The sequence below is a fragment of the Flavobacterium lacisediminis genome (genome assembly GCF_025909975.1).
GTDB lineage: Bacteria > Bacteroidota > Bacteroidia > Flavobacteriales > Flavobacteriaceae > Flavobacterium > Flavobacterium lacisediminis.
In genome coordinates this window covers 173014-230684 of sequence record NZ_JAPCIO010000003.1, presented here as the reverse complement: position 1 = coordinate 230684, position 57671 = coordinate 173014, and the positions used below count along the sequence as shown (strand labels likewise).

General features: G+C 32.5%; 49 protein-coding genes. 29 read left to right on the top strand and 20 right to left on the bottom strand.

The genetic code is table 11. The features are described from left to right. Positions 1-81: 81 nt before the first annotated feature. The 7 genes from OJ995_RS06195 to OJ995_RS06165 form a co-directional block, all read right to left on the bottom strand. Complete coding sequence (locus OJ995_RS06195) at positions 82-603, bottom strand: hypothetical protein (RefSeq protein WP_264368639.1); 522 nt, start codon at positions 601-603, stop codon at positions 82-84. A gap of 140 nt (positions 604-743) precedes the next feature. Further along, positions 744-1466, bottom strand: coding sequence for a DUF4369 domain-containing protein (locus OJ995_RS06190; RefSeq protein WP_264368638.1), 723 nt, complete (start codon positions 1464-1466; stop codon positions 744-746). An 88-nt stretch (positions 1467-1554) separates the two neighbouring features. Next, positions 1555-3414, bottom strand: a complete 1860-nt coding sequence (locus OJ995_RS06185) for a M61 family metallopeptidase (protein ID WP_264368637.1) — start codon at positions 3412-3414, stop codon at positions 1555-1557. A 126-nt stretch (positions 3415-3540) separates the two neighbouring features. After that, positions 3541-3822, bottom strand: a complete 282-nt coding sequence (locus tag OJ995_RS06180; protein ID WP_111566856.1) for a TIGR03643 family protein — start codon at positions 3820-3822, stop codon at positions 3541-3543. 138 nt (positions 3823-3960) lie between these two features. Continuing rightward, positions 3961-4563, bottom strand: a complete 603-nt coding sequence (locus OJ995_RS06175; RefSeq protein ID WP_264368636.1) for an alpha-ketoglutarate-dependent dioxygenase AlkB family protein — start codon at positions 4561-4563, stop codon at positions 3961-3963. 49 nt (positions 4564-4612) lie between these two features. Beyond that, positions 4613-5314, bottom strand: coding sequence for an aquaporin Z (gene aqpZ / locus OJ995_RS06170; RefSeq protein WP_264368635.1), 702 nt, complete (start codon positions 5312-5314; stop codon positions 4613-4615). 111 nt (positions 5315-5425) lie between these two features. Further along, entirely contained in the window at positions 5426-6334 is a 909-nt protein-coding gene (locus tag OJ995_RS06165; RefSeq protein WP_264368634.1) for an EamA family transporter, read from the bottom strand. Positions 6335-6492: 158 nt separating this feature from the next. On the opposite strand from OJ995_RS06165, the gene OJ995_RS06160 reads away from it, so the two are divergent. Then, positions 6493-7089, top strand: coding sequence for a murein L,D-transpeptidase catalytic domain family protein (locus OJ995_RS06160; protein ID WP_264368633.1), 597 nt, complete (start codon positions 6493-6495; stop codon positions 7087-7089). Between the two features lie 61 nt (positions 7090-7150). Here OJ995_RS06160 and OJ995_RS06155 read toward each other — a convergent pair whose 3' ends face one another. The 6 genes from OJ995_RS06155 to htpG all read right to left on the bottom strand — a co-directional run bounded on the left by OJ995_RS06155 (position 7151) and on the right by htpG (position 12199). After that, positions 7151-7969 (bottom strand): hypothetical protein, encoded by an 819-nt coding sequence (locus tag OJ995_RS06155; RefSeq protein ID WP_264368632.1) that lies wholly within the window; start codon positions 7967-7969, stop codon positions 7151-7153. Between the two features lie 66 nt (positions 7970-8035). Beyond that, positions 8036-8434, bottom strand: coding sequence for a DUF2721 domain-containing protein (locus OJ995_RS06150; protein ID WP_133609804.1), 399 nt, complete (start codon positions 8432-8434; stop codon positions 8036-8038). Between the two features lie 2 nt (positions 8435-8436). Continuing rightward, positions 8437-9363: a hypothetical protein gene (locus OJ995_RS06145; RefSeq protein WP_264368631.1), complete on the bottom strand. Its 927-nt coding sequence runs from the start codon at positions 9361-9363 to the stop codon at positions 8437-8439. Next, positions 9356-9799, bottom strand: a complete 444-nt coding sequence (locus OJ995_RS06140; RefSeq protein ID WP_264368630.1) for an SRPBCC domain-containing protein — start codon at positions 9797-9799, stop codon at positions 9356-9358. Before OJ995_RS06140 ends, OJ995_RS06145 begins: the two co-directional genes overlap by 8 nt. A gap of 10 nt (positions 9800-9809) precedes the next feature. Beyond that, positions 9810-10214 carry a VOC family protein gene (locus OJ995_RS06135; protein ID WP_264368629.1) on the bottom strand — a complete coding sequence of 135 codons (405 nt, stop codon included), beginning with the start codon at positions 10212-10214 and terminating at the stop codon, positions 9810-9812. 101 nt (positions 10215-10315) lie between these two features. Then, the gene (gene htpG, locus OJ995_RS06130) at positions 10316-12199 is read right to left on the bottom strand and encodes a molecular chaperone HtpG (protein ID WP_264368628.1); all 1884 of its coding nucleotides are present in this window, start codon (positions 12197-12199) and stop codon (positions 10316-10318) included. Between the two features lie 167 nt (positions 12200-12366). Between htpG and OJ995_RS06125 the strand changes: the two genes are divergently transcribed. The 3 genes from OJ995_RS06125 (at position 12367) to OJ995_RS06115 (ending at position 14546) form a co-directional block, all read left to right on the top strand. Beyond that, on the top strand, positions 12367-12834 hold the full coding sequence (locus OJ995_RS06125) for a lipocalin family protein (protein WP_264368627.1): 468 nt from the start codon (positions 12367-12369) through the stop codon (positions 12832-12834). Between the two features lie 12 nt (positions 12835-12846). Then, the gene (locus tag OJ995_RS06120; RefSeq protein ID WP_264368626.1) at positions 12847-13545 is read left to right on the top strand and encodes a YiaD family glycine zipper/OmpA-like lipoprotein; all 699 of its coding nucleotides are present in this window, start codon (positions 12847-12849) and stop codon (positions 13543-13545) included. Between the two features lie 80 nt (positions 13546-13625). Then, positions 13626-14546, top strand: coding sequence for an ABC transporter ATP-binding protein (locus tag OJ995_RS06115; RefSeq protein ID WP_264368625.1), 921 nt, complete (start codon positions 13626-13628; stop codon positions 14544-14546). Between the two features lie 53 nt (positions 14547-14599). Here the strand turns inward: OJ995_RS06115 and OJ995_RS06110 are convergent, their stop codons facing one another. After that, on the bottom strand, positions 14600-17014 hold the full coding sequence (locus OJ995_RS06110) for a S9 family peptidase (protein ID WP_264368624.1): 2415 nt from the start codon (positions 17012-17014) through the stop codon (positions 14600-14602). Between the two features lie 131 nt (positions 17015-17145). On the opposite strand from OJ995_RS06110, the gene OJ995_RS06105 reads away from it, so the two are divergent. Together OJ995_RS06105 and OJ995_RS06100 are read left to right on the top strand one after the other, a co-directional pair. Further along, on the top strand, positions 17146-17478 hold the full coding sequence (locus OJ995_RS06105; protein WP_264368623.1) for a YegP family protein: 333 nt from the start codon (positions 17146-17148) through the stop codon (positions 17476-17478). A gap of 115 nt (positions 17479-17593) precedes the next feature. Then, on the top strand, positions 17594-18601 hold the full coding sequence (locus OJ995_RS06100) for a 3-oxoacyl-ACP synthase III family protein (RefSeq protein ID WP_264368622.1): 1008 nt from the start codon (positions 17594-17596) through the stop codon (positions 18599-18601). Positions 18602-18711: 110 nt separating this feature from the next. Here the strand turns inward: OJ995_RS06100 and OJ995_RS06095 are convergent, their stop codons facing one another. Next, complete coding sequence (locus tag OJ995_RS06095; RefSeq protein WP_264368621.1) at positions 18712-21126, bottom strand: TonB-dependent receptor; 2415 nt, start codon at positions 21124-21126, stop codon at positions 18712-18714. A gap of 168 nt (positions 21127-21294) precedes the next feature. Between OJ995_RS06095 and argS the strand changes: the two genes are divergently transcribed. The 16 genes from argS (at position 21295) to OJ995_RS06015 (ending at position 39559) form a co-directional block, all read left to right on the top strand. Beyond that, complete coding sequence (gene argS, locus OJ995_RS06090) at positions 21295-23076, top strand: arginine--tRNA ligase (RefSeq protein ID WP_264368620.1); 1782 nt, start codon at positions 21295-21297, stop codon at positions 23074-23076. A gap of 59 nt (positions 23077-23135) precedes the next feature. Next, a complete protein-coding gene (locus tag OJ995_RS06085; RefSeq protein ID WP_264368619.1) occupies positions 23136-24587 on the top strand; it encodes an SGNH/GDSL hydrolase family protein in 1452 nt (483 codons plus the stop codon). Next, positions 24577-26001, top strand: a complete 1425-nt coding sequence (locus OJ995_RS06080; RefSeq protein WP_264368618.1) for a GDSL-type esterase/lipase family protein — start codon at positions 24577-24579, stop codon at positions 25999-26001. The genes OJ995_RS06085 and OJ995_RS06080 overlap by 11 nt, the downstream gene beginning before the upstream one ends. Continuing rightward, positions 26001-27515 carry an MBOAT family O-acyltransferase gene (locus tag OJ995_RS06075; RefSeq protein WP_264368617.1) on the top strand — a complete coding sequence of 505 codons (1515 nt, stop codon included), beginning with the start codon at positions 26001-26003 and terminating at the stop codon, positions 27513-27515. The genes OJ995_RS06080 and OJ995_RS06075 overlap by 1 nt, the downstream gene beginning before the upstream one ends. Before the next feature lie 59 nt (positions 27516-27574). Then, positions 27575-27778 (top strand): DUF6132 family protein, encoded by a 204-nt coding sequence (locus tag OJ995_RS06070; RefSeq protein WP_133609838.1) that lies wholly within the window; start codon positions 27575-27577, stop codon positions 27776-27778. Between the two features lie 136 nt (positions 27779-27914). Further along, positions 27915-28157 carry a hypothetical protein gene (locus OJ995_RS06065; RefSeq protein WP_133609840.1) on the top strand — a complete coding sequence of 81 codons (243 nt, stop codon included), beginning with the start codon at positions 27915-27917 and terminating at the stop codon, positions 28155-28157. A gap of 61 nt (positions 28158-28218) precedes the next feature. Continuing rightward, the gene (locus OJ995_RS06060) at positions 28219-29817 is read left to right on the top strand and encodes a hypothetical protein (protein WP_264368616.1); all 1599 of its coding nucleotides are present in this window, start codon (positions 28219-28221) and stop codon (positions 29815-29817) included. Positions 29818-29925: 108 nt separating this feature from the next. Further along, entirely contained in the window at positions 29926-30132 is a 207-nt protein-coding gene (locus OJ995_RS06055) for a hypothetical protein (RefSeq protein WP_026724543.1), read from the top strand. Positions 30133-30405: 273 nt separating this feature from the next. Further along, positions 30406-31713: a TolC family protein gene (locus OJ995_RS06050; protein WP_264368615.1), complete on the top strand. Its 1308-nt coding sequence runs from the start codon at positions 30406-30408 to the stop codon at positions 31711-31713. 48 nt (positions 31714-31761) lie between these two features. Then, positions 31762-32847: an efflux RND transporter periplasmic adaptor subunit gene (locus tag OJ995_RS06045; RefSeq protein ID WP_264368614.1), complete on the top strand. Its 1086-nt coding sequence runs from the start codon at positions 31762-31764 to the stop codon at positions 32845-32847. A 64-nt stretch (positions 32848-32911) separates the two neighbouring features. After that, complete coding sequence (locus tag OJ995_RS06040) at positions 32912-36109, top strand: efflux RND transporter permease subunit (protein WP_264368613.1); 3198 nt, start codon at positions 32912-32914, stop codon at positions 36107-36109. Between the two features lie 45 nt (positions 36110-36154). After that, positions 36155-36460: a hypothetical protein gene (locus OJ995_RS06035; RefSeq protein WP_264368612.1), complete on the top strand. Its 306-nt coding sequence runs from the start codon at positions 36155-36157 to the stop codon at positions 36458-36460. 12 nt (positions 36461-36472) lie between these two features. Continuing rightward, complete coding sequence (locus tag OJ995_RS06030; RefSeq protein ID WP_133609854.1) at positions 36473-36661, top strand: YgaP family membrane protein; 189 nt, start codon at positions 36473-36475, stop codon at positions 36659-36661. A gap of 47 nt (positions 36662-36708) precedes the next feature. Beyond that, complete coding sequence (locus OJ995_RS06025; RefSeq protein ID WP_264368610.1) at positions 36709-37149, top strand: hypothetical protein; 441 nt, start codon at positions 36709-36711, stop codon at positions 37147-37149. 127 nt (positions 37150-37276) lie between these two features. Further along, positions 37277-38614, top strand: a complete 1338-nt coding sequence (ffh, locus tag OJ995_RS06020) for a signal recognition particle protein (RefSeq protein ID WP_264368609.1) — start codon at positions 37277-37279, stop codon at positions 38612-38614. 63 nt (positions 38615-38677) lie between these two features. Continuing rightward, the gene (locus OJ995_RS06015; RefSeq protein WP_194094873.1) at positions 38678-39559 is read left to right on the top strand and encodes a bifunctional 5,10-methylenetetrahydrofolate dehydrogenase/5,10-methenyltetrahydrofolate cyclohydrolase; all 882 of its coding nucleotides are present in this window, start codon (positions 38678-38680) and stop codon (positions 39557-39559) included. Positions 39560-39986: 427 nt separating this feature from the next. On the opposite strand, the gene OJ995_RS06010 is transcribed toward OJ995_RS06015, so the two are convergent. Next, complete coding sequence (locus OJ995_RS06010) at positions 39987-41582, bottom strand: peptide chain release factor 3 (protein ID WP_264368608.1); 1596 nt, start codon at positions 41580-41582, stop codon at positions 39987-39989. A 127-nt stretch (positions 41583-41709) separates the two neighbouring features. Between OJ995_RS06010 and OJ995_RS06005 the strand changes: the two genes are divergently transcribed. The 7 genes from OJ995_RS06005 to OJ995_RS05975 all read left to right on the top strand — a co-directional run bounded on the left by OJ995_RS06005 (position 41710) and on the right by OJ995_RS05975 (position 53513). Next, positions 41710-43677, top strand: coding sequence for a peptidylprolyl isomerase (locus OJ995_RS06005; RefSeq protein ID WP_264368607.1), 1968 nt, complete (start codon positions 41710-41712; stop codon positions 43675-43677). A gap of 4 nt (positions 43678-43681) precedes the next feature. Next, the gene (locus tag OJ995_RS06000) at positions 43682-44533 is read left to right on the top strand and encodes a hypothetical protein (protein WP_264368606.1); all 852 of its coding nucleotides are present in this window, start codon (positions 43682-43684) and stop codon (positions 44531-44533) included. Next, the gene (locus OJ995_RS05995; protein ID WP_264368605.1) at positions 44517-45872 is read left to right on the top strand and encodes a peptidylprolyl isomerase; all 1356 of its coding nucleotides are present in this window, start codon (positions 44517-44519) and stop codon (positions 45870-45872) included. The genes OJ995_RS06000 and OJ995_RS05995 overlap by 17 nt, the downstream gene beginning before the upstream one ends. A gap of 95 nt (positions 45873-45967) precedes the next feature. Continuing rightward, on the top strand, positions 45968-46921 hold the full coding sequence (locus OJ995_RS05990) for an AAA family ATPase (RefSeq protein ID WP_264368604.1): 954 nt from the start codon (positions 45968-45970) through the stop codon (positions 46919-46921). Between the two features lie 39 nt (positions 46922-46960). Next, complete coding sequence (locus OJ995_RS05985) at positions 46961-48070, top strand: acyltransferase family protein (protein ID WP_264368603.1); 1110 nt, start codon at positions 46961-46963, stop codon at positions 48068-48070. A gap of 264 nt (positions 48071-48334) precedes the next feature. Next, positions 48335-51124, top strand: coding sequence for a bifunctional aconitate hydratase 2/2-methylisocitrate dehydratase (locus OJ995_RS05980; protein ID WP_264368602.1), 2790 nt, complete (start codon positions 48335-48337; stop codon positions 51122-51124). Between the two features lie 124 nt (positions 51125-51248). Beyond that, positions 51249-53513 carry an aconitate hydratase gene (locus OJ995_RS05975; protein WP_264368601.1) on the top strand — a complete coding sequence of 755 codons (2265 nt, stop codon included), beginning with the start codon at positions 51249-51251 and terminating at the stop codon, positions 53511-53513. 70 nt (positions 53514-53583) lie between these two features. Here the strand turns inward: OJ995_RS05975 and OJ995_RS05970 are convergent, their stop codons facing one another. The 4 genes from OJ995_RS05970 to OJ995_RS05955 form a co-directional block, all read right to left on the bottom strand. Then, a complete protein-coding gene (locus OJ995_RS05970) occupies positions 53584-54420 on the bottom strand; it encodes a DUF2807 domain-containing protein (protein ID WP_264368600.1) in 837 nt (278 codons plus the stop codon). Between the two features lie 312 nt (positions 54421-54732). Then, positions 54733-55458, bottom strand: coding sequence for a head GIN domain-containing protein (locus OJ995_RS05965; protein ID WP_264368599.1), 726 nt, complete (start codon positions 55456-55458; stop codon positions 54733-54735). A gap of 21 nt (positions 55459-55479) precedes the next feature. Continuing rightward, the gene (locus OJ995_RS05960; RefSeq protein WP_264368598.1) at positions 55480-57252 is read right to left on the bottom strand and encodes a PspC domain-containing protein; all 1773 of its coding nucleotides are present in this window, start codon (positions 57250-57252) and stop codon (positions 55480-55482) included. 5 nt (positions 57253-57257) lie between these two features. Continuing rightward, the gene (locus tag OJ995_RS05955) at positions 57258-57587 is read right to left on the bottom strand and encodes a PadR family transcriptional regulator (protein ID WP_026724567.1); all 330 of its coding nucleotides are present in this window, start codon (positions 57585-57587) and stop codon (positions 57258-57260) included. Positions 57588-57671: the final 84 nt, after the last annotated feature.

Here is a 57671-nt window from a genome sequence, read left to right as displayed (position 1 = left end):
AGTGTGAAAAAGGTTTTAAATGTTTGAAATATGTAGTCACGAGCAAGATGCTCGCGCTAGGATTGTTTAATACATTACAATCTAATTATCTCCTACTAATGTAAAATTGCTAAGAAAATAGACTTTTTTTTCATTTGAATCAAATATATAATAACTTGCTCCAATTTCAGAAGAGACAAATCGTGGTTTTAAGATTAAAAGCGAATCTATAATTCCATTATTATAACACTTTAGTATTAATTTTTCCTCTTTAAAATTTTTCACATTCTTTGAGAATAAAATAGTTTTACTATCTTCAAAAGTATTATTTACATAAAAAACTTCCTTACTATTTTTATCATAAATGAGAGCTTTAAAGTGTTTCGTTCCAGCTATCGGCAAGTGATTAACCCAAGAAAAAATATAGACAAAATCATTTGTTATTTTACCGTTTATTTTTTTAAAAATCTTTTTTGAAGGATTAAAATTCTTTTTATTTAAAAAAATTAATTTATCTGGATTTTGATGATTATGTAGCTCTTTTAAATTTTCAATTGAATTATAGTTCTTGATACTACAACTACTCAATAAAAATATAAAAACTATTCCTAAGTTGAATTTCATATTTTTTATTATTTAAGTTGTTAGCCCTTCCCGATTTAATGATTTCGTATGAATTAAATAGTGGAGCTATATTTTATAAAGATAAAAAATCAATTTTGAAAATAGCATAAAAAAATGCGGCCATATACTGACCGCTTTTTTTATTTCTGTACTTCTAAAGCTTTTCGTTCCTTAACATACTTATTCAGCATTTTTCCATATTTCGATTTAGCAACTTCTGGTGTCATGCTTTTTTGAATGGTGTCTAAATAAGGCGTGTTAATATCGGCAATTTCTGAAAGAGCTAAATAAGGTGCAATTTCTTTATTAGCATTTGTTACAGCAAAATGTGCGGTGTAACGGTATTTTCTTTTTAAAAGTTTTTGATACGCTTGTTCAATGCTATCTGTGGTAACCGGATTCGGCTTCATTTCGTTTTTTAAACGCTTTTCTATTAAGACTAAATTCTCTTCGTTAAAATGCTTGTTAATGCTGTCAAATTTCATCCATAAATCATGGTTTTTTGATCCTGTAATTTTTGCGGCAGCAAAAAATGATTTTAAAGTAGTTTCAATTTTAATGTTTCCAGGTTCTGCAAAGAATAATAAACTATTGTCAATTGAATTGGTTTGTCCTCTATCTAAAGATAAATATAGCATTTCGGGACTTTCTAATTTAATGTGACTTTCAAACTTAGAATCGCCATTGATAACAATACTATCTAAAATTACTAAAGTAGAATCTTGTATTCTTTGTAAATACAATTTTCCTTGACTTAGTCCTTTTACGTCTCCAGTGATGTGAACATTAGCATCGGAAGCTCCTTCTTTGTTACAAGCTACTAATGTGATAACGGCAATTACGGCTAAAAATATCTTCTTCATTCTATGTTTTGTTTTGAGTTCGCAAAGTAAATAAAAAAATCCTCAAAATACTAAGTACTTTGAGGATTCTGAATCTATTTTGTTAGGATTAACCTCTTAACCAAGCTTCTCTAACTCCTTTTTTAGTATCATCTGTTGATTGATACCCTTCTTGTTTTTCTTTTGGCATTACCACTTTTCCTTTTACAGTTTGCTCTTTACCGTCTCTTTTGATTTTAACAGTAATTGCATCTCCATCTTTCCAGTTCATGCTTGCCATGATTAAATCGTAGATGTTGTCTAAGTTGTAATTTTTATCATTAAAAGCTAAAAGTGTATCATTATTTTTTAAACCTAAAGTTGTCATGAAAACGTTTAATTCGATTTCAGGTAAAATCATGATTTCTTTTGTGCTAGGGTTTACCGTAATATAAGGTTCTCTTTGTCCTTTTAAGAATGGATTTCCAGCTACTTCAATAGATGCTTCTGTAACTCCCATTTTAGCAAAATATTGCTCGTAAGGAATTGGAGTTTCTCCCGCAACGTGGTTTTTTAAGAATTCACCAACAGCAGGATAAGTTAATGCTGTGATTTTAGCAAATAACTCCTCGTCTTTAAATGCTTTTGTTGTTCCGTATTCTTTAGATAATTCTTGCATTAGGTTTAAAATTCCTTTTTGGCCGTTGCTGTTTTCTCTAATCAAAATATCCATACACATTGCAATCAAAGCCCCTTTTTGGTACACGTTTAAGTATTGGTCTTTGTATGGTGCATTCAATACGTTTTTACTCATTTTAGTAAAACTCATATTGTCATTCATTTGACGCGATTGTGCAATTTTACCTGCCATTCTTTCAAAAAATTCTTTTTCGTCAATTAATCCTTGATTTACTTGGAATAAGTTAGCAAAGTATTCTGTTACTCCTTCATACATCCATAAATGTTCTGACATTTGAGGATTGTTGAAGTCGAAATATTGAATTTCATTTGAATGAATAGTTAATGGTGTTACAATATGGAAGAATTCGTGTGAAACTACATCTTTTAATTGCTCTTGTAACATTTCTAATCCCATCATCTCAGGCATAACAACTGTAGTTGATGTTGGGTGTTCTAAAGCTCCAAACCCTTTTGCGTCTTTAGCTTTCATATCAGACAAATACAATAAAATAGCGTATTTTTTTGTAGAGTTGATAGGACCTAAGAAACGTTTTTGCGCTTTCATCATGTTTTCCATGTTTGGCGTAATTTGTTTCGCTGTATATTTTCCTGTTGGAGAATACACGCTGATGATAATTTCCATATCATCTACCATAAATGAAGTGTAATCTGGTTTAGAATACATGATTGGCATTTCAACCAAAGTAGCGTATTTAGACATTAAAAACACATCAGAAGTTGCGCTTGCATCAGCATCTGTCATAGCAGAAATTCCCATTAAACTTTCTGGGTGAGTAACTGTTAATTTGTATGGTGTTTCTTCTTTTCCTTTGAAATACCCAATGAAACCATGTGTGTTAAGCATGAAGTTAGTTCCTGCATTAATATTGGTTCCCGCAGGAGAAAATACGTCTTCGCTTTCTCCAAAACCAGCACCGCCTTCTGTGTCAAAAGTGTCATTAACTAAATAGGTGATTTTAGAAAGTTTTTTAGCTTCTGAAATCGTGTATGAGTTTTCATCAATTTTTGCCACTTTTAGTGCGTTACCTTTTGCATCAAAAGCTTTTACGTTTTCGATGAAACGGCCGTAATCATCCTCAGAATAGGTTCCTGGAACGGTTTTAGGGAAATGGAAATTTACGGTTTCGCTAGTAAAAGTTGGAGGCGTAACGGTAACCATTACTTTGTCATCTTTTACATTAATTAAATCGATAGTAACCGCTATGTCGTTTTGTTTAGTAGTCGTTTGAGTTGGGCTACAACTCCATAAAAATCCCACAAAAGCAAGGGAAAGAATTATTTTTTTCATTTTATCTTGATTGAATTAGATATAAGTAGAGAAAAAGAGATGTTTGTTACAAATTCTGTTTGGAAATTTTATTTATCAAATTAATGCCAATAAAAAAGCTCTTATTTTATTTAAGAGCTTTAGTTTTTAGTCGAATTTATTTTTGAAGTAATATTTGCTATCTAAATCTTCATCTTCTAATTCGTTGTACTTTATTGGTTTCGGTTTAGGCTTACTTGCCGTTACTTTCTTTTTCCAAAGTTCAAAATTGTCTTTGGATAATCTTTTGCGCATTAATTCGGTGACTTCGTTTTCAGTCACTCCAAACTCCTCTTTTAAAACTTCAAAAGGTTTTTTTTCCTCTTGAGCCATAGCAACAACTCTATCTAGTGTTTCGTTGTCGAATTCTGAAATTTTCTTCTTTCTCATCAGATGAATACTAATTCTAACTTTTTTATTGGTTTATAATTCAATATTAGTAAAAAAATAAATTCAAAAAATATGCCAATTACTTTTTTTGAAATTTTTAAAATTTCTCAAAACTTGATATTATTTTTTAAATAATAATTATAAAATTGTTCGAAACGTTAAATTTATTCTTGATTTTTTGGATTGTGTTGCTTTTGGGATTTGATGTTTATAATGAATTTGGCTACCTTCTTTCATCAATAATAAACTTCCATGATTTAAATTCAAGTTCATTTTAGCTCCCGAAATTGTATTATGTTTAAGTTGAAATTTTCGTTCTTCTCCAAAACTAACGGAAGCAATTATGGGGTTTCTGCCCAATTCTTTTTCATTATCGGCATGCCAACCGTTGCTGTCTTTTTCGTTTCGGTATAAATTGGCTAAAACGGTGGTGAAATTTTGTTCGGAAATTTTGTCTACCTTCTCTTTTATAAACATCATAGTAGGATTCCAAGCATGAGGTTGCATAGTTAAACCCGAATAGGAATAAGGTTTACCTTCGTTTCCAAAAAGACAAGTTAGTCTAGGTTGAGCGACTTTCTTTCCAAAAATAGTGATATCGTCTTGTTGCCAAGGGGTTTCATCCATGAGTTTCTCAAATAACATATCCGCTTCTTCTTGGTTGAAGAAGTTTGGATAAAATTCAAAAACCGCATCTGGTAGTGGTATAATTATTTTCTCTTTTGGGAATAAATCGAGCATAAAAAAAGCGATGATTAACATCGCTAATTTACTATTTTTATGGGGAATATTATTTGTTGTCTTGTAATAAATTCTTGTAAATAAAACCTGCTACAATGGCTCCAGCAATTGGTGCAACCCAAAATAGCCATAATTGACTCAAGGCTTCACCTTGTACAAAAAGAGCTTGAGAAGTAGAACGAGCAGGATTTACAGAAGTATTGGTTATTGGAATACTAATTAAGTGGATTAAGGTTAAAGCCAAACCAATTGCAATTCCAGCAAATCTTCCGTTGGCTAATTTATCTGTTGCTCCTAAAATGATAATTAAGAAAAACATCGTCAGAATAAATTCGGTTAAGAAGGCAGCCATCATACTAAAACCTTTCCCGTTGTAGACTTCTGATTCGTAGAAATTGGTAGCAAAAGCTCCTGCTCCTTCTGAAGAAAATGCATCACCACCATTTAAGATTAGATATAAAGCACCTGCAGCAGCTGTAGCTCCTAAAACCTGTGATATAATATATGGAAAAATTTCTTTATCAGAAAATCGACCTCCAGCCCATAATCCTAGAGTAACGGCTGGGTTAAAATGACCGCCAGAAATATGTCCAACAGCGTAAGCCATAGTTAAAACGGTTAATCCAAATGCTAGTGAAACACCAACTAATCCAATTCCAATATCTGGAACTCCGGCTGCAAAAACTGCTGCGCCACAGCCACCAAATACTAACCAAAAGGTTCCGAAAAATTCTGCAAATAATTTTCTCATAGTTAAATAGTTTTAATTACAATTTCTTGTAATGGTTATTTAACTAAAATTACTAAAAAAAGAAAGCTTTTTAAATCACTGAAAATAAAGTTATTAACAGTATAATTCTTGCTATTTGTTTTTCTTAAACTGAATGTTCATGATAACAATGGCAGTAATTATCAACACAATTCCAATCCATTGAATTAATAAAACTTGTTCGTTCAATAAGAAATAAGCCATCATAACCGAAACCGGTAATTCTAAAGAAGAAACAATACTTCCCAATCCAATTCCAGTATGAGGAAATCCTGCGTTTAATAACATAGGAGGAATGATGGTTCCAAATAAAGACAAAACAATTCCCCATTTGGTGAAAATTTCAAAGTTAAAAGGTGTTACTTGCGTGTATAAGCTGAAACCAAATACGATAACTGCTCCACCTAACAACATATACAAACTTCTTTGAGCAGACGAAATTCCTAATGCTACTTTGTTTGCTGTAAACATAGTAGTTGTAAACGAAGCAGCGGCTAATAATCCCCAGAATAATCCGTTTGACCAATCAATTGTTGGGTCGTTGAAATCTATTTTAAAGATGTTAATAGCTAAAGCTGTTCCAATTAAAACAATGATTACAGAAATTATTTTTTGAGCAGATGGTGCTTTTTTATCTAAAAACCATTCTAATAAAACGCCCATCCAAACGGTTTGCATTAATAATACAATTCCAATAGAAACCGGAATGTATTTTACCGCTAAATAATAGAAAACACTTGTCATTCCTAAAGAAGTTCCTGCTAACATTAAATGCATGATGTTTTTTGGAGAAGCTTTTACGGCAGTGTTTTTGTTTTTGGTGCGTTGGAACAAATTAATGATTAAAATTCCAATGATTCCATAGATGAATTGAGATGAAGTTACTTCAGCTGTTGTGAAATCTTCTTTGTAAGCTAACTTAACGAAAGTAGCTAACATTCCGTAACTCGTAGCACCTAAAGCAACTAAAAAAACTCCTTTTATTATATTGTTGTTTGACATATCCTAAATTTTTAAGGGGCGCAAAGATAGGGTAAAAAGAAAAAAGAGAACAGATAAAAGAAAAAAGATTTTTGATGGTTTAATTTTAGTAAGAATTTAACAACATACCTTTAAATAAAAATCAAAAAGTAGAGTTATATCATTTTAATCCCATTTCTATGAAGCACTTTTTACTATTGATTACGGTTTGTTTTTTATGTTGTAATAATTCTGAAGTTGAAACTTTAGCGGTAAAAGATTACGGTTCCTTTCATAAAGAGGCAGAGACTTTTTGCAAAGAGAATGATTATAATGAATCGTATTATTTTTTAGTTGATTTGAGTGTGCATTCTGGAAAGAATCGTTTTTTCATTTATGATTTTGCTTCAAAGAAAGTATTAGATAAAAACTTGGTTACACACGGAAGTTGCGACCAATTTGAAGAAAATCCAGACAAATGGAAAAAAGTAAAATTTGATAATCGAGTAGATAGTCATTGTTCCATGAAAGGTAAATACAAAATTGGAAATCGCGATTATAGTTCGTGGGGAATCAACGTGAAATATTGGTTACACGGATTAGAAGCAACTAATAAAAATGCAGTAAAAAGGGTAGTGGTTTTACATTCTTGGAGTGCTGTTAAAAATAAAGAAGTTTATCCAAGACATAGTCCACTAAGTTGGGGATGTCCGGCGGTTTCTGATGCATTTATGGAAAAATTAGATGAACGCTTGCAACAATCGGAAAAGCCAGTTTTGTTGTGGATTATTGAATAATAAAAATCTCGTTTAATTTACTTTAAACGAGATTTTTATTTCAACTTTATATTAATTATAGTTATCTTCTACCACCACGACGTTTTGTTTTTACTACCGTAGTTTTTCCTCTTTTGTTTTTGTGTATAACTGTTGTTCCTCTTCTGTTGTGAACTACAATTGTAGATTTACTTCTTCTAGGTGTATATACTTTTCGAGCAACAACAACCCTATGTGTTGTAGTTTTGCGATATAACACGCGATGATGCGCACATTTTCCGTAAAAAATAGAATATCTGTATGGTTTCCAAGGTTTCCACCATCTTGGATAAAATCCCCAACGATGAGGTGAAACCCAAACTACATAACCCGGAGCATATAAAAAGCGAACACTTGGCCAAAACCAAACATTTACTACTACTCCTGTTGATGTAATTACAGGAACATTTGGACCACCTTTTGTTTTCTCGATTTTTTCTTCCACTTCAAAAGGTTCAACAATTGTGTTTTCTGCATATAATTCTGAATCGCCTTCAATTTGCAGAATTGCAGATTCATTTCCAGTTTTTTCTATACCAATTGTTGCAATGTCTTGTTTCTCTTTTTCGTTTAAATAAGTACTTAGAACAATGACATGAGTATCTTTTTCTTGAATGTCTTGTACCACAATGTAATCTGTTTCTCCATCATTGTTTAAATCAAGATTATTAACATTGTTCTTTTCGTCATTAATTAATTTTTCAAATTCTTCTAATGAGTTTGCTTGCTTAAATAAAGCCAAAGCACCTTCTAAACTAAAATTCTCACCAGTAAATTCAGGAAAATCATTTTTATCACCTTCTTGACCAAAGCTTGTTGTAATTCCAAGAATTAGCAACAAAAAAACAGATAATTTTTTCATAATTAAAATATTTTTTATTGGAATTTGACATCATAAAATTAAAAAGGTTTAATGAAAAGTTAAAAATTATTCAATGTCTTCCGATAAATCTTTCAAATGAACTCTCAACGCATTAACGGAAATACTAATTTCCCAAAATGAGATTCCTAGAGAAATCAATAAGCAAAGTAAACTAGCTCCAAAAAAGTAAATACCAAGATTTTCTTGACTTACATAAAGTAATAACATAGCAAAAACCGATAAAAACAAACACATTACGCCAAACAATTGCATGTAACGAATTAATGTTAATCTTAAATTCAGATTTTTGATTTCTAGAAGAATATTCTTGTTATGATTGTCGTCGTAGTTTTTCTTTAAATTTCGAATGATTTGAGCGATTGTTAAAAATCGATTTGTGTAAGCTAAAAGAATCAACGAAGTCGCTGAGAATAATAAAGCCGGAGTTTCAATGGATAGTGTCATGATTATAACTTTATTTGATATTTGTAAATTCTGCTAAATCCGTTTTCATAACTAGAAATTTCGGTTTCAAATTCTTTTAAATTGGTAAATGTTTTATCAATTGCAATCATTCTTTTACTCGTGAAATACAGTGTTTGTGTAGTGGTATCGTAAAACGGACAATAATCCATTTGCTTGGAATTGATTGTTTCTCCTAAGTTTTTCGCGGTGTCCCAATTTCCTTTGTTGTTCTTGTAACTGATATATAAATCACCACTTCCTAAACCATCAGGTCTTCCATAACACGTGTAAATTATAAAATCTTCACTCGGACTCACAAAGGCATTAAATTCGTATCCTGTTGAATTGATGTTCATGCCTAAATTTTCGGGTTCAGTATATTGTTTTCCGTCCCATTTGCATACCAAAATATCATCTTTTCCAAGTGTTTTTATCACATCTGAAGTAAAATATAAATTTCCATTCAGCGTTACACAAGGATAAAATTCATTGTTAGATGAATTTACTGGAGCTCCAACATTTATTGGTTTCGACCATTTGCTTTTAAGATCTTTTCGTTCTACATACCAAATGTCGTAATCTTTAGCTTTTGTTGTCGTATCGTCAATAGGTCGGTTCGATGCAAAATACAAACGCAAACCATCTTGCGTTAAAAAGGGTTCAATGTTTCTAAAGTTTCCAGAAAAAGATGTCATTTCGGGTTCAGACCATCTTTTTTTCTTTTTCTTAATTACGGCAATTACAGCTCGTTCTTCGGAAGGATTTTGAATGGTGAAGTAAATTTCATCATGAGTTGTAGAAATCGTAAAATCACGAACGTTTTGATATTTCTTTAAAATGTCAAAAGCCGGTATTGGTTTTTCTTGCTCTTGAGAAAAAGTAAATCCACTAATTAGTGTAATAACTATTATCTTGAAAAAATCACGCATTATTTTCCGCTATTTCTTTGATGGTGTTTAATCCTTTAGGGAATGATTCCAAAAAGAAGTTGGCATATTCATCAACAATATCAAGAGTTACTAAAACTTTTGAAAGACTTCCAACTTTAATTATTTCGTAATTTTCCTGAGCGCCCGACCAAGCTTTTGTAGCTTCGTCTAAAGGTTGTTCTTCAAATTCTTTGATGTTACCAAGATGAGTAAAATACATTTTTTCATTCGGAACTAAAGTTGAAATTTCACTATACATACCGTTTCCGTTTGGATCTAAAAAATGAATCCTTTCGCCTTGTTTCCAAGAAGATTTTGCATATGAACCTTCGCAAAAAGAGGATGTCCATTTTTTGTAGTTTTCTTCATTCCACATGGCGTTCCAAACTATATCAGCAGGAGCGTTTATTTCGATTTCGAATGTTAGATTTTTCATAGAAAAAGGTTTAAATATCAAAGTTACGAATACTTTTCGAAGCTAAAGCAATAACATGCCCGTCAAAATCGGCAATATAACCTACGTAATCGCCCCAATCTCTTAATGCAATTGGACTGATTTCTATTGCCCCAGCTTTTTTTGTTTCCTCAAAAACAGTTTCAATATTTTCAACTTGAAGATACAATTCACATCTTGGAATTCCGTTTCCTGAAGTTGGGTGAGGTAATTTTAGTGTAATAATTTTTGAAATCCCATCATTAGGCATTAAACCTATTTTTACGAATTCATTAATAGTGAATTCCGTTATACCAAGAACATCCAAACTAGGCTTTTGCTGTAACAAGATTTGATAAAATTCGCGACTTTTTTCTTGATTGGAAACGTATAGGATGAATTCGAGTTGTGTTATCATTTTAATTAGACTTCTTTATTTCATGATGTAAGTTTTATCAAATATAAAAAAATCCTGACAAGTTTCAAAACCTGTCAGGATTAAAAATAGAGTTCAAATTATTATTTTAAAGTCTCAAAACTTCTCTTAACAAAAGCAGTCAACTCTTCTCCTTTTAACAATCCTTGAGAAAGTTTAGCTAAATCTAAAGCTTGTTTAACCAAGTCTTTTTGAGCGTCTTCTGGACTGTTTAAAATAGTGGTGGCTAGTTCTGAATTCGTGTTTACCACTAAATTATACATATCTGGGAAGTTGCCCATACCAAACATGCCACCACCGCCAGACGCACTCATTTCTTTCATTCTACGCATGAATTCAGGTTGGGTAATGATGAATGGTGAAGCATTACTATCTAAATTCTCTAATTGAACGGTATAGTTTTCTTTTGGGACAACCGTTTCAATAGAAGCTTTTAATTTCTCTTTTTCGTCATCCGATAATTTAGAAATCGTTTCTTCTTCTTTCTGAATTAATTTATCAATATGATCTGCATCCACACGAGTAAAAGTCAAATTATCATTATCTGCTTCTAATTTTTGGATTAAATGCGATACAATTGGCGAATCTAATAATAACACTTGATAGCCTTTTTCTTTTGCGATATCAATGTAACTGTGTTGTGCATCTTTGTTTGAAGCATATAAAACAACTAACTTTCCGTTTTTGTCGGTTTGATTGTCTTTTAAGTTTTCTTTTAATTCTGCTAACGTGTAATATTTGTCTTCAGTTGTTGGATATAATACGAAATCGCCTGCTTTTTCATAAAATTTTGGTTCCGAAAGCATTCCGTATTCCAATACAATTTTAATATCGTTCCATTTTTGCTCGAAATCTTTACGGTTTTCGTTGAATAATGATTTTAATTTGTCCGCAACTTTACGAGTGATGTAGTTCGAAATTTTCTTTACATTGCCATCCGCTTGTAAATACGAACGCGAAACGTTTAAAGGAATATCTGGTGAATCAATCACACCTTTTAACATACCTAAAAACTCAGGTACAATTCCTTCTACGTTATCGGTTACATACACCTGATTTTGGTACAATTGAATTTTATCTTTTTGCAATTGTAAATCAGCACCCATTTTAGGAAAATATAAAATTCCTGTCAAATTAAACGGATAATCTACATTTAAGTGAATGTTAAACAATGGTTCTTCAAACTGCATTGGATACAATTCGTGATAGAATTTTTTATAATCTTCATCCGATAAATCAACCGGTTGTTTTGTCCAAGCTGGATTTGGGTTGTTAATGATGTTGTCAACTTCAATTTCTTCTGGTTTTACATCTTCTGCTGCGCCTTCAGGTACTGGAATAGTTTCTTTACGAGTTCCAAATTTAATTGGTACTGGCATGAATTTGTTATACTTGGTTAACAATTCACGGATTTTGTATTCTTCTAAAAATTCTAATGAATCTTCTGCAATGTGTAAGATGATTTCAGAACCTCTTTCGGTTTTGTCATGAGGTACTAAAGTAAATTCCGGACTTCCATCGCATGTCCAATGTGCTGCTGGTTCGTCTTTGTATGATTTAGTGATGATTTCTACTTTCTCAGCCACCATAAAAGCCGAGTAAAATCCCAATCCAAAATGTCCAATAATTCCTGAATCTTTAGCTGAATCTTTATATTTTTCTAAGAATTCTTCTGCGCCAGAAAAAGCTACTTGATTGATGTATTTTTCTACTTCATCGGATGTCATTCCTAAACCTTGGTCGATGATGTGTAGTTTTTTACCTTCTTTGTCAATTTTAACCTCGATTATTGGATTGCCATATTCTACTTTAGCTTCGCCAATACTAGTTAAATGTTTTAATTTTAAAGTAGCGTCTGTCGCATTCGATACTAATTCACGAAGAAAAATTTCGTGGTCGCTGTACAAAAACTTTTTAATTAAGGGAAAGATGTTTTCTACTGAAACATTAATTTTTCCTGATGCCATATTTTAAAATTTTTAGTTAAACAATTGAATGGTTTTTATCATTCAAAATAAGTACCATTTTTGAATTTATGACAAATTGTCGGATATGAGAATTGGGTTTTAATTAACAGTTGACGGTATTATAAGGGTTATCTTTGTAAGTATAATCCATTGTAAAACAGTTTATTATGAAAAATATTATTATTTTCGGTTTGTTTTTTTTAATGGTCTCTTGTAAATCCAATCCAGTTACTAAATTAGACAATAAGACAGAGGTGGGCTTAAAAGGAAATTGGGAATTGACTTCAGTTTCTTATCCAAACTCGTCTTATATTAAAATTATTTCCTTTGGTATAGCGGATTCACAATGTTTTGAAACCAGTTCTTGGCGCTTCATTTCAAACAACAATCAAGGAGAAATGGCTTTGCGTAAAGCAGGTTGTCCGACGTTTTCAAGTGATATTACTTGGTATGTTAATCAGGAAGGAAATCTTGTTTTGAAATTTGTAGGTGCTGATGTGAAAGCTAAAACAGTAAAAGAAGGTTATGTATTAAAAGTAGCTAATTTGACAGAAAATGCTTTTCAGCTATTCGATACAGTTGATGTTGCAGGAAAAACCATCACTTTGGTTTATCAATTTAACAGAATAAAATAAAAAATTAAGAGTATGAAAAATCAGTATATCGTTTTCAGTTTAGCTATTGTTGTTTTTGGGTCTTCAATGTTCATAAGTTGTGAAGCCACTAGAAATGCCAATAATACTCAAAAAGGAGTTGTCATTGGAACTACTTCAGGAGCTGTAATTGGAGGGATTCTAGGAAATAATTTAGGCAAAGGAGGTAATACAGCTTTAGGAGCTGTAATTGGTGGCGTAGTTGGTGGTACCGTTGGAGGTTTAATAGGAAATAAAATGGATAAACAAGCTCGTGAAATTGAAACGGCTTTACCCGGAACTCAAGTGCAAAGAGTAGGAGAAGGAATTCATTTGGTTTTAGGAGAAAATTCTGTAAATTTTGAATTTAATAAAGCTACTTTAACCATTACAGCAAAACAAAATCTAGATAAATTAGTTCCAGTTTTTAAAGAGTATGCGGATACAGATATTAAAATTTATGGGTATACCGATAGTAAAGGTTCTGAAAGTTATAATTTAGATTTGTCTACTCAGCGAGCTGCAGCCGTAAAATCTTATCTTTCAGGAAGAGGATTGAGTTCAGGTCGATTTGAAGTAATTGGAATGGGAGAAGCAGAACCAATTGAAACAAATGATACCGATACGGGCAGAAGTTTAAACCGAAGAGTTGAGTTTGCTATTGTAGCCAATCAAAAAATGATTGACGATGCCAAAAAAGAAACTGGAAATTAATAAAAAAGAATAATTTAAAATAGAACAAAGCTGCTCTTTTGAGTAGCTTTTTTATTTGTAATTTTGAAAAAAAAATAGTTATGCTATCTGTACAAGATATTTCCTTTTCGTATCTAGATTCACTTAATGTAAAATCAGTTTCTTTAAGTTTATCTAAAGGGAAAAATTTGGCATTAATTGGAGAAAGTGGTTGTGGAAAAAGTACTTTATTAAAACTGATTTACGGGTTACATGACTTAGATGAAGGTCAGATATTTTGGAATGATATTGAAGTTTTAGGTCCAAAATTCCATTTGATTCCCGGCATGTCATTTATGAAATATTTGGCTCAAGATTTTGATTTAATGCCATTCATTACGGTTGCTGAAAACGTAGGAAAATATCTTTCTAATTTTTTTCCAGAAGACAAACAAGCTCGTATTTCGGAATTATTAGAAATTGTAGAAATGACAGAATATGCCAATGTAAAAGCTAAGTTTTTAAGTGGCGGTCAAATGCAACGAGTTGCTATTGCTAGAGTTTTAGCATTAGAACCTGAAGTTTTGTTGTTAGACGAACCTTTTAGTCATATCGATAATTTCAGAAAGAATAGCTTAAGGAGAAAACTTTTTGGCTATTTAAAAGAACAACAAATTACTTGTATTGTTGCCACTCACGATAGCACTGATGTTTTGGCTTTTGCCGATGAGGTTGCGATTATTAAAGATGGAGAAATCATAGAAAGTGGAATTCCAAAATTCATTTATGATAACCCAAAAAAGCGATATGTAGCTTCTTTATTTGGAGATGTGAACGAAATTAAAATTGATGGAGGATTAAAATTTGTTTATCCACATCAATTGAAAGTTTCCATAAATTCTGATTTTAAAGTGGAAATTGTAAATTCTTATTTTAGAGGAAGTCATTATTTAATTGAAGCGAAATTCGAAAATCAAACGGTTTTTTTTGAAAATGATGATTTGATTGAAAATGGAGAAGTTGTTTGTTTGAAAATAAAATAGCCCTTCAAATCTTTCAAATTCAAAGGGCTAAATTCTTTATGCTATGTTTTTTTCTAATTCTTTAAATATTTTTCTAAGAATTGGTCTTGTTCCCATAACAAATGTAAAATATTTTCTTTGGCAACATAACCGTGACTTTCTTTTGGTAAAATTACCAATCTTGCAGGACCACCTAAACCTTTCAACGCTTGGAAATAACGCTCCGATTGTAGTGTGAAAGTTCCAGGATTGTTATCAGCTTCACCATGAACTAATAATAATGGTGTTTTCATTTTTTCTGCATTCATAAATGGCGACATTCCGTTGTAAACTCCAGGAACATCCCAGTAATTACGTTGTTCGCTTTGAAATCCGAAAGGAGTTAATGTTCTGTTGTAAGCACCACTTCTTGCAATTCCACAAGCAAATAAATTCGAATGTGTTAATAAATTAGCAGTCATAAAAGCACCATATGAGTGACCTCCAATAGCTACTTTTTTACGATTGATATAGCCTAATTTGTCCACAGCATCAATCGCAGCTTCAGCATTAGCAACTAATTGTGGAATAAATGTATCGTTAGGTTCTGTTGTTCCTTCTCCAATGATTGGGAAAGCGGCATCGTCTAAAACGGCATAACCTTTGGTTACCCAATATACAAACGAACCATAGTTAGGGAACGTGAATTCATTAGGGTTTTTATCGTTTTGTCCTGCCGAATTTTTGTCTTTGTATTCTGCTGGATACGCCCAAATTAACAAAGGCAATTTCTCTTTTTTCGTTTTGTCATAACCTGCTGGTAAATACAAAGTTCCTGAAAGTTCAACACCATCTTTTCTCTTGTATTTGATAACTTCTTTATGAACGTTTTTAATACTTTCGAATGGGTTTTTGAAAGCGGTAATTGGTGTTAATTTGTTTTTCGATTTGATGTTTCTGAAATAGTAATTTGGATATTCATTTTTAGATTGAATCATTACCAACACTTCTCCTTTCTTGAAATCTTCTATTGACATCAAGTCTTCTTTTTTGTCTTTCATGTTAGAAGTATACAATCTCGTTTTTTTCAAAGTAGAGAAATCGTATTCATCAATAAAAGGAAACTGTCCGTCTTTAGTATTTCCAGCACCAATTAAATAACCTTTGTTGTTTTCAATTGCAATTACATATCTTCCAAATTCGTTCTTTTTCATCTCGAAATTTCCAGGATCCGAGTAAATATCTTGCGAATTTCTATCTTCAATAATTTTTGGAGCAATGGCTAAATTTGAAGGGTTGAATAAATATGCTTTTGTATTTCTTGTATCGTACCATGAATCCGCTACAATTGCAATATTGTCATTCGCCCACATGATACCACCATATCGTTGTTGTGTTTTGATTAGACTTGTTGGATTTGATGTAAAAGGCGCTTCCCATAAGAACACTTCGTCTCTGAAATCCACTTTTACAGCTTGGTCTCCACCATCTAAAGCTTCTACAAAATATAAAGTTGCTGCTTTGTCAGATCTCCATCCCATGCTTCTTTTTCCTTTTCTTACTGAAGAAAATCCTTTAGGCATGATTTCGGTTAACGGTACTTCATTTACCACTTTTACTTCTTTTCCGTTGGTATCATAAACCGTAGTTTTTTGGGGAAAACGGCTCATTGGAACAATGTAAGAATAAGGTTTTTGAATCGTAGTCAACATTAAATAATTACCATCTGGAGAAAAACTCTCGCCAGCGTAAATGTCAGCTGTTTTAAATAAAGTAGTATTTCCAGAAATAGAAACTTTATATAATTCAGATGTCACTAAAACATCAAAATTAGCTTCGTCTGTTTTATTTTTTAATAAATCTTGATACGTTCTGTTTTGCGATTTAGATCCATCGCTTAAAGAAACCGTTGGCCCTTTTGGTAAATCTTTACCGCTATTAATTAATGCTGGACGTTCTTTTGGAAGAACTTTTACCAATAACGTTTCGTTATCTTTCATCCAGTTGAATGGGCTTCCTAAATTGGCATTCAAATTATCAGCAGTTAATTTTTTGGCTGTTGCTGTTGCTACATCAATTACCCAAAGTTCAACTCCTTTATTAGTAGTATTTGTAAAAGCAATTTTCTTTTCGTTTGGCGACCAAGAAACATTGGTAATTCGAGCGTTTTCTGGTAAGCCTTTTACTTGAATTTCCGCTTTGTCTTTTATTTTTCTAACTTTCAGATTGTTAATGTAAGTTACCGTACTTGAAATATTGGTTACTGGATTAATTCTCAAGCCGCCTAATTTCATTTCTTCTTGATTTAAATCATCAAGTGTTTTGTATGTGTTTCGGTAACTTAAAAGCATGTATTCTTTCTTAGTATCCATGCTTACTGATGGCGCTCTTTCGTAATCAGCTAAGGCTAAAATCTCAGGTGAGGGTTTTTGATAGGTTACATTTTCTTGTGCCGATGTACTTAGAAAAGTACCCAAAAACGCCACAAATGTTAATAATCTTAATTTCATGTTTGTTGGTTTGAATATTAAGCTCTAAAATTAATTTTTTAGAATTTAGAAATTTTAAATTATATGTTAATTTTTTTTGTAACTTTATAATTCGTTTGTAAATAAAATAGTTCAAAATAAAATTTTAAAACATGGGAAAATTTGTAATTTCTACAAGAAAAAACGGTGAATTTCAATTTAGCTTAAAAGCTGGCAATGGTCAAGAAATTCTAGGTAGTGAAGGTTACACTACAAAAGCAGCTTGTTTAAATGGTGTAGAATCTGTGAAAAAAAATTCGCAAGATGATGCTCGTTTTGATCGTTTGGAATCTAAAAATGGAAAGTATTATTTCAATTTAAAAGCGACTAATGGTCAAATTATTGGTACAAGTGAAATGTATGAAAGTACCGCTTCTAGAGACAACGGAATTGCTTCTGTAGCAAAAAATGCTCCTGACGCAGAAACGGATGATCAAACAGCATAAAGTATAAAAAAATTAAAAGTCCAACTTATTTTTAAGTTGGACTTTTTTTATATACTCAATAAATACGCTTAAAGTTTGTATTTTTGCAGGCTAAGTTTAATTAAAGAAATAAATTATGTTTCATTCTAAAATATCAGGAATAGGCTATTACGTGCCAGATAATATTGTTACCAATGATGATTTGGCCAAAAAAATGGAAACCAATGATGAGTGGATTCAGGAAAGAACCGGAATTCAAGAACGACGCCATATCATAAGAGGTGAAGACACAACAACATCAATGGGTGTAAAAGCTGCTAAGATTGCCATTGAGCGTGCAGGGATAGCTAAAGAAGATATTGATTTTGTCATATTTGCAACCTTAAGTCCTGATTATTATTTCCCAGGTCCAGGTGTTTTAGTGCAACGCGATTTAGGTCTAAAAACCGTTGGTGCTTTAGATGTTCGTAATCAATGTTCTGGGTTTGTGTATGCAATTTCAATTGCGGATCAATACATCAAAACCGGAATGTATAAAAATGTTTTAGTAATTGGGTCTGAACTACATTCAACTGGTTTAGATATGACAACTAGAGGAAGAGGTGTTTCTGTAATTTTTGGAGATGGAGCAGGAGCAGCAGTACTTTCTAGAGAAGAAGATTTATCTAAAGGAATTTTGTCTACGCATTTACATTCAGAAGGGCAACATGCCGAAGAATTATCATTAATTGCGCCAGGAATGGGAAAACGTTGGGTAACTGATATCATTGCTGATAACGATCCAAATGATGAAAGTTATTATCCTTACATGAACGGACAATTCGTATTTAAAAATGCAGTAGTTCGTTTTAGCGAAGTCATTAATGAAGGATTACAAGCGAATAATTTACAAGTTTCTGACATTAATATGTTGGTGCCACATCAAGCGAATTTGAGAATTTCGCAATTCATTCAACAGAAATTCCGTTTAACAGATGACCAAGTATTCAACAATATTCAAAAATATGGTAACACCACTGCAGCTTCCATTCCAATTGCTTTAACCGAAGCTTGGGAACAAGGTAAAATTAAATCGGGCGATTTAGTGGTTTTAGCTGCTTTTGGTTCTGGATTTACTTGGGGAAGTGTGATTATTAGATGGTAATTAGAAGTTAGAGAAAAGAAGCAAGAAGCAAGAGAAAAGGTTATTATAAAAAAAGCGTTCTGAAATTTTCAGAACGCTTTTTTGCTTTTGCCTAATGCCTAATAGCTATATTAAAACATTCCGCCACCACCACTAGTTTCATTGGCATCTCTTTGTTTTCTGGTTAAAGCACGGTTTTTTCCACCTCCAAAAATGTAGTTGAATCCAACATAAAACGTTTGACTTTCCCAATAAAATGCTCCTTGTTGTCTGAATGGAATATTACCATCAAAAGCAAAGTTCATATTTTCAAAAACGTCGTTGTAACGAGCTGTGATGGTTCCTTTTCCTTTTAAAATATTATACGTTGCTCCAATATCCATTTTATACATTGGTTCTCTGTCATATTGTAATCCTCTATCTTTTCCTCTGTACATACCAAATAATTGGAAACGTAGATCTTTAGTTGCTGTAAAAGTATTGTTGATTCTTGCATTAAAAGTTACCACATCAACTTCTGCATTTTCTAATGCATTAGTATTTGCGTTTTGTACGGTTCCTTTTGCAGTTTTAAAATAAATATCTGAACTAGCATTTACTGCCCACCATTTTGTGAATTTTAAATTTCCAGAAGTTTCAATTCCAAAGGCATCATTATTATCAAAGTTGTCATACGATAAAATGTTACGATTTGGATTGTTTGGATCGTTGTAAACAGTTCTTGATATTTCATCTGAAATACTTCTGTAAAATACACCACTTGTTATCGAGCCAATTTTTGTATTTCTCGTATAATTTACTTCAAATGAATTAGTAAACTGCGGAACTAATCCAGGATTTCCTCTCGACTCCATTAAAGGTGTTGTCCATTCTCTAATAGGGCTAATTTGTCCAATACTTGGTCGGTCAACTCGTCTTGAGTAATTAAAATTGAATGAGTTTTTGTCGTTTGCTGTATACGTTAAAAATGCCGACGGATAAGCTGTAAACAAGTCGTCAGAAATATTTTGAGCATCATTAAAACTAGGATTAGTCTCGTTGATGGCAAAATTGGCATCCAAGTCAAAATATTCTAAACGAACACCAAGTTGACCGCTCCATTTTCCAATTTGCTTGCCAACATTAGCATAAGCCGAATAGATATTTCTTCCAAATTCAAACGAATTATTAGCGCTTGTAAAACTCGGATTAATATCGTTAAAGCGGTTACCCGAATTTTGAATTCTCGTTTCAACTCCTAATTCTAATTTAGTAGTTTCAGTAATTGGATTTACATAATCAGCATTAAACTGAAAATAATCAGTAGTTCCTTTAACTAAATTGGTTCTTTCATATGTTTCCGTTGGATTTAAAATCGTTTCATCATACACAGTGTTTTCGTCGTTAACCGTATGTGAATAGTTGAATTGAAGTTCTAAATTTTCATCTTTCTTTTCAAAATCATGTTTAAAAACCATATCGTACGTTTGGTTTTTATTATTACTTCTACTATTAAAAAGTTGGTTGGTATTTCTGTTTGAAATAGGGTCGTCATAAGCAACAATTGTTGCTCCGTCACCACTTCCATATGTAAAACTTTGATTAGTATAAGCAGATAATGTGTTTTTATCGTTGATGTAATAATCCATTCCAAATTTCAACAAGTGCGAATTGTTTTTGTTGTTAAAATTAAAATCTTGTCTATTTTCCTGATTGGTTCTTTCACTATCAACAAATCCGTGATTGGCATTTTTACCATGATTGAATCCGTAATTAGTGTAAAAATTCACTTTTCCTACACGGTAATTCATATTCAGAGCCGAGTTTGTTTTTGGAGTAATTCCAAAAGTAACTCCTGTATTTATAGAACCATTAAAACCATCTTGAGAATTTTTATGCAAAATAATATTAATAATTCCACTCATTCCTTCAGGATTGTATTTTGCCGAAGGATTCGTAATCAACTCAATTTGTTTAATTGATGCAGAAGGAATTTGTTGTAACAATTGCTCCACCGAAACATTCGAAGGTTTTCCATCGATAAGTACACGTACATTACTGTTTCCTCTCATGCTGATTTCTTTCGTTTGAGGGTCGATACTAACTGTTGGGATGTTATTCATAATTTCAGAAGCAGTAGTTCCTGAAGCAATTAAATCTTTCCCAACATTAATTACTTTTCTATCAATTTTCTGCACCATGTTAGAACGTTCAGCCACAACTTCTACGTCTTTTAATTCTGATACATCTTCTAAAATAGCGATTGTTCCTAAGTTTTGATTTGCATCTGCTGTTAAATCAATGTTTTTAACAACTGTTGTATAGCCAATGAATTGAATTTCAATAGTATATTTTTGTAATGCTAATTTATTGATGGCGAAATTTCCATCTTCTGTGGTTACACCTCCTGTAACAATCTTGTCATTATCTTTAAGAATAATGTTTACGTAAGGTAAAGGCTCATTTGTTTTTTTGTCAACTACTTTACCTTTAATGCTTCCCGAGTTTTGTGCAAATCCAAAGGCAATTGAGCATAAAAAACAGGTGATAATTAATTTAAGTTTCATTTGTTTGTTTTTGATTAAATGATTGATGATTGTGGTTAATAGACTTCAACAATTGTTAATTGTTACAGTATTTTTAAAATATTTTTTTAATCGAAAAAAAACTAATCACTATTTACTAATCACTAACTACTATTTATTACCTTTGCACGTTCAAAAAAATAAGGTAAAATGACATTACATCACACATTAACAACACACATCCAAAAAGCGGTTCTTGAATTGTTCAATATTTCTATAGAAAAAGTTGAATTTCAGGCTACTAGGAAAGAGTTTGAAGGTGATATTACTATGGTAGTTTTTCCTTTGGTAAAAGCATTAAAAGGTAACCCAGTTGAAATCGGAAATCAGATTGGAAATTACTTAGTAGCGAACGTAAATGAAGTGGCTAAGTTCAATGTCGTAGGAGGATTTTTAAACATTGTGATTTCGGATGCTTTTTATGTAGAATTTTTCAATTCGATTAAAAACAACGAGACGTTTGGTTTTGTAACTCCAAAAGAAGGCGAGAAGGCTGTAATGGTGGAATATTCTTCACCAAATACTAACAAACCCTTGCATTTAGGACACATCAGAAACAATTTATTGGGTTATTCCGTTGCAGAAATCATTAAAGCTTCTGGAAAAAAAGTATATAAAACACAAATCATCAACGATAGAGGAATTCATATCTGTAAATCGATGTTGGCTTGGCAGAAATTTGGAAACGGACAAACGCCAGAATCAACAGGATTGAAAGGAGATAAATTGGTTGGAAATTTCTACGTTGAATTCGACAAACAATACAAAAAAGAAATTTCAGAATTAATCGCTCAAGGTAAAACCGAAGACGAAGCAAAAAAACTAGCACCATCTATTTTGGAAGCACAACAAATGCTTTTAGATTGGGAAAATGGAAAGCCAGAAGTTATCGAACTTTGGAAAACCATGAACCAATGGGTGTATGATGGTTTTGAGCAAACTTATAAAAATTTAGGTGTTAATTTCAATATTCCTAATTATTACGAATCAAACACGTATTTACTTGGAAAAGAAGTAGTACAATTTGGTTTAGAAAAAGGCATTTTCGAGAAAGATCCAGATGGTTCCGTTTGGATTGATTTAACTGCGGATGGTTTAGATAGAAAAATCGTGCTTCGTTCTGATGGAACAGCGGTTTACATGACACAAGATATTGGAACAGCTATTCAACGTGTGAAAGATTTTCCAGATGTTGGAGGAATGGTTTACACCGTTGGAAACGAGCAAGATTATCACTTCAAAGTGTTGTTCTTAATCTTGAAAAAATTAGGATTTGATTGGGCTGATAGCTTATATCACTTATCATACGGAATGGTGGAATTGCCTTCTGGAAAAATGAAATCACGTGAAGGAACAGTTGTAGATGCTGATGATTTAATGGCAGAAATGACTACGACAGCGCAAACTATTTCGGAAGAATTAGGAAAATTAGATGGTTATTCTGAAGATGAAAAAGCGGTATTGTTCAAAACAATCGGTTTAGGCGCTTTGAAATATTATATGCTAAAGGTTGATCCTAAAAAACAAATGATGTTCAACCCAGAAGAATCAGTTGATTTCGCAGGAAATACAGGGCCATTTATTCAATATACTTACGCTCGTATTCAGTCAATTTTAAGAAAAGCAGATTTTGATACTTCAATTTTGATTTCGGGATTAGAATTACACGAAAAGGAGAAAGAATTAATCAAGCAAGTACAATTATTTCCTGAAGTAATTCAAAATGCGGCAGAGAATCATAGTCCGGCGTTGATTGCAAATTATACGTATGAATTGGTAAAAGAATTCAATTCGTTTTATCAACAGGTTTCAATTTTAGGAGAAGAAAATCACGATAAAAAAGTGTTTAGAGTACAATTGTCAAAATCAGTTGGGAACACTATAAAAAATGCATTTCATTTATTAGGAATTGAAGTTCCAGAAAGAATGTAGTTAAAAGAGCGAACTTGAAAATACGAATTAGGAGTTTTAAATACAGCAAGGAAAATTAAGTGAATACATCAAAATATTTTTTTCAAACTTTAATTGTGGTAATCGTTTCTGGATTGTCTTTTTTGGCATTCAAAACGTTTTTACCTAAAAAGTTATTTACGGAAAGTACTTTTAGTTCTAAAAATGTAGTTGTTGATAGTTTGCTTTTGGAAGCTATTGCTGAAGACGAAGGCGAAGTTGTAGAAGATTCTATGGCTAAAACCATTATCGATTACAAAGTGGTAAACGGAATTCAATTTCCGCCAGAAACATTCGAAGAATATACCGGAAATCAGTATTTAGCAACATTTTTCGAAAAATTATTTCAATTAGAAACTAAAAAAGAAGGAAACGTTCGTATAGCTTATTTTGGGGATTCAATGACAGATGGCGATTTAATTGTAAAAGATTTTAGAACTTATTTACAAGAAAAATTTGGTGGTCAAGGTGTTGGATTTGTGAATATTACTTCTGAATCGGCGAGTTCTCGTAGTTCAATTACCCATGAATTTTCAGGAAATTGGAAAACACAATCGTATTTAAAAGTAAAGCGCCCATCTAATCCATTTGGTGTAAACGGTCATGTGTTTTATGCGAATGATACGGCAAATGTAGCTTGGGTAAAATACAAAGCCAATAAAACAAGATTTGCTTCAGAATTACCTCGTCCAACCTTATTCTACGGAAGTTCTTCGAATAAAGAAGGAAAAGTATTTTATATGTCGGGTGCTGATACTATTGTAAAGAAATTGACACCTAATAAAGCGGTTAACACATTAGCTTTATCGGAAGGGAATTTAAAAAGTATCAAAGTGAATTTCAAAAAAGCCGATTCTATTCCAATTTACGGATTCAATTTCGATGATGGCAAAGGTGTTCACGTCGATAATTTCTCGAATAGAGGAAATTCTGGTTTGCCAATTGGAAGTTTTGATGTGGCAACCATGCGTGCATTTCATTCGAAATTAGATTACGATTTAATCGTGTTGCAATATGGTGCTAATGTATTGAACTATGGTTCGTTAAACTACGGATGGTACGAAAAACGAATGACAAAAGTAGTAGCGCATTTGAAAGAATGTTTTCCAGGAGTGTCTATTTTGATTGTTTCAACTGCTGATAAATCTACCAAATATGATTTAGAAATGAAAACCGATTCTGCTGTTGTTCCCTTGAATACGGCACAAAAGCGATATGCAATTAAATCAGAATCGAGTTTTGTCAATATGTACACTTTAATGGGTGGCGATGGTTCTATGATTCAATGGGTAGAACAAGAGCCAGCCAGAGCTAATAAAGATTACACACACTTTAATCACAGAGGAGCTAAAGCAGCTGCAAATTTGATTTTTACGCAATTAAATCAAGGCTATGAAATGTATAAAGATTTGAGAAAGAAGCGTAAAAAACCAGCTGCTCCAGTGAAAAAAGATAGTGTCATCATTAATAAAGATTCCGTTTATGAAGAATAAATTTTTGATGCTTTTGTTGGGATTTTCTTTTTTTGGATTTTCTCAAGACACTTTATTAGTGCCAATGGACTCGGTTTATGTAGATATTCCCGTTGTTGATTCTATTGAAGTTACTTTTACAGGAAACGACATTCACAATCCGAATGCACTTTTGGCGTTTTATGAAAAAATGTACCAATTAGAGCAAAGCAAATCGGGTAAAATTAATATTGTTCATATTGGCGATTCACATATTCAAGCGGATTTATTTACGGCTAAAATTCGTACCCAATTTCAAAAAGTATATGGGAATGGCGGTTTTGGATTTACGTTTCCATATAGCGTAGCTAAGACAAATAACAGTGCTCCAATTCGTTATTCTGCTTCAGGAAATTTTCAAAGTTTTCGAAATTTATATGCCGATGCTAATCGTCCGGTTGGCTTGAGTGGTTTTTCTATGGAAACGACTTCAAAAGATTTTGCGATTCAATTGAATGTAAAAGATGCGCAATATAATTTCACAAAATTGAAAGTGATTACACCTCAAAACGTAAATTTATTTGATGTTTCGGTATCTAATAAAAGTATTGTAATTGAAAGAAAAGTTCCGAAAAAAATCACCCATAAAGTAAAACCAGGTGAAGTTTTAGGAGGAATTGCCGATAAATACAATGTTTCTTTAAAAGCCTTGAAAAAAGCAAACGGTTTAAAAAGTGATATGATTCGCGATGGAAAAGTTTTGACGATTCCAACTAAAGGAACACAATCGAAAAGCACCACAAAAACAGAATATATTCCAATTGAATTACAACCTTCACTATTTTCAAATGATTATATTTCGGAAACGCCTTTAGATAAAATTGCGATTGTTCCGAATCAAGAAATCGATGATTTTGCTTTGAACGGATTGGTTTTGGAAAATGATAATTCGGGTGTCATCTATCACAGTATTGGAGTGAATGGTGCGAAAGCTTCAGATTACAATAAATTCAGATTGTTCAATGAGCAATTGCCAGTATTGAATCCAGATTTAGTGATTATTTCGCTGGGAACAAATGAGAGTTTTGATAAGCAATCAGGCGACCAATATTTTGCACATTTGGACCAAATGATTCAAGGAATTAAAGAGAAAAACCCACAAGTTTGTATTTTGGTAATGACATCGCCGCCTTCGGTTTTACATCGAAAATATAAAAATACATTCATTGAAAAATACGCAGAAATCATCGAAGATAATGCGCATGTTAAAAATTATGCAGTTTGGAATCTTTTGGATGTTTTTGGTGGAAATAAATCCATAAAGCGCAATGCAGCAAAAGGTTATATGGCAAGAGACAAAGTTCATTATTCAAAAGCAGGATATGAAAAACAAGGCGATTTGTTTTTTGAAGCCTTTTTACAATCATACGAATTATTTAAATCGACAAAGCAGTAGTGAAAGCACTTTTTAGCATACAAAATTGGTTTCTTGAAAATGTAGGGAATATCGATTTAGAGACCATTAAAAACTGGTTTTTATTTAATCCAAAACAACCACTTTTATTTAATAGTGCAGTTTTTTTAGGATTTTTTTTAGTCTTTTATATTATTTATATTTTATCAAGAAAAACACATACTTTCCGCATTACTTATGTGGTTTTGTTTTCTTTGTTTTTCTATTATAAATCAAGTGGAATCTATTTTGGATTGTTGATTTTTTCATCGGTTGTTGATTATGTTTTATCGCGATTAATCTATGAAGAAGCCAAACAAGGTTATCGTAAATTTTATATGATATTGAGTTTATTGATTAACCTAGGGATGTTGGCTTATTTTAAATACACCAATTTCTTCATCGATAATTACAATTCACTTTTCGATGGCACTATGAAGTTTGAGGATATTATTCTACCAGTCGGAATTTCATTCTATACGTTTCAAACATTAAGTTATACGATTGATGTTTACCGAAGAGAATTAGAACCTACGAAAAGCTTCATGGATTTCTTGTTCTTCGTTTCGTTTTTCCCGCAATTAGTAGCTGGGCCAATTGTAAGAGCAAGTGATTTCATTCCGCAAATTTATGAGAAATTAAAGTTAACGAAAGAAGATTTCAATCGTGCTTTATTCTTGATTATTGGTGGATTAATCAAAAAAGCAGTTATTTCAGATTACATTTCAAGCAACTTCGTTGATCGCGTTTTTGATGCACCGAATAGTTACACTGCATTCGAAAATTTAATGGCTTCTTATGGTTATGCTATTCAAATTTATTGTGACTTTTCTGGATATTCTGATATTGCAATTGGATTAGCTTTATTAATGGGATTCTGGTTGCCTGATAACTTTAGAACGCCATATCAATCCGGTTCTATCACTGAATTTTGGAGAAGATGGCATATTTCACTTTCGAGTTGGTTAAGAGATTATTTGTACATTACTTTAGGTGGAAACAGAAAAGGAAAAATCAGAACCTATTTCAACTTATTCATGACGATGCTATTAGGTGGATTATGGCACGGCGCATCATGGAAATTTGTAGTTTGGGGCGTTTTACACGGATTAGCTTTAGTAGTAGAGAAATTCTTTGGTCAGTTTATTAAGTTGCCAAAAAATATATTCGTTAGAACTATCCAAGTTATTTTAACGTTCCACTTTGTTGTGTTTTGTTGGTTGTTTTTTAGAGCGAAAGACTTTGCAACGGCATTTCAAATTGCAGATAATATTGCCAAATTAACTTTCGATTTAAATCAATGGCAAACCATTATTTTAGGTTATAAAAATGTCTTTTTACTAATTGCTATTGGCGTGGTTTGGCATTTTATTCCTGTAAAAACTTTAGCGGGTATGCAAAAAACATTTTCAACTCTACCTTTAGTGGCAAAAGCTGTTTTATTAGGATTGATTTATTGGGTGGTTTATGCAACGGCTTCTGCTGGTGCGCAACCTTTTATTTATTTTCAGTTTTAAGTAACTTTTGTTACCAATTTGCTTTCGTACGAATTGTAACTTTGTTTTTTTAAAACGAGATGAATAAAAGAGAAATTATAATTACGTTTATTGGAGTTGTAATAGGATTAATTTCAGGTTATGCTTATTACCATTATGTTGGATGTGTTTCAGGAACGTGTTCTATCACTTCAAAACCATTAAATAGTACTTTGTATGGAGGCGTATTAGGAGGATTACTATTTAACATGATTAGTGATTTCTTCAAAAAGAAACAATCCTAATTTCTTGTGTAACAAATGTTACCGTAGGTTTTTAAAGTTTGTATATATTTGTTGAATGAAATTTTTAGTTCACATACTTTGTTTTTACTTATTGCTTCTGGTGACGTTGCCATCAGTTAGAGCAATGAAGATGCTTGTGAATGAAAATTGTGAACAAACTTGTAATAAATCAGGCTCAGAATCTTCGGGTTGTGAGAAAGGAAAAATCATCATGAGTTTGAATTTTAGTCCGGTTCAATTTGTAGCCGAATTAGACTTTAAACCCGAAATAACTTTTCCAGAATTCAAAATAGAAAAAGAACAATCGAACTACGAGAAGATCTTTATTTCTAAATACCAACATTCCATTTGGCATCCGCCGAAGTTTTCCATTTCTTAACTTAAAAAAGTTGATTTTTATGTTTGTGTTTTTACACAAGCTAAACTTATAATGGAATAAAATGAAAAATATATTAATCGTGTTTTTGTTGGCTTTTTTTCAGTCAACAATAGCACAAAGCACCTTCGAATATGATGTGGTGTTAACTCCGGTTTCCGTTTCAGGTTTGCCCGGATTGCATTCTTATGCTTTTGCGCAACATAATGGAAAATGGTTAATCATTGGCGGAAGAAAAGACGGTTTACACGCACGTCAGCCTTTTAATGCTTTTCCAGGAGCTCAAAATAATACGGATATGTATGTGGTTGATATTGCAACGCAGCAATCTTGGTCGGCTTCCGTGAATTCGCTTCCAACAGGAATTAAAGAACAATTGCAATCGACCAATATGAATTTTTATCAAGATGGTGATGCTTTGTTTATTATTGGAGGATATGCTTATTCAACAACAACTGCTGATCATAAAACGTTCAATAATTTGACTTCAGTTGACGTGCCTAATTTGATAAATGCTATCATTGCTGGAACTCCAATAACATCCTATTTCGAACAAATATCAAATGATGTTTTTGCGATTACGGGCGGACAATTGGCAAAAATTGGTACTACGTTTTATTTGGTAGGCGGACATCGTTTTGACGGAAGATACAATCCGATGAACAATCCAACGTTTACCCAAACGTATTCGAATGCTATCCGAAAATTTACAATTGATAATTCGGGTGCGAGTTTGAATTATGCCAATTATGAAGAAGTCGTAGATGCCGTTCATTTACACCGTCGCGATTATAATTTATTGCCTCAGATTTTTCCTAATGGAGAATTAGGATACACGATTTCTTCAGGCGTATTTCAAATTGCAGTGGATTTGCCTTTTTTATATCCAGTTGATATAAAAGCAGGAGGCTATTTTCCTCAAACGCAATTCAATCAATATTTAAGCAATTATCATAGTGGAAAGGCTTGTTTGTACGACGCTACCAATAACAGAATGCACAATTTGTTTTTTGGAGGTATGAGCCAGTATTTTTATCAAGCTGGAAATCTAATTCAAGATAATACGGTTCCTTTTGTGAAAACGATTAGTAGAACAACTCGTTTCGCAGATGGAAGTTTACTTGAATATCAATTACCTATTGAAATGCCTAATTTGAAAGGAGCTGGAGCTGAATTCATTCCGAATGAGAATTTACCACATTATTCAAATGAAGTAATTCAATTATCGAATATTACTGCGGATGAATTCGTAATCGGACATTTATTTGGAGGAATTCAAAGTTCATCTCCTTCAGCTTTTACTGATAATCAAACCAATTTAACGAGTGCTGACCCAACGGTTTATGAAGTTAAATTAGTTAAAAATACGTTACTAAGCACGCCTCAAATTGATGGTAAAAATCCTTTTTCATTTACGGTTTCACCTAATCCTACATCAAATGATACGGTTAGAATTCAATTTGATATGGCCTATTCTGCTAAAGTCAATTATATAATATCGACATTAGATGGTAAAATAGCAGAAGAAGGAGAAATCGAAGATGTAAGTGCAGGAATAAATAGTATGAATTTTAGTTTAGCATCAGCCAAATCAGAATTTGTGATTATAACTTTTATTTTTGATGACAAATTTTATGTGTCTCAAAAAGTAATAAAAAAGTAATAACTGTTAAATTAATAAAAAATTAAGAGTACTATTTCTAAAATTATATATATTTGTCATAGTACAATACAAACAAAAAAAATAAATAACAATTTAAAAATACAAAAAATGAAAAAATTAGTTTCAATTATGGCAGTAGCTGCTTTTATGTTTTCAATGAATGTTAATGCTCAAGAGCCAAAACAAAAAGCAAAAAAAGAAACAGCTAAAACTGAAAAATCTTGTTCAACTGCTGACAAAAAATCTTGTGGTTCAGAAGCTAAATCAGGTGGATGTTGTTCATCTAAAAAAGCTGCTGAGAAAAAAGCTGAATAGTTTTACACTCATATTTATAAAGACGCCTCGATTTTATCGGGGCGTTTTTTTATGTAACAAATGTTGCTGACTAGGTTTTTTAAAAGACATAATTTTGAGAAACAATTCATTGAGAAATTGATGATTGTTTTAGTTTTATTGGTTAGTAAAAGAGCATCTGTAAAGGTGCTCTTTTCATTTGTAACAATTGTCACAGGGTTATGTAACTCTTGTTACCGACTACCTTTTTTTACGAATGTACATTTGTAACATAAAATAAGAATAAACTATACTATGAAAAAAGTCAATTTATTAATCGTATTAGGAATGGTAACTGGTGCTGCTTTTGCACAAGATACTTTGACGATTTCAAAAAATGATTTGTTACAAAAAGTCACTGAAAATAACCTACAAATCAAAGTGGCTGAAAAATCATTTCAATCGGCTAAAGCTGATTATCGTCAATCGAATGCACTCTTTTTGCCCAACATTAATGTGTCGCACACAGGAATTTCTACAACTAATCCTTTAATGGCTTTTGGTTCGAAATTAAATCAGGAGATTTTAACCGCTTCCGATTTTAATCCAGCGTTGTTGAATGACCCTGAAAAAACGCAAAACTTCGCAACTAAAATCGAAGTGCAACAACCTCTTTTTAATTTAGATGGTTTATATGGAAGACAAGCGGCTAAAGCAAAAATGGATGCTTTTCAATTACAAACGGAACGAACTAAGGAATATTTAGAATTAGAAGTTTCAAAAGCCTACATGCAATTGCAATTGGCTTATAGAGCAGTCAAAGTTTTGGAAAAAGCGAATACAACCGCGCAAGGCAACTTAAAATTAGTTGAAAATTATTTCAAAAACGGAATGTTGCAAAAAACCGATTTGTTAAACGTGCAAGTTCGTGTGAATGAAATTACGAATCAATTACAATATGCCAAATCAAATGTGCAAAACACATCCGATTATTTAGCATTTTTATTGAACGAAGATATGGCTGGAAAAACCTACAAGCCAGCAGAAGCTTTAGACAATTCAATTGCAATCGAAAGTATGAATACCACAATTTCTGATTCCAGAAAAGATATTCAAGCGATGCAAAAATCATCGGAAGCGTACAAAAAAATGTTTCAATCTTCAAAATTCGGATTCTTACCAAGATTAAATGCTTTTGGAAGTTATGAATTATACGATCAAAATATTTTCGGAACTTCAGCTAAAGGTTATTTAGTGGGTGCCCAATTATCGTGGAATATTTTTGATGGATTTAAAACCATTGGAAAAACTCAAAAAGCAAAAGCTGATTTTGAAAAAGCCGAAATTGAAACCGAACAATACAAAAAGCAAAGCCAGTTAGAATTGAGCAAAACTAATCGTCAATTGCTAGATGCAGAAAACAAAGTGAATTTATCCAAATTAGCTTTTGAACAATCGCAAGAAGCTTTTAGAATTCGCCAAAATAGATTTACACAAGGATTAGAAAAAACAACCGATTTATTAATGGCTGAAACGCAAATGGCACAAAAAGAATTAGAGCATTTGCAAGCCGTTTTCGAATATAACTTTACCAAACAATACTTACAATTTTTAACGAAATAAATCTCAAGAACAAGTACAATTACAAGTTCAAACTCAAAACTAAATAATATGAAAAAGATAATAACTATAATCACTTTGTCTTCACTAATCTTAACTTCTTGTGGGAGTGATAAAAAAGAAAATGTAGCTGATTTACCTGCAGTTCCAGTAAAAGTGGCTGGAAATTCAGGAAATTCTAATAGTCCATACGTAACGGCAAGTGGAAAAATCGAATCGGAAAACAGTGCGAATCTAAGTACCAGAATGATGGGTTATATAACCAAAGTAAATGTAAAAGTGGGACAAAATGTTTCGGCTGGACAACTTTTGGTAAGCATCAATAACACCGATTTACAAGCGAAAAAAGCACAAGTTGACGCTTCTATAACACAAGCGACAGCAGCTTACAACAATGCCAAAAAAGATTATGATCGTTTTGTGAACTTGTTTGCACAACAATCAGCTTCGCAAAAAGAATTGGACGATATGACAGCACGATACGAAATGGCAAAAGCAGGTTTAGAAGCCGCTAAACAAATGCGAAACGAAGTGATGGCTCAGTTCTCTTATTCCAATATTACCGCTCCATTTAGTGGAACCGTAACCAATACATTCGTAAAAGAAGGTGATATGGCGAATCCAGGAATGCCTTTAGTAAGTATAGAAGGCGCTTCAAGATTACAAGTAACGGCTATGGTTTCAGAAAGCGATATTTCCAATGTAAAAAACGGAATGCCAGTAAAAATCAATGTGAAATCATTAAATAAAGAAGTTGCTGGAAAAGTATCCGAAGTGAGTTTATCCGCAAAAAATACGGGTGGACAATATTTAGTGAAAGTAACTTTGGACAAAATGGATAAAGAAATTTTATCAGGAATGTTTGTAAATGTACAATTCCCAACGGCTAAAAAAGAAGCAACTGTTGTGAAATCGGATGTAGTTATGGTTCCTGAAAGTGCTTTGGTGAAACAAGGTCAGTTAACCGGAATTTACACGGTAGGAAGCGGTAATGTAGCTATTTTAAGATGGTTGCGAATTGGGAAAACATTCGGAAATCAAGTAGAAGTATTATCTGGATTATCAGGAGACGAGCAATACATCGTTTCAGCAGAAGGGAAATTATTCAACGGAGCTAAAGTTCAATTAGACAATTAATCAATTAGACAATATGTCAATTAATTGTCACATCGACACATTGTCTCATTAACAAATTAGAATCATGCAAGAAGGTATATCAGGTAAAATAGCCAATTTTTTCATCAACTCAAAACTAACCATTTTATTGATGGTAGCGTTGATGATTATTGGTACATACAGTTCGTTCTTAATTCCAAGAGAAGAAGAACCACAAATTAATGTTCCTATGGCCGACGTAATGGTGGGTTATCCAGGAGCAAGTCCAAGCGAAGTTGAAAGCAGAGTAATCAAACCACTTGAAAAAGTAATTTCAAACATCAAAGGAGTTGAGCACATTCACAGTATGGCAATGAACGGTCAGGCAATGATGGTTGTGCAATTTTATGTGGGTGAAAACAGCGAAGATTCGTATGTGAAATTATACGATGAATTGATGAAACACCAAAATATGTTTCCACAAGGTGTTTATCAACCAATGGTAAAAACGCGTTCTATTGACGATGTTCCGATGTTAGGATTAACACTTTGGAGCGAAAAATACGATGATTTTCAACTGCGTCAAATAGCAGAAGAAGTTACTTCGGAAGTTGAAAAAGTAAAAGACGTTGCCGTTACGAAAGAAATTGGTGGTAGAACACGAGAGCTAAAAGTAGTTTTGGATAAAGACAAAATGGGCGAAAATGGTGTAGATGCGTTGAGCATTATGCAAATGATTCAAGCCAATAACGGAAGTTCGCAATCAGGAAGTTTTGTTCAAAATGATACAGAATATTTAGTTACAACCGGTAAGTTTTTATCCACTTCTGAAGATGTAGAAAACTTGGTGGTTGGCGTAAATAATAATATGCCCGTTTATCTAAAACAAGTAGCATCTATTCAAGATGGACCACAAACACCAAAGAATTATGTTTCTTTTGGGTACGGAAAAGCGAATGAAAATTTCGCAAAACACAATTCGGAATATCCAGCTGTAACCATTTCGATTGCAAAAGTTAAAGGTGCTGATGCAATGAAAATTTCAGAGAAAATTCTGGAACGAGTAGAAGCCTTAAAGAAAAATGTAATTCCAACTGATGTACACGTTGAAGTTTCTAGAAACTATGGAGAAACAGCATCGCACAAAGTAGGAGAGTTGTTATTACATTTAGGTGTTGCCATTATTGCAGTAACTGTTTTAGTAATGTTAGCTATGGGCTGGAGAGGCGGATTAGTCGTGTTTTTCTCCGTTCCATTAACGTTTGCTTTGACATTATTTAGTTACTATTTATTGGGCTATACTTTAAATCGAATCACGCTTTTTGCCTTAGTTTTTGTGGTAGGAATTGTTGTGGACGATAGTATTATTATTGCCGAGAACATGCACCGCCATTTCAAAATGAAGCGACTGCCGTTCAAACAAGCGGCTATTTATGCGATTAACGAAGTAGGAAACCCAACCATTTTAGCAACCTTCACTGTAATTGCAGCTATCTTGCCAATGGCTTTCGTGTCAGGAATGATGGGGCCTTACATGAGTCCGATGCCAATTGGTGCTTCGATTGCGATGATATTATCGTTGTTTGTAGCTTTGACCGTTACACCTTATTTGGGATACCATTTATTACATGAAAAAGATGAGCAAGAACATAAAGAGGAACAAGGTTTAGAAACCTCTTGGATATATCGAATTTATAAAAAAGTAGAAGAGCCACTTTTAGACAATTCTAAAAAACGTAATCTAATGTTTTTGGTAACAGGCGTTTTGTTAATCGGATCTGTATTGATGTTTTTTACGAAATCAGTTGCGGTTAAGATGTTGCCTTTTGACAATAAAAACGAATTCCAAGTCGTAATCGATATGCCAGAAGGAACAACGTTAGAACGAACAGCAGCGGTTACTAAAGAAATTGCGCAATATCTTTCAACTGTTCCTGAAGTGGTGGATTATCAGAATTATGTGGGTGCATCGGCTCCAATAACTTTTAACGGTTTGGTGCGTCATTATGATATGCGTGGTGGAAGCAATATGGCGGACATTCAAGTGAATTTACTACACAAAGAAGATAGAGATTTACAAAGTCATGATATCGCAAAAGTTGTACGTCCACAAGTCCAAAAAATTGCAAAAAAATATGGTGCGAATGTGAAAATTGTAGAAGTTCCACCTGGACCACCAGTTTTATCAACTTTAGTAGCTGAGGTTTACGGACCAAATTATGAAGATCAAATCAAGGTTGCGAATCAAGTTAAAACTATTTTGGAAACTACTTCAGATGTAGTAGATACTGATTGGATGGTAGAAGCACCTCAAGTAGAATACAAATTAGAAGTTGACAGAGAAAAAGCCATGTTAAATGGAATTGCTCCACAGCAAGTAGTTGGTAACTTAACGTATTTGTTGAGAGAAATGCCAGTTTCTAACTTGTACGATGAGCGTTCGAATAATCCTGTTGGCATTACACTTTCATTAGAAGACAAAGACAAAACTTCGATGCAAGATATTCAAAACTTGAAAATAAAAGGCAATCGTGGCAATGTGGTTCCTGTTAGTGATTTGGTAAAAGTTACAACAGATACCTTACAAAATACGATTTACAGAAAAGACCAAAAACGCGTGGTATATGTTTTAGCTGATATGGCGGGAGCATTAGAAAGTCCGGTGTATGCGATTTTGGGAATGAATGAGAAGTTAGAAAAAATGCAATTGCCAAAAGGCTATAAAGTAAACGAATTGTACATGGATACTCCATCAGATGAAAGTGATTTCACTGTAAAATGGGATGGAGAATGGCAAATAACCTTAGAAGTGTTCCGTGATTTAGGAGCTGCTTTTTTGGTCGTAATTATTGTGATTTACATGTTGATTGTAGGTTGGTTCCAAAACTTCAAAACACCTTTAGTAATGATGGTTGCCATTCCACTTTCGTTAGTTGGAATTGTATTAGGTCACTGGGTTTTAGGAGCTTTCTTTACAGCCACTTCGTTCATTGGAATGATTGCTTTAGCAGGAGTTATGGTTCGGAATTCGGTCTTACTAATTGACTTTATCGAAATTCGTTTAAACGATGGTATTCCAATGAAACAGGCTATTATTGAAGCTGGAGCCGTTAGAACAACACCAATTTTGTTAACTACCGGAGCAGTAGTAATCGGAGCATCCATAATCTTGTTCGATCCAATTTTCCAAGGATTAGCGATTTCGTTAGTGGCGGGTGCAATTGTTTCAACATTACTAACATTGATTGTAGTTCCATTAATCTACTACATCACGGAACGTAAAAAATGGGAGAAAAATAATTAAATTAATGTCATTCTGAACTTGTATCAGAATCTAAAAAATATAAACATGAAATTAGTGTTAATTACCGCCATAGCAGAATTTGAAAAAGACGTCAAAAAGATGCTAAAAGAAGCTAAAGTAAAATCGTATTCGTACAGAGATGTAAAAGGTTTTAGAGACGCTTCGGAAGAAGGAGTAGAATCCAATTGGTTTGGTTCAGAAATGAATGAAACAGATTCAGTAGTTTTTTACGCATTCATTTTACAACAAAATTTAGATACTTTGTTTGAAGAAGTTAATAAATTCAACAAAGAGCAAAAAACAATATCAAAAGTTCATTTAGCAGTATTTTCAGTAGAACAGTATAATTAAAAATTAAAGATTATGATAAACAGATTAATAAGAGCAATAGCAGGAACCTTCATCATTTTAAGTGTGTTGTTAGGGATGTATGTGAATGAAAATTGGTATTGGTTTACAATTTTTGTTGGTGCCAATTTGTTACAATCCTCTATTACCAAATGGTGTTTAATGGAAGATATTTTAAGAAAAGTATTTAAGATTCAAGATTAAACAATACTATTTTTCATAATTTAGCGTTATTAAACAAAATGAAAATTATGAAAAAACTAAAATTAATTTCAATTTTATCCTTGCTTTTATTTGTTGGGATAAGTTGTAGTGATGAAGATGATACTTCAAATCAAGTTTCGTCTCCTTCTCAAATGACTACTACTGTTACTGATGGTACATGGATTGTAACATTGTATAAAGAGGATGCGGTAATTAAAACCGATAATTATTCAGGCTATAGTTTTACCTTTGGTACGGATGGTTCTTTAACGGCAACTAATGGTGCTACAACTCAATCAGGTGATTGGAGTACTTATACAGATAGCGGTTATACCAAATTAGATATAATATTTGAGGCTCTTGACGGACCATTTGAAGAAATTAGCGAAGATTGGAATGTGATTTCAAGAACTGATACTAAAATCGAATTAAAACACGTGAGTGGTGGCGATGGAAGTATTGATTATTTAACTTTTGAGAAAGACTAACAAAATTCAAATAAAATTAAAACCAGCTTTTACAGCTGGTTTTTTTATTTAGAACAAACCCCTTTTCTCACTTTGCAACTTTGTAACTTTATCTTATCTTTGCACCTCATTAAACAAAGACAAAATTATGTTTGATAATTTAAGTGATAAGTTAGATAAAGCGTTTCATATATTAAAAGGACATGGTAAAATTACCGATGTTAACGTTGCTGATACTCTTAAGGAAGTTCGTAGAGCCTTATTGGATGCCGACGTAAATTTTAAAATTGCTAAAGATTTTACCACTAGAGTAAAAGAAAAAGCAATTGGTGAAAACGTATTAACTACGTTACAACCTGGTCAATTAATGATTAAAATCGTTAAAGACGAGTTGACCGAATTAATGGGTGGTGATGCTGCTGGAATAAATCTTTCAGGAAATCCTTCTGTGATTTTAATGTCGGGTTTGCAAGGTTCTGGTAAAACTACTTTTTCTGGAAAATTAGCCAACTTTTTAAAAACTAAAAAGAACAAGAAACCTTTATTGGTAGCTTGTGATATCTATCGTCCTGCGGCAATTAATCAGTTGCACGTTGTGGGTGGACAAATTGGGGTTGAAGTTTATTCAGAACCAGAGAATAAAAATCCTGTTGAAATTGCTCAAAACGCTATCAAGCATGCAAAAGCAAATGGTTTCAACGTAGTTATCATCGATACCGCTGGTCGTTTGGCTGTGGATGAAGAAATGATGAATGAAATTGCTAATGTTCATAAAGCGATTCAACCACAAGAAACGTTATTTGTGGTGGATGCCATGACAGGTCAAGATGCGGTAAATACTGCAAAAGCTTTCAACGATAGATTGAATTTTGACGGAGTTATCTTAACGAAGTTAGATGGTGATACACGCGGTGGAGCTGCTATTTCTATTAAATCGGTAGTAAATAAACCAATTAAATTCATCGGTACAGGTGAAAAAATGGAAGCTATTGATGTGTTTTATCCAAATCGTATGGCGGATAGAATCTTGGGAATGGGAGACGTTGTTTCCTTAGTAGAAAGAGCACAAGAGCAATACGACGAAGAAGAAGCAAGAAAATTACAAAAGAAAATCGCTAAAAACGAATTTGGTTTTGATGATTTCTTAGCGCAAATTCAGCAAATCAAGAAAATGGGGAATATGAAAGACCTTGTTGGAATGATTCCTGGTGCTGGAAAAGCATTAAAAGATGTTGAAATTGAAGACGATGCTTTCAAGCATATTGAAGCTATTATTCAATCTATGACGCCGGATGAAAGAAGTAAGCCATCTTTAATAGACGTAAAACGTAAAACTAGAATTGCCAAAGGTTCGGGGACAAAAATTGAACAAGTCAACCAATTGATGAAGCAATTCGACCAAATGAGCAAAATGATGAAAATGATGCAAGGTGGCGCAGGTAAAAACCTGATGAAAGCCATGGGCGGAATGAAAGGCATGAGATAATAGGTATAGACGCGATTTATCGCGTCTTTTTTATAGAATAAACACAACAAACAACACAACAAAATGCAATTATTAGACGGAAAAAAAGTATCGGAAGATATTAAAAATGAAATCGCCGCTGAGGTTGCTCAAATGAAAGCTAATGGTGAAAAAGTACCTCATTTAGCAGCAATCATTGTGGGTAATGACGGAGCGAGTTTAACGTATGTAGGAAGCAAAGTAAAATCGTGCGAGCGCGTAGGATTTGAATCGACTTTGATTAAAATGCCAAGCACGACTTCTGAAACGGAACTTTTGAAAAAAATCAAAGAATTGAATGAGAATGACGATATTGATGGATTCATTGTTCAGTTGCCTTTGCCAAAACAAATCGACACTCAGAAAATCATTGAAGCGATTGATCCAAGTAAAGATGTAGATGGTTTCCATCCAGAAAACTTTGGAAAAATGGCTTTAGATATGTCTACTTTTATTCCAGCAACACCTTTTGGAATTTTAGAATTATTAGAAAGATATAATGTGCCAACAGATGGTAAACACACTGTAGTTATCGGTAGAAGTCATATCGTAGGTCGTCCTATGGGAATTTTAATGGGAAGAAAAGGATTTCCAGGAAATTCAACCGTAACGGTTACACATAGTCATTCAAAAAACATTAACCAAATTACATCTCAAGCCGATATTATTATCTCAGCATTAGGAGTTCCAAACTTCCTTAAAGCAGAAATGGTAAAAGACGATGTAGTTGTTATTGACGTAGGAATTACAAGAGTAGAAGACGAAACCACTGAAAAAGGATACAGAATTGTAGGTGACGTAGATTTTGAAAATGTATCTAAAAAAGCCTCATACATTACGCCAGTTCCAGGTGGCGTAGGACCTATGACAATTGCAATGTTGTTGAAAAATACGTTGTTAGCAAGAGAGCAGAAGAGAAATAGATAATTACAAGAATAAATAATTAGAGACCTGAAATTTTTCAGGTCTTTTTTTGTTAGATTTGTTTTAAAGTAAAATGATAAATATGAAATTTGATTTAAAAGTTCGTAGTATTCTAAATATTCTATTTTTTTTGATTGCTTTGACAATTTATCTTTTGCCTAATTTTATAGATAGAGATATTCACAGGATATTACTAAGTAAATTGAATGTTTATGCGTTTTATCCGTGCTTGTTGATTTGTTTATTGATTTCTTTTTTAAATATTTATGTAAATAGAAATAGCAAGGTTTATTTGTACTTAAATAGTATTGTTTTGTTAGCCTTAATTATATTTTTCTTTAAAATAATATATGTTGTCTTTTTTAGAAGTATATAAGAATTTATAATTCAAACAAACAAAAAAGCCATTTCGATTGAAATGGCTTTTCTTTTATCTCTTCTGATAATCCGATGTAAAAAATAATTCTACTGTTGGATATTTCTGTTGTGTCATTTGGATTGAGAAATCGCTATCTGCTAAGAAAACCAATTGTCCGTATTTGTCATGACCTAAAAATTTTTGTTTTACACGTTTAAATTCGGCAAACTCGGTATTTTTAGGATCTTGTGGTTTTACCCAACACGCTTTAAACGCTGGGAAGTTTTCATACGTACATTTTGCGCCATATTCATGCTCTAAACGGTATTGAATAACTTCATATTGAAGCGCTCCAACAGTTCCAATAACTTTTCTGCCGTTCATTTCTAAAGTAAACAACTGAGCCACACCTTCGTCCATTAACTGGTCAACTCCTTTTTCTAATTGTTTCGATTTTAATGGGTCAGCGTTGTTGATGTATCTAAAATGCTCTGGAGAGAAACTTGGAATTCCTTTGAAATTCATGATTTCACCTTCGGTTAACGTATCTCCAATTTTAAAATTTCCGGTATCATGTAAACCTACGATGTCACCAGGATACGAAATATCAACAATCTCTTTTTTCTCAGCAAAAAACGCATTCGGACTCGAGAATTTTAAATTTTTTCCTAAACGAACGTGTAAATACGGTTTGTTTTTTTCAAATGTTCCCGACACAATTTTGATAAACGCCAAACGGTCTCTGTGTTTTGGATCCATGTTGGCATGAATTTTAAATACAAATCCGCTTAATTTTTCTTCTTCAGGATTTACTAAACGTGTATCTGATTCTTTTGCTCTTGGTGTTGGTGCAATTTCAACAAAACAGTCTAATAATTCACGAACTCCAAAATTATTCAAAGCCGAACCAAAGAAAACCGGTTGTAAATCACCTTCCAAATATTCTTCTCTACTAAATGGAGGATATACTTCTTCGATTAATTCTAATTCTTCTCTTAAACGATTCGCAGGTTTTTCACCAATAATTTTTTCTAATTCTGGACTGTTGATGTCGTTAAAAGCAATCGTTTCTTCAATGTTTTTACGGCTATCACCTTCAAAAAGGTTGATGTTCTTTTCCCAAATGTTGTAAATTCCTTGAAAGTCGTATCCCATTCCAATAGGAAAACTCAATGGCGTAACGCGAAGTTTTAATTTTTTCTCCACTTCGTCCATCAAATCAAAGGCATCTTTACCTTCACGGTCTAATTTGTTAATGAAAACAATCATCGGAATGTTTCGCATTCGACAAACTTCTACTAATTTTTCAGTTTGTTCCTCAACCCCTTTTGCTACGTCGATTACTACGATAACACTATCAACTGCAGTTAAAGTTCTAAAAGTATCTTCAGCAAAGTCTTTGTGACCCGGCGTATCTAAGATGTTGATTTTTTTATTTTGATAGTTAAAAGCCAAAACAGAAGTCGCCACCGAAATCCCTCTTTGTCTTTCAATTTCCATGAAATCGGAAGTAGCTCCTTTTTTAATTTTATTACTTTTTACAGCTCCAGCTTCCTGAATAGCGCCTCCAAACAACAATAATTTCTCGGTTAAAGTCGTTTTACCAGCATCAGGATGCGAGATAATTCCAAAAGTTCGTCTTCTTGCTATTTCTTCTATAAAACTCATTATTCAAAATTTTGTGCAAAAGTAACTTTTTTTTGCAGAATTTTCTGTTAATAGTAGCTTATAAATGTTGTGGAATAGTCTCGAATTGTTATTTTTGTCGATTACAACTTAAAATGTATAAATTAATATGAAAATTAATCGCCTACTTATTTTTGGTTTTTTACTGGTTCAATCGTTTTTGTTTGCTCAAACGAAAGAAGTTTTGTTTACGATAGACAATCATCCATACTATACAGATGAATTTGTAAGAGTATACAATAAAAATTTAGATTTAGTTAAAGATGATTCTCAGAAAGATTTAGACAAGTATTTAGACTTGTTTTTGGGGTATAAATTAAAAGTTGAAAAAGCAAATAAACTAGGTTTGCAAAATGGTACTTCTTATCAAAACGAATTGAAATCGTATAGAAATCAGTTGTCTAAGAACTATGTGAATGATTCAAAAGTAACTAACGAATTAGTTCGTGAAGCTTATGAAAGAATGCAACAAGAAGTTAGAGCTTCACATATTTTGGTTTTAGTTGACGAAGGTGCTTCACCACAAGATACTTTAAAAGCATATAATAAAGTAATCGATATAAAAAGAAGATTAGATGCAGGTGAAGATTTTATTAAAGTAGCACAACAATTTTCTGAAGATCCTTCAGTAAAAGAAAATAATGGTGATTTAGGATATTTTTCAGCTTTTAGAATGGTATATCCATTTGAAAACGCAGCTTATAAAACTAAAGTAGGTCAAGTTTCTAAGCCATTTCGTACTCGTTTTGGATATCATATTGTTAAAGTGGTAGATAAAAGAGTGAATAGAGGAGAAGTTACGGTAGCTCACATTATGATTTTAAAACCAAATGTTCCAGATGCAGCTCAACATGAAAAGGCTAAGGCTACGATAGAAGATATTTATAAAAAAATTCAACAAGGAGAAAATTTCGAAAGCCTAGCACAACAATTTTCAGAAGACAAGTCGTCTGCTCCAAAAGGTGGAGTTTTACAGCGTTTTGGTTCAGGGCAGTTGAGTTCAGAAGAGTTTGAGAATGTGGCTTTTGGTATGGTTAAGAAAGATGATATTTCGGCGCCTTTTCAATCGCAATTTGGATGGCATATTGTTAAGTTAATTGATAAACATCCTGTTCGTTCGTTTGAAGATATGAAACTTGAATTAGAAGAAAAAATTAGAAAAGATGAGCGTTCTTTGCTAATTACAAATTCATTAGCTAAAAAATTAAGAACAAAATATTCTACTGTTAAAGATGTTAAAGCATTTACTCAAGTTAAGAAATTAATAACAGATGCATTTTATTCTCAAACTTGGGAAGTTCCTGCAAATACAAAAGAAGGAAATGTAACGGTTTTAACAATTGATAAAACAAAAAAAATTACTTCACCAGCATTCCTTAATTTTGTTTATTCTCAACAGAAAGCAAATATTAAAACCAAACCGGTTGCTAAATTAGCGGATGAATTGTTTGAGAAGTTTACTGACGAACAATTGATTGTTTATTACAATGAAAATTTAGAAAATGAATTTCCTGAGTTTAAATATGTAATGGATGAATATCGTGATGGTTTATTGTTGTTTGATTTGATGGAAAAAGAAATTTGGAATAGAGCTAAATCTGACACAACTGGTTTAATGAATTTTCATAAAGCAAATATTCAAAACTATCAGTGGAAAAAAAGACACAATGTAGATATTTTGTCATCAACAGATAAAGTTACTATTGAAAAAGCTCAAAAATTCCTTAAAAAAGGAAAATCAATTGATTATATTAAAGAAAAATTAAATCAAGATGGTAAGGTAAATATTATGGTAAAATCTGGTCTTTACGAAGAAGATTATGATGTTTTATCACAATATCCAAATGTTGCAACTGGTGTAACTTCGGTAGTTTTAAAAGATAAATACTACTTTGTGGTTAATGTCAAGAATACAAAAGAAGCAGGTCCTAAAGATTTTGTTGATTGTAAAGGAAAAGTAATTAGTGATTACCAGCAGTATTTGGAAAACAATTGGGTTGATGAATTAAAAAGGGAATTCCAAATTAAAGTAAATGCAGATGTATTTACAAAAGTAAAACAGCAATTATCAAAATAGCGATATGAGATTTTGGATAACAATATTTTTACTTAGCGCTATGGTTGTTTCGTGCGATTATTTTAGAGCACCAAAGAAACCAAAAGCCATTGCGCGTGTAGGTGAAAGTTATTTATTCCAAGATGATATTGTAGATTTAGTTCCAAAAGGAACTTCAAAAAAAGATAGTATTGCGATTGTAAAATCATTTATTGATAGATGGGCTACTCAGAAATTATTATTTGAAGCCGCAGAACGTAATATTGGAAAAGATAAAGTATCTGAATTTAGTGCATTAATAGATCAATATAAAGTTGATTTATATACAAAAGATTATATTGAAAGTTTGGTTATCAGACAAATAGATACGGTGGTTACTGAAACTCAAATTGAAGAATATTATACAAAAAACAAACAGTATTTTAAAAATTCTTCAGAGTTAGTAAAGCTTCGTTATATTAATTTAGTTAAAGAAAATCCAAAATTCGCAAAAATTAAATCAAAGTTTAGTTCCTTTACCAAAAAAGATAGAAAAGAGTTAGAACAGCTAGCAGTTCAATTCAAAAGTTATGCTTTTAATGATTCTATTTGGGTAGATATTAATCAGGTTTATGAAAAAATTCCGTTTATTAATTTAGAAAATAAACAAAAGTATATTTCAAGCGGAATGAATTTTCAATATCCAGATTCTACAACTGTTTGGTTAGTAAAGGTGAATAAAGTTTTGCCAAAAGATAGCCCAACACCTCTAGAGTTTTTAAAGCCTACAATAAAACAGATTATCATAAATAATAGAAAATTAGAATTAATAAATACAATAGAAAAAGAGATTACGAATGACGCCATCAAAGACAACAAATATGAGATTTATAAATAAAAAATTCCTTTTTTCACTTTTCATTTTAGTAACCACTACCGTTTTTGCTCAGACAAAAAGAGAAAAAGTGGACGGAGTAATTGGAGTTGTAGGAGATTATGTAGTATTAGATTCAGATATTGATTTAGAATTAATTCAATTAAGAGTACAAGGTATTGATACTAAAAATATTACACGTTGCGAATTATTTGGTAAACAATTAGAAGATAAACTGTATGCACATCACGCTATTCAAGATAGTATCGTAGTTACTGATGCTGAAGTAAACAGCTATATGAATGAACAGTTAGATGCTATGGTAGAGCAAGTGGGTTCATTAGATAAAGTAGTGAAATTCTACAAAAAGAAAAATTTAGATGAGTTTAAAGCTTATTTCTTTGAAATTATCAAAATGAATAAACTAACATCTCAGATGCAAAAGAAAATTGTAGATGATGTTACGATTACTCCTGAAGAAGTTAGAAATTTCTTTAAGGGAATCCCGACTGATGAAATCCCAACATTTGGAGCAGAAATGGAAGTAGCTCAAATCATTGTGAAGCCAGTTATTACAGAAGAAGAAAAGAAAAGAGTTATTGATAAACTGAATGAAATTCGTCAGGATGTATTAAATGGCTCTAGTTTTTATAGTAAAGCAGTTTTGTTTACAGAAGATGAAGCATCTGTTGGTTCTGGAGGATTTTACAAAATTAATCGTAAGACTGGTTTTGTTAAGGAATTTAAAGATGTGGCATTTAGTTTAGCAGAAGGAGAAATTTCTGAGCCATTTGAAACCGAATTTGGATATCATATTATTATGGTAGAAAAAATTAAAGGTCAAGAAGTAGAGTTACGACACATTTTAATGTCTCCTAAAGTTTCAACTCAAGCAATGAAGGATGCTAAAGCCAAAATTGAAGCTATACGAACAAAAGTATTAAACAAAGAAATTACTTTTGCTGATGCTGCTAAATCATCATCAGATGAAAAAGAAACAAAAAATAATGGTGGTGTATTATTAAATCCAAGAACAATGGAGCCACGTTTTGAATTGACTAAAATGGACCCGGCGTTATATGCGCAAGTATCTTCATTAAAAGATGGCGAAATATCACTTCCAATATTAGATGAAGCTAGAGGTGTTGGGAAGTTTTATAAAATCGTTACTGTAAATAATAGAACAGAAGAGCATACCGCTGATTTTGCAAAAGATTATTTGAAAATTAAAGAATTAGCACTTAGAGATAAGCAAATTAAAGAAATTGCTAAATGGAGCGAAGAAAAAATCAAAGAAACTTATATAAAGATTTCTGAAGATTATAAAGATTGCCAATTCACTAACAACTGGTTCAAAAAATAAATTAACTAACCCTTTGAATTTTCAGAGGGTTTTTTATTATTTTAGAGGTTTAATAATTAAGTTCAATTTTCCGAATTCTAAATTCTAAATTCAATATGTCAGACGTAGCAGCCATTCAGGAATTAGTTCAAAGACAAAAAGCATTAAAACAAGAAATTGCCAAAGTAATTGTAGGTCAGGATGAAGTAGTGCATCAAATTGTGATGAGTATTTTTTCTGGAGGTCACGCTTTACTTATTGGCGTACCTGGATTAGCTAAAACTTTAATGGTAAATACCATTTCGCAAGCTTTAGGGTTGAATTTTAAAAGAATTCAGTTCACACCCGATTTAATGCCTTCTGATATTTTAGGAAGTGAAATTTTAGATGAAAATCGTCATTTTAAGTTTATTAAAGGTCCGATTTTCTCTAATATTATCTTGGCTGACGAAATCAATAGAACGCCTCCTAAAACGCAAGCAGCATTGTTAGAAGCTATGCAAGAGCGTGCAGTAACCGTTTCTGGACATCATTATAAATTAGATTTACCATATTTCGTATTGGCGACTCAAAATCCAATTGAGCAAGAAGGAACGTATCCGTTACCAGAAGCACAATTAGACCGTTTTATGTTTGCTGTGAAATTAGATTATCCAAGTTTTCAAGAAGAAGTTGATGTGGTGAAAGCAACAACTTCCGATTTTAAACCTGTCGTAAATCCTTTATTTACGGCTCAGGAAATTATCGATTTCCAAAATGTAATTCGTAAAATTCCTGTGGCCGATAATGTAATTGAGTATGCAGTTTCGTTAGTAAGTAAAACGCGTCCAGATAATCCGTTATCAAATGAATTTGTAAAAACTTATATCGATTGGGGTGCAGGACCAAGAGCTTCACAAAACTTAATTTTAGCAGCAAAAACCAATGCCGCTTTTAATGGAAAGTTTTCTCCAGATATCGAAGATGTTCAAGCGGTTGCAACTGGAATTCTTCGTCACAGAATTGTAAAGAACTATAAAGCCGATGCCGAAGGAATTTCTGAGGATGATATCATTAAAAAGCTGTTTTAAACAGCTTTTTTTATTACTTTTATAAATCAATAAAGGAATTTGGGAGCTAATATAAAAGAAAGAATCTTCGGTTTAGACGCGCTAAGAGCTACTGCTATTTTAATGGTAGTGAGTTCACATGTTTTATGGATTTATCCCAAAAGCAACACCTTTATTCCAACATTATTCGAACTTTTTGGTTTTTGGGGCGTAGAACTTTTCTTTGTTTTAAGTGGTTTTTTGATTGGTTCAATTCTGTATAAAACATTTATCAAAGAAAATTTTACTTTAAAATCAGTTTTTCATTTCTTAAAAAGGCGCTGGTTTCGAACATTACCTAACTATTATTTGGTGTTGATTTTAAACATTTTGATTGCTTTTTTTCTTGGATTCTCGATTGAAAATATAGGAAGTTATTTTCTCTTTTTGCAAAATTTCGCATCAAAATCACCTGCTTTTTTTCCGGAATCTTGGAGTTTATCAATAGAAGAATATACATATTTGCTTTTGCCATTTTCATTGTTTTTTTTGGGATTGACAAAGGTGAAAAACAAGGCAAAATTATTTTTGTTGGTAATTGTAGCTTTGATTCTGGTTTTCTGGATGAATAAATTTTATTATCATTCCCAAAATAAAATTTCGAATTTGTCAGAATGGAATTTAAATTTAAAATCGGTTTTGATTTATAGAATTGATGCAATTTTAATTGGAGTTTTAGCCGCGTGGTTTTCTTTTAATTATACTAGTATTTGGAAACAATTTAAAGGTGTGTTTGCTTTGATAGGCTTTGGGATTTTGTTTTTTTTAATGTTTGGAATTATTCCATTGAATTTAACAATCGAACAAAATCCGTTTTTTTGGAATGTTTTGTATTTGCCAATTACTTCAATTGCTTTTGCATTTTTGTTGCCTTTCTTCTCTGAATGGAAAACATACGCAAATCCAGTTTTATATCCCGTTGAATTGATAAGTAAAATTTCATATTCTATTTATTTACTTCATTACAGTATTATACTGCAATTGTTAAAGGTTTTTATGGATACTACTCAAATGTCTATAACAGAACGTCACTTTTTTACTTTTATTTATCTAACCATAACTTTTTTATTGTCCTACATTTTGTACAGATTTTACGAAAAACCAATTATGAATTGGAGAGATAAGCAATAATTTAGCTCACCTATTTTGAGACTCTCATAAAATTGAATATTGTTTTTTGATAATTTAATAAAACTTTGATTTTAAATTACGAATTATTCAATATATTTTGATTTTAATCAGTTTTATTGAAAAATAAGCATTAAAATAGAATCTTTATAAATAATAATTCTTCTATTTAGGCTTTTTATTAAAAATTTTTAAATCTGATTAAGATTTATTAAATTTGTGCCACAAAAGAAAAATACAACAACCAATAATTAACCTATTTACAATATGGCATTAGCTACTGAGACGAATCTTTATAACGAATACATTAAAGAAATCGAAGAAAGAAAAGGTCAAGGATTACACCCAAAACCAATTGATAGAGCTGATTTGTTAAACGAAATCATTGCTCAAATTAAAGATACAAACAATGCAAACAGAGAAGATTGTTTGAAGTTTTTTATCTATAATACTTTACCAGGAACAACTCCTGCAGCTGGAGCTAAAGCAAAATTCTTAAAAGAAATTATTCTTGGTCAAGAAACTGTTGCTGAAATTACTCCTGCTTTTGCTTTCGAATTATTATCGCACATGAAAGGTGGACCTTCAATTGAGGTGCTATTGGATTTAGCTTTAGGAAATGATTCAAATATTGCAAAGCAAGCAGCGGATGTTTTAAAAACTCAAGTTTATCTTTACGATGCTGATATGGCTCGTATTAAAGAGGCTTTTGAAAAAGGAAATGCTGTTGCAAAAGAAATTTTAGAAAGCTATGCTAAAGCAGAATTCTTTACTAAACTTCCTGAAATAGCAGAAGAAATTAAAGTTGTAACATTCATTGCTGGTGAAGGTGATATTTCTACCGATTTATTATCTCCAGGAAATCAAGCGCACTCGCGTTCTGACCGTGAATTACACGGAAAATGTATGATTACGCCTCAAGCACAAGAAGAAATTAAAGCGTTGCAAGCGCAACATCCAGATAAATCGGTAATGTTAATTGCTGAAAAAGGAACAATGGGTGTAGGTTCTTCTCGTATGTCGGGTGTAAATAACGTTGCACTTTGGACAGGAAAACAAGCGAGTCCTTACGTACCATTTGTAAATTTTGCTCCAATCGTAGGTGGAACTAACGGAATTTCTCCAATTTTCTTAACTACTGTTGACGTAACTGGAGGTATTGGTTTAGACCTTAAAAACTGGGTAAAAAAGACAGACGCTAATGGAGAAGTAGTTCGTAATGAAAGTGGTGATCCAGTTTTAGAAGAAGTATATTCTGTAGCAACAGGAACAGTTCTTACCATCAATACAAAAACAAAAAAATTATACAACGGAGACAAAGAATTAATCGACATTTCTAAAGCATTCACGCCTCAGAAAATGGAATTCATCAAAGCAGGTGGATCTTATGCGATTGTTTTCGGTAAAAAAATTCAAACTTTCGCTGCTAAAACTCTTGGAATTGAAGCGCCACTAGTTTATGCACCTTCAAAAGAAGTTTCAGTTGAAGGACAAGGTTTAACAGCTGTTGAGAAAATCTTCAATAGAAATGCGGTAGGAACTATTTCTAAAAAAGCATTACACGCTGGTTCTGATGTTCGTGTAACAGTAAACATTGTAGGTTCTCAAGATACTACTGGTTTAATGACAGCTCAAGAATTAGAGTCTATGGCAGCTACTGTGATTTCTCCAATTGTTGACGGAGCTTATCAATCAGGTTGTCATACAGCTTCTGTTTGGGATAAAAAAGCGCAAGCTAATATTCCTAAATTAATGCAATTTATGAACGACTTCGGTTTAATCACAGCTCGTGATCCAAAAGGTGTTTATCATGCCATGACCGACGTAATTCACAAAGTATTAAATGATATTACGGTTGATGAATGGGCTATCATTATTGGTGGAGATTCTCATACAAGAATGTCTAAAGGAGTTGCTTTCGGTGCAGATTCAGGAACGGTTGCTCTTGCTTTAGCTACGGGTGAAGCTTCAATGCCAATTCCAGAATCAGTAAAAGTGACTTTCAAAGGGAATATGGCAAGTTATATGGATTTCCGTGATGTGGTTCATGCTACTCAAGCGCAAATGTTACATAAATTTGGTGGTGAAAACGTTTTCCAAGGAAGAATTATCGAGGTACATTTAGGAACATTAACAGCTGACCAAGCGTTTACCTTTACAGATTGGACTGCTGAAATGAAAGCAAAAGCTTCAATTTGTATTTCTGAAGATGAAACGTTAATCGAATCATTAGAAATTGCAAAAGGAAGAATCAAAATCATGATTGATAAAGGCATGGATAATAAAAACCGTGTACTTCAAGGATTAATTGACAAAGCAAACAAACGTATTGCTGAAATCAGATCAGGTGAAAAACCAGCTTTACGTCCAGATGCTAATGCAAAATACTACGCAGAAGTAGAAGTAGATTTGGATGTGATTAACGAACCAATGATTGCTGACCCAGATGTAAACAATAAAGACGTTTCTAAACGTTATACTCACGATACAATTCGTCCACTTTCTTTCTACGGAGGTGATAAAAAAGTAGATTTAGGATTCATCGGTTCTTGTATGGTGCACAAAGGCGATATGAAAATATTAGCTCAAATGCTTAAAAATATCGAGAGACAACAAGGTAAAGTGGAATTCAAAGCGCCTTTAGTAGTTGCTCCACCAACATACAACATTGTTGACGAATTAAAAGCAGAAGGTGATTGGGAAGTATTACAAAAATATTCAGGATTCGAATTTGATGATAATGCACCAAAAGGGGCTGCTCGTACAGAATATGAAAACATGTTGTACTTAGAGCGTCCAGGTTGTAATCTTTGTATGGGTAACCAAGAAAAAGCGTCTAAAGGAGATACAGTTATGGCAACATCAACTCGTTTGTTCCAAGGACGTGTTGTTGAAGATACAGAAACTAAAAAAGGAGAATCTTTATTATCATCAACTCCAGTTGTAGTTTTATCTACAATTTTAGGTAGAACACCTTCAATTGAAGAATACAAACTAGCGGTAGAAGGAATTAACTTAACTAAGTTTGCTCCATCTCACAAATTGTTGGTAGGATAATATAATCAATTATAATAATCAATTAAAAGTCTAAGTTCTGCTTAGGCTTTTTTTTGTTTTTTATCTGTCCATTTTTTCGTAAATTAGGAGGTTTAAAATAACATAACTAAATAAAATAATTATTATGGCATTCGATATTGAAATGATTGAAAAAATGTACGCCAACATGGCGGCTAGAGTGGATAAAGCTCGTGACATAGTTGGACGTCCATTAACGTTGTCTGAGAAAATTTTGTATTCGCATTTATGGGAAGGAATGCCAACTCAGACATTTACAAGAGGTAAAGATTATGTTGACTTCGCTCCAGATCGAGTAGCATGTCAAGATGCAACCGCTCAAATGGCTTTATTACAATTCATGCATGCCGGAAAAAAGACAGTTGCGGTTCCAACAACAGTTCACTGCGACCATTTAATTTTAGCAAAAAATGGTGCTAAAGAAGATTTAGCATTAGCAAATAAGCAATCCAAAGAAGTTTTTGATTTCCTTTCGTCAGTTTCAAACAAATACGGAATCGGATTTTGGAAACCAGGTTCTGGAATTATTCACCAAATCGTTTTAGAAAACTACGCTTTTCCTGGAGGTTTGATGATTGGAACCGATTCTCATACCGTAAATGCTGGTGGTTTAGGAATGTTAGCCATCGGTGTTGGTGGTGCTGATGCGGTAGACGTAATGTCGGGCATGTCTTGGGAATTAAAATTTCCAAAATTAATTGGAGTTAAATTAACGGGTAAATTATCTGGATGGACTGCTCCAAAAGACGTCATTTTAAAAGTAGCCGATATCTTAACCGTAAAAGGAGGAACGGGAGCTATTGTAGAATATTTTGGTGAAGGTGCAGAAGCTATGTCTTGTACTGGTAAAGGAACTATTTGTAACATGGGTGCCGAAATTGGAGCAACAACTTCAACTTTTGGTTACGATGATTCCATGCGAAGATATTTAGCTGCAACAGGTCGTCAAGATGTGGTAAATGCTGCCGATAAAGTAGCTTCTTACTTAACAGCTGATGCCGAAGTTTATGCCAATCCAGAAAACTATTTCGATCAATTAATTGAAATTAACTTATCAGAATTAGAGCCACACATTAACGGACCATTTACACCAGATAGAGGAACGCCAGTTTCTAAAATGAAAGAAGAAGCTACAGCAAACGGATGGCCATTAAAAGTAGAATGGGGATTAATCGGTTCTTGTACCAACTCTTCTTACGAAGATATGGCGCGTGCTGCCTCTATTGTTAGACAAGCGGTAGAACACGGAATCACTCCAAAAGCTGAATTTGGAATCAATCCAGGTTCAGAGCAAATTCGTTATACGATTGAAAGAGATGGAATTATTGCTGATTTCGAAAAAATGGGAACTAAAGTATTTACCAATGCTTGCGGACCATGTATTGGACAATGGGATAGAGAAGGAGCAGATAAACAAGAAAAAAATACCATCGTTCACTCGTTTAACAGAAACTTCTCAAAACGTGCTGATGGAAATCCAAATACACACGCTTTCGTAACATCGCCAGAAATGGTAGCTGCTTTAGCAATTTCAGGACGATTAGATTTTAATCCGTTAACAGATACTTTATTGAATGATAAAGGGGAAGCAGTTAAATTGACTGCTCCATTTGGTGATGAATTGCCAAAAAGAGGTTTTGATGTGGAAGATGCAGGTTTTCAAGCACCAGCTGAAGACGGTTCGTCTGTTCAAGTTGCCGTTTCTCCAACTTCAGACCGATTACAGTTATTAGCGCCATTTGAGGCTTGGGATGGTAAAAATTATTCAGGAGCTAAATTGCTAATCAAAGCTTTTGGAAAATGTACTACCGACCATATTTCGATGGCTGGACCTTGGTTGCGTTTCCGTGGACATTTAGATAATATTTCAAATAATATGTTAATTGGAGCCGAAAATGCATTCAATGGTAAAGCAAATTCCGTTAAAAATCAATTGACAGGGGCTTATGATGCAGTTCCGGCTGTTCAAAGAGCTTATAAAGCAGCGGGAGTTCCTTCCATTGTTGTTGGCGACCATAATTATGGAGAAGGTTCTTCTCGTGAGCATGCCGCTATGGAGCCTCGTTTCTTGGGAGTAAAAGCGGTTTTAGTAAAATCGTTCGCTCGTATCCACGAAACAAATTTGAAAAAACAAGGAATGTTAGCTTTAACCTTTGCTAACGAATCTGATTATGATAAAATTCTAGAAGATGATACCATCAACTTCTTGGACTTAATTGAATTTGCGCCAGGAAAACCATTAACATTAGAATTTGTTCACGCTGATGGAACAAAAGATATAATTTCAGCAAATCATACCTACAACGATAGTCAAATTGGATGGTTTGTGGCTGGTTCTGCTTTAAACTTGATTGCAGCTGGTAAAGCGTAATTTAAAGTATATAAAGACAAAAAGGGATAGAATTAATTCTATCCCTTTTTTATGTATTAAAAACTAATGTTTATTTTTCCTTTTTGTACAAAGTAGCGTTATTAATAAATTTATTAATTTGAATTTTTGACTCTCCTAATAATTCAATTTCGGTTTTCCCTGAAGCTGCTAATGTAAGCGTGTTGGTTATGTTTATAAAACACTTTGCATAACTTTCTGAGGTTAAGTCTAATGTTGCAATAACTAATTTTTTTGCAGTTAAATTAGCGTAATTATCTAATCTCATTTTAGCATTGTTTACATTTCCTTCAATTTCTGCTTGACTTTTTTGGTACATGTCTAATTTTAGTTCAGGAGAAGTTATTAGTGCTTTTAATTCTGCATTTTTACTTAATTCTAATGATGTGTTTTCGGCTTTAATATTAATTTCAGCTTCCGCTTTATCATTTAATACCAAAGCAAAATAACTAGCTTTTACATTTAAGAATGCTCTTGAATTATCGTAGTTTTTTATGGTAATATTTTCTAATTCTAAATCAGCTAATGCATGAATTGAACTTTCGTTTTTTGCAGTGATTAATTTCAAATCGTCAGTATAGTTAATTCGTAAAGCGAATTTTTTTGCTCCAATTGCTTCTCTTAAAGAAGAAACTCTTAAAGTACCACCTGCTACTTCATAGTTAATGATTTCATGAAGATTATCATCGGCTTCAATTTCTAATGAAGCTTTTTCTCCTTTTACAAGAAAAACTTCGAAATTATCGTTAATCTCAATGTTTTCAAAAGTTGGGATTTCTTTAACCGAAACGGTTACGATTTTAGAACCTTTAATTTTCTCTTTTTTTTGAGCTACAACAAATGTAGTAAGAAATAAAAGTGTAAATAGAAACGATATTTTTTTTGTCATTTTTTATGATAATTTGATATCACAAACATACACAAAATTTATTCCAATTTTATTGTTTTAGGTTCTTGGTATTAAAATTTAATTCCGATTGAAAGTTTTAAAACAATAAAAAAAGCATCAGTTAAACACCGATGCTTTTATAACTTATATAATGGAATCTATTAAATTTACTATGAAAGTAAAAATAAATTCTACGACTTGAATTATCAACTTAATCATGAGAGTGAAATTTATGGTTGAAATTATTGATGTAAAATTATAAAATGCTTAAAATAAAGCTGTTAATTATATACTAATTATTTGTTAAATCAATTAGTTTTTTGATACGCTTCCACCAGAAGACTCTTCTTTAACTACCTTTTTAGGGTCTTTTACATATTCGATTGAACTTCCACTAGATGCTTTTGCATTTAACAATACAATTGGATTTACAGTAGTATTGCTTCCGCTTGTAGATTGTGCTGTAATTTCATTAGCTGCTAAGTCTTGAGCGTCAATTTCACTTCCACTAGACGAACTTGTTTCTAATACTAAAGCTTTACCATTTACTTTTATTTCGCTACCACTTGAAGATTCACAACTTACTTTTTCGTATTCTAAATCGGTATTAATTGTGCTTCCGCTACTTGATTTTACTGTTAAATCAGTTCCTCTTAAAGTGCTTTTTGAACGAATAGTTGCACCACTAGAAGATTCTAACCCTTCGATAGTTTTTGTTCTTACACGAACAATTGCACTTTCCATTGTATTAATATTTCCTTCAATTTTTACAATTAAAGTTCCATTTTCAACTCTTGTTACAATATGTTCCATCAAGTTGTCATCAACTTCCACTTCTACTTCTGTAGCTGCGCCTTGTTCTACAATTACTTCAACACCTGTACTGGCATCAATTTTAGTAAAAGGAGCGTCGATAGTCCTTTTTTCGGTTAATACGTTTCCGCTTCCATCAATACCATCTCCTAAATTTAAATTAGCATTGCACGATGCAAGACTAAGTGTTAGTAAAAGAGCAACTAATTTTAAAGTCGTTTTCATATTATTTGATTTTAATTAAATCTATTTCTTTTGTTCTTTGACTTCCTTGTAAATCTTTTTTTCTACTTCGTCAGCTTCAATAATATATTCTTCTTTTTTTGTAACTAATCCATCTTCTTCAGTATTTACAACTTTTTTTACCAGAACACCATTTTCATCATAATAGATTGAAGCAGAATTGTCACCAATTCCAACATTTATACTTAAGCTATCGTCAATTTCTTCCGCTAAACAATTTAAGCATCTTACTTTATCGGCATCCACTCTATAAACTGGATTTTTTGTATCATATTCGTTTTCATCGAAAAATCCGTAATCACTTCTGTCAAAGTTGCTAAAACTTTCATCAGTTTGGAAGATAGTTCCTTTTGGTAAATAAAGATAAATTTCTACTTCCTGACCTCTGAATTTATTTTCAACAGCTGTCAATAAATAATTGTCTAAAATGATGGTGTTGCCTTCAATTTTATATTCATATTTAATTTTTTCAGCTCTCTTTTTTGCTTGAGAAGTTGATTTTCCATTAGCTAATTTCTCAATTAACATATAAGGAGCTGCTGCATCTGTTTCTTTGATTTCAATGCTCACATTGTTAGAATAAATGATTTCGTTATCACCTTCATCTTGTGTTATTTTAAAATCATGATTTCTGTAAATGCTTTTCGAATAAAAATCATTGTTTTTGAATTTGATTTTTAACGTATCTGATGGTGCAATCGCAATCACTTCTTTTTGAACTGATTTTCCTTCAAACGCTAATTGAGACGCTTCGTTGATTCCTAATGTTATTAAGATTCCTACTGCAATAATCCAAACCGCTAACAAACTATATTTCACATAATTCCCTATTGATCTTAAGTTGTTGACCATTAATTTTAATCCTAAAATGAATAAGAAAAACAACGGAATTCCAACACTTAGTAATAATAGTATTCCTTGTACCCACAATGGTGTTTCTAAGCCTATTGGAGTATTAATGTTGTTTAAAATATAATTCTCAGGCATAGTAGATGAAAATATCAAAATAATACTAGTTACTATGATGGCTAGTAAAGCAATTGCAGAGAAAAATAAGATAAATGAACCTATTATTTTTGCAAAAACTTTGAATATCGTGGTAATAACTTCTTCTATTGAAGAACCAATTCTAGAAGCTCCAGATTTGGCAGTATTGGTGATTTTTTCATGGTCGATACTACTTATTTTCGTAGTAATATCATCAAAACCTTCCTTTACTTTTTTTTCAATATTAGAAATAGTTATGGGTTGACCTTTCATTTCTAATTTCTGTGTTGTGGTAATCGCTTCAGGAACTAAAATCCATAATACGATATACACAAATAAACCAGTTCCAAATCCAAAGAATAATATCACCATTATGATTCTTAACCATAACGAATCAATTCCTAAATAATGACCTAATCCTGCCATTACTCCACCAATCATTCCATTTTCTTTGTCTCTATACAATCTTTTTGACGGATAATAGAAATTAGTTGTAGAACCGCTAGATTGGTATGATGCTTTTTCATCATCAATTTTATAATCTTCTGGTTGCCCCATGATTGAAATCACTTCTTCGATTTCGCTCATGCCTACAACTTGTTTGTCGTTTTTTATGCGCTCTTGAAAAAGTTCGGCAATGCGACTTTCTATATCTTTCATGATTTCGTCTCTTCCATCAGGCGAAAGTGAACGCTTCACCGCATCAAAATAACGCGATAATTTTTGATAGGCATCTTCGTCAATGTGAAAGAAAAAACCTCCTAAATTTATACTTATTGTTTTGTTCATGACCTTTAGTTTTGACTTGTTATTATGTTTACTGCATCTGATAATTCTTTCCAGGTGCCATTTAATTCTTGTAAAAATTCTTTCCCTTCATCGGTTAAACCGTAGTATTTTCTTGGCGGTCCCGAAGTGGATTCTTCCCAACGATAATTTAATAATCCATCGTTTTTTAGCCTTGTTAGTAGTGGGTAAACGGTGCCTTCCACAACTAGTAATTTAGCATTTTTTAGCGTGTCTAGTATTTCGGAAGTGTATGCATCTTTCTCTTTTAAGACCGATAAGATACAGAATTCCAAAACGCCTTTTCGCATTTGCGCTTTAGTGTTTTCAATGTTCATAATTCCTTTTGTTTTTTTTCAATCTGAATTTAATATCAGATGTAATTAGACTGTTCATTTTTTGATTTTTTTTGCTTTCGCAAT

Coding starts and splice junctions, on each gene's coding strand:
- OJ995_RS06195 (WP_264368639.1), bottom strand. CDS start 603: ATGAAATTCAACTTAGGAATAGTTTTTATATTTTTATTGAGTAGTTGT.
- OJ995_RS06190 (WP_264368638.1), bottom strand. CDS start 1,466: ATGAAGAAGATATTTTTAGCCGTAATTGCCGTTATCACATTAGTAGCT.
- OJ995_RS06185 (WP_264368637.1), bottom strand. CDS start 3,414: ATGAAAAAAATAATTCTTTCCCTTGCTTTTGTGGGATTTTTATGGAGT.
- OJ995_RS06180 (WP_111566856.1), bottom strand. CDS start 3,822: ATGAGAAAGAAGAAAATTTCAGAATTCGACAACGAAACACTAGATAGA.
- OJ995_RS06175 (WP_264368636.1), bottom strand. CDS start 4,563: ATGCTCGATTTATTCCCAAAAGAGAAAATAATTATACCACTACCAGAT.
- aqpZ (WP_264368635.1), bottom strand. CDS start 5,314: ATGAGAAAATTATTTGCAGAATTTTTCGGAACCTTTTGGTTAGTATTT.
- OJ995_RS06165 (WP_264368634.1), bottom strand. CDS start 6,334: ATGTCAAACAACAATATAATAAAAGGAGTTTTTTTAGTTGCTTTAGGT.
- OJ995_RS06160 (WP_264368633.1), top strand. CDS start 6,493: ATGAAGCACTTTTTACTATTGATTACGGTTTGTTTTTTATGTTGTAAT.
- OJ995_RS06155 (WP_264368632.1), bottom strand. CDS start 7,969: ATGAAAAAATTATCTGTTTTTTTGTTGCTAATTCTTGGAATTACAACA.
- OJ995_RS06150 (WP_133609804.1), bottom strand. CDS start 8,434: ATGACACTATCCATTGAAACTCCGGCTTTATTATTCTCAGCGACTTCG.
- OJ995_RS06145 (WP_264368631.1), bottom strand. CDS start 9,363: ATGCGTGATTTTTTCAAGATAATAGTTATTACACTAATTAGTGGATTT.
- OJ995_RS06140 (WP_264368630.1), bottom strand. CDS start 9,799: ATGAAAAATCTAACATTCGAAATCGAAATAAACGCTCCTGCTGATATA.
- OJ995_RS06135 (WP_264368629.1), bottom strand. CDS start 10,214: ATGATAACACAACTCGAATTCATCCTATACGTTTCCAATCAAGAAAAA.
- htpG (WP_264368628.1), bottom strand. CDS start 12,199: ATGGCATCAGGAAAAATTAATGTTTCAGTAGAAAACATCTTTCCCTTA.
- OJ995_RS06125 (WP_264368627.1), top strand. CDS start 12,367: ATGAAAAATATTATTATTTTCGGTTTGTTTTTTTTAATGGTCTCTTGT.
- OJ995_RS06120 (WP_264368626.1), top strand. CDS start 12,847: ATGAAAAATCAGTATATCGTTTTCAGTTTAGCTATTGTTGTTTTTGGG.
- OJ995_RS06115 (WP_264368625.1), top strand. CDS start 13,626: ATGCTATCTGTACAAGATATTTCCTTTTCGTATCTAGATTCACTTAAT.
- OJ995_RS06110 (WP_264368624.1), bottom strand. CDS start 17,014: ATGAAATTAAGATTATTAACATTTGTGGCGTTTTTGGGTACTTTTCTA.
- OJ995_RS06105 (WP_264368623.1), top strand. CDS start 17,146: ATGGGAAAATTTGTAATTTCTACAAGAAAAAACGGTGAATTTCAATTT.
- OJ995_RS06100 (WP_264368622.1), top strand. CDS start 17,594: ATGTTTCATTCTAAAATATCAGGAATAGGCTATTACGTGCCAGATAAT.
- OJ995_RS06095 (WP_264368621.1), bottom strand. CDS start 21,126: ATGAAACTTAAATTAATTATCACCTGTTTTTTATGCTCAATTGCCTTT.
- argS (WP_264368620.1), top strand. CDS start 21,295: ATGACATTACATCACACATTAACAACACACATCCAAAAAGCGGTTCTT.
- OJ995_RS06080 (WP_264368618.1), top strand. CDS start 24,577: ATGAAGAATAAATTTTTGATGCTTTTGTTGGGATTTTCTTTTTTTGGA.
- OJ995_RS06070 (WP_133609838.1), top strand. CDS start 27,575: ATGAATAAAAGAGAAATTATAATTACGTTTATTGGAGTTGTAATAGGA.
- OJ995_RS06060 (WP_264368616.1), top strand. CDS start 28,219: ATGAAAAATATATTAATCGTGTTTTTGTTGGCTTTTTTTCAGTCAACA.
- OJ995_RS06055 (WP_026724543.1), top strand. CDS start 29,926: ATGAAAAAATTAGTTTCAATTATGGCAGTAGCTGCTTTTATGTTTTCA.
- OJ995_RS06050 (WP_264368615.1), top strand. CDS start 30,406: ATGAAAAAAGTCAATTTATTAATCGTATTAGGAATGGTAACTGGTGCT.
- OJ995_RS06045 (WP_264368614.1), top strand. CDS start 31,762: ATGAAAAAGATAATAACTATAATCACTTTGTCTTCACTAATCTTAACT.
- OJ995_RS06040 (WP_264368613.1), top strand. CDS start 32,912: ATGCAAGAAGGTATATCAGGTAAAATAGCCAATTTTTTCATCAACTCA.
- OJ995_RS06035 (WP_264368612.1), top strand. CDS start 36,155: ATGAAATTAGTGTTAATTACCGCCATAGCAGAATTTGAAAAAGACGTC.
- OJ995_RS06030 (WP_133609854.1), top strand. CDS start 36,473: ATGATAAACAGATTAATAAGAGCAATAGCAGGAACCTTCATCATTTTA.
- OJ995_RS06025 (WP_264368610.1), top strand. CDS start 36,709: ATGAAAAAACTAAAATTAATTTCAATTTTATCCTTGCTTTTATTTGTT.
- ffh (WP_264368609.1), top strand. CDS start 37,277: ATGTTTGATAATTTAAGTGATAAGTTAGATAAAGCGTTTCATATATTA.
- OJ995_RS06015 (WP_194094873.1), top strand. CDS start 38,678: ATGCAATTATTAGACGGAAAAAAAGTATCGGAAGATATTAAAAATGAA.
- OJ995_RS06010 (WP_264368608.1), bottom strand. CDS start 41,582: ATGAGTTTTATAGAAGAAATAGCAAGAAGACGAACTTTTGGAATTATC.
- OJ995_RS06005 (WP_264368607.1), top strand. CDS start 41,710: ATGAAAATTAATCGCCTACTTATTTTTGGTTTTTTACTGGTTCAATCG.
- OJ995_RS06000 (WP_264368606.1), top strand. CDS start 43,682: ATGAGATTTTGGATAACAATATTTTTACTTAGCGCTATGGTTGTTTCG.
- OJ995_RS05995 (WP_264368605.1), top strand. CDS start 44,517: ATGAGATTTATAAATAAAAAATTCCTTTTTTCACTTTTCATTTTAGTA.
- OJ995_RS05990 (WP_264368604.1), top strand. CDS start 45,968: ATGTCAGACGTAGCAGCCATTCAGGAATTAGTTCAAAGACAAAAAGCA.
- OJ995_RS05980 (WP_264368602.1), top strand. CDS start 48,335: ATGGCATTAGCTACTGAGACGAATCTTTATAACGAATACATTAAAGAA.
- OJ995_RS05975 (WP_264368601.1), top strand. CDS start 51,249: ATGGCATTCGATATTGAAATGATTGAAAAAATGTACGCCAACATGGCG.
- OJ995_RS05970 (WP_264368600.1), bottom strand. CDS start 54,420: ATGACAAAAAAAATATCGTTTCTATTTACACTTTTATTTCTTACTACA.
- OJ995_RS05965 (WP_264368599.1), bottom strand. CDS start 55,458: ATGAAAACGACTTTAAAATTAGTTGCTCTTTTACTAACACTTAGTCTT.
- OJ995_RS05960 (WP_264368598.1), bottom strand. CDS start 57,252: ATGAACAAAACAATAAGTATAAATTTAGGAGGTTTTTTCTTTCACATT.
- OJ995_RS05955 (WP_026724567.1), bottom strand. CDS start 57,587: ATGAACATTGAAAACACTAAAGCGCAAATGCGAAAAGGCGTTTTGGAA.